Genomic DNA, 54480 nt, shown 5'->3' on the forward strand with positions numbered 1-54480 from the left:
TCCCCCCCCCCCCCCCCCCCCCCCCCCCCCCCCCCCCCTCCCCCCCCCCCCCCCCCGCCCCCCCCCCCCCCCCCCCCCCCCCGACCCGCCCACCGCCCAGGCGGGACGGATCCTGGACGCCTACTACGTACGCCGCCGCGCCGACCACGTGGGCGTGGCGCACCGCCTGCACCTGAGCCGCGCCACGTATTTCCGCCGGCTCGACCTCGGACTGACCCGCATCGCCGAGCGGCTCCTCGCCGGGTACCGCGCGTCCTGAGAGGCCGCGCCCCCCATGGCGGGAGGGTGACGCGGGTCAGTCGCGCTTCGGGGCGGTCGGCTCGTGGCCCGGGTAGACGTGGTCCGGGGTGACGATGCCGGTGATCGCCTCGCCGAAGAGGGTGCTCGGTTCCTGGCCGTCGTGCAGGACGTCGGTGTTGAGGATGACGACCAGGGTCGCCTGCTCCTCCGGGAGGTAGACGCCGAGGCTCTCGTAGCCCGGGAGCGACCCGTTGTGGCCGATCCAGCCCTGGACGTCGAAGATGCCCAGGCCGTAGCCGGCGCCGGGAATGCCGGTGGAGGTGGTCTTCAGGCGCTCCGCCTGTGTCGCGGGCTTCAGGAGGGTGCCGGTGGCCAGGGTCTTCGCCCAGCCGCGCAGGTCCTCCATGGTGGAGATCATCGCGCCCGCCGCCCACGCCCAGGAGGGGTTCCAGTCGGTCGAGTCGACGATGTCGCCGGAGGCCGACTGGTCGGTGTAGCCCTGCGCGTGCGGGTCGGGGAAGTCCGCGTTCGTGGGGAAGAGGGTGCGGTGCAGCCCCGCCGGTCCGATGACCTGTTCCCTGATGACCCGCTGGAGCGGCTGACCGGTGACCTTCTCGATGACCAGGCCCAGCAGGATCAGGTTGGTGTTGGAGTACTGGAACTTCGCGTTCGGCTCGAACTGGACCGGGTGCCGGAACGAGTAGTCCAGCAGCTGCCGGGGGGTGAAGGGGCGGGTGGCGTCGGTGGTGAGCGCCTTGTCGAACCCTTCGTCCTCGCTGTAGTTGAAGAGGCCGCTGCGCATGCCGGCCAGCTCGCGCAGGGTGATGCGGTCGCCGTTCGGCACGCCGGAGACGTACTTCCCGATGGGGTCGTCCAGTCCGGCCTTGCCCTGGTCGACCAGCCGGAGCAGGGCGGTGACGGTGAAGGTCTTGGTCTGGCTGCCGATGCGGGTGTAGAAGTCGGTCCGCATCGGCGCGCCGCTCTCCTTGTCGGCCACCCCGAACGTCCTGACGTAGCTGCCCTTGCCCGGCGCCCACAGCCCCACGATCACGCCGGGCACCTTCGCCTCGCGCAGGGTGTCCTGAATCGCCGCGTCGAGCTTCGCGGCGACCGCGGGGGTGAGTTCGGGGAAGTCCCGGCCGGTGTCCGGCGAGGGTGCGGATGGCGCGGAGGGGACGGCGGGCGCGGCGGTGGTCCGGGCCGGGGCGGACGCCCCGTACGCGGGGCCGGCGGCGACCGGGGCGATGAGCACACCGGCGGCGGTCACGGCCGTGCAGGCCCGGCGCAGCCGGATACGGGCGGTCGGCGTCATGGCACGGCCTCCTGTCGTCCGAGGAACCCGAGACCCCGAGGATCGCGACGAGGCGACAACGTACCCAGCCTAGGACCGCCGCCGCCGCTCCGCCCGGCGGGCGGCGGGCGTGGTACGGGGGCGGTGCGTGAGGCATCGGGGGGACGAGTCGGAGCGGGACGAGGCAAGGGGGGCGCCGCGTCCCGCTCCGCAGGTGATCGAGTATCCGATCGGACGTCGCCGCAGTCCTTCCTGAGCCGCGGCGACCCGGTTCATGCTGGTCGGCGCCGCTGACGTCCCGCTCACGTTTCGCTAACGCCCGCCCGCGGCGCGGTCCGCTCAGTAGGCTGGCCGTCCAGGGCGACTCGGCGACGGCAGGGGGCGGTCATGCGGGGCGGAACGGTCGCGGTGGTCGGCGGGAGCATCGCGGGGTGCGCCTTCGCCTCGGCGGCGGTACGCGCCGGGGCCGAACGGGTCGTCGTACTGGAGCGCACGCGCGGGCGGCTCGCGGACCGGGGGCTCGGACTGTGCGTGCACGACGAACGCGCCGCCGAACTGGCCGCCGCCGGGGCGCTGCCCGGCGGGATCCCCGCGCACCGGCTGCTGCGGCGGCGGTGGGTGGTGCGCGACGCGGAGGCCGGGCCCGGCGGACGGCTCGTCTGGGAGCAGCCGTTCCCGTTCCACTCGTACCACTGGGGGCTGTTGTGGCGCGGGCTGCGCGAGGCGACGCCGCGGCAGGTCGTGTACCGGCAGGGCGTGACCGTCGCGGGCGTGGCCGGGGACGCGGACGCGGCCGAGGTGCGGCTCGGGGACGGCTCCGTCGAGCGGTACGACCTGGCCGTCGGCGCGGACGGGTACCGGTCGGTGGTCCGGGAGGCGGTGGCGCCGGGAGCACGGCCGCGCTACGCCGGGTACGTGTGCTGGCGCGGCAACTTCGACGCGGCCGCACTGGCGGGTGACGGCTCGCACCCCGACGCGGTGACCACGGTGTGCTACCCGGGCGGGAGCTGCGTCATCTACCGCATCCCCGGCCCCGGCGGGCCGCGCGTGAACTGGGTGCTCTACGCGCCGCCCCCGCGGGACGGACGGCTGCGCTTCGACGACCCGACCAGCTTCCCGCCGGGCGCGCTCACCCCGGGCCTGCTGGAGCACCTGCGGGCGTTGCTGGAGCGGGAGTTCCCGCCGTACTGGGGCCGGGCGCTGGCGCTGACCGACCCGGCGGACACGTTCGTGCAGCCCATCTACGACCTGGAGACCGCGAGCACCACCGCCGGCCGGCTCCTGCTCGCCGGGGACGCGGCCACGGTGGTGCGCCCGCACAACACCAGCGGCGCCGCCAAGGCGCTCCAGGACGCCACCGCCTTCGGGGCGGCGTGGGCCGGGGCGGACACGTGGGAGGAACTGCTGCGGGCCTACCGGGCGGCCAGGGGCCCGGCCGGCCGGGAACTGGTCGCGCTGGCACGCCGGCTGGGGCGCGCCCAGGTGGAACGGACGCCGGACTGGGCGCGGATGAGCCGGGGCGAGGCCGAGGCGTGGTGGCGGGCCCAGCTCGCGGGGGCGCCGGGCATCGGCGGACAGGCGATGACGCCGTAGCCCGTGCCGCCGGCTCCGCCCCCGCCCCGCCCCGGGGCTGCGCCCCCTCGCCCCGCCCCGTCGCCCCGCCCCAGGGCTCCGCCCCGCCCCGACCGCCCCGCCGCCGCGCCGGCCCCGGAGGGCGAACCCGCGTACGACCCCCGTGCCACCGCGCGACCGCACGGCCCCCCTTGACGGGGGAACGCGCCGGGGAGACGCTCCCCGGGCTCATGACCGAGGTTGCAGCTGGGGGGGCCGGGAATGCCGGAGGAGTCTGTCCAGACGGTGGGGGAGCTGCGGGCGCGGCTCGCGGAGCTCGGGGCGCGCTGGAGCGTCAGCGAGCACCTGTCGGACGGCGATCCCGTGCCGAGGCCCGCGCTCGGGCTGGAGCCGGGGCTGAACCTGACGCCCGCCGCGGAGGCGGGTCCGGTGGACCTGCGGGCGCTCGTGGGGAGGCCGAGCGGCAACCCGCACCTGACCCGGCGCCGCGCCGCCCACGGGCTGCTTCCTGGAACGGCCGGCGGCGGCCCCGGCCGGCCCGTCGCCGTCGACTGGCGCGACCGGTGGGGCCGGCCCTGGCTGACGAAGGTCAAGGACCAGAACCCCTGCGCCGCCTGCTGGGCCTTCGCCGCGGCCGGGCTCGTCGAATCGATGGCCCGGATCGAGCACGGCGTATGGGCCGCGCGCTCCGAGGGCGACGTCCACGGCGGCCTGAAGTCCACCTGCGGGCAGGGCGGCGACCCGGAGACCGCGCTCGGCTGGATCAGGGACAACGGCGGTCTCGCCGACCCGGACTGCCGGCCGTACAGCCCCCCGCCCCCCGGCCTGCCGGCCGAGCGGCGCGACGCCTGGCGCGCCGAGTACCCGCCCGGCTGGGACCGCTCGGGCCGCACCGTCCGCATCACCGACTACGTACGCCTCGGCGACGTCGAGCAGCAGAAGGTGTGGCTGGACACGGTCGGCCCGCTCACCGCCTGCTTCGACGTCTACGACGACTTCTTCGGGCTCGGCCCCGGCGTCTACCACCGCACCGGCGGGCGGCTCGCGGGCGGCCACTGCGTCCTGGTGGTCGGCTACGACGACGCGGCGGGCTGCTGGCTGTTCAAGAACTCCTGGGGAACCGGCTACCACGTCGGCGGCTACGGCCGGATCGCCTACGGCGAGGCCAACATCGACTACTGGGCCAAGTGCGGCCTGCGCGGCACCAACGTGGACCCCTGGACCAAGCGCCGCCTGCACGCGGGCAGCGTCTACGAGAGCGGCAACGGCCGGGCCCACCGCAACTTCGAGATGGCGGCCACCGCGGGCGGCGGCCGGCTCCAGCACTGGTGGCGCGAGGGCGACGCCCCCTTCGCCTGGTCCCGGGGCGGGACCTTCGCCTCCGACGCCTCCGGCCAGCCCGCCTTCACCGGCAGCACCTACAACCGCAACATGGAGTCCCTGCACGTCACCACCGGCGGCCGGCTGCGCCACTGGTACTACGAGCAGGCCTTCCGCGTCTGGCGCGACGGCGGCGCCTTCGGCCCGGGGGACGCGGCCATCGGCTCGACCCCGGCGTTCATCCAGAGCGACTACGGCACTCCGGGCAACTTCGAGGTGGTGGTCCGCACCGCCGACGGCCGCCTCAACCACTGGTGGCGGATCAACGGCGCCCCCTGGACCTGGCACGACGGCGGCCGCTTCGCCTCCGGCATCGCGCACTACGGCCCCGCCCTCGTGCAGACCCGCTCCCGGACCCTCGACCTGGTCGCCACCCGCACCGACGGCCGGATGCAGCTGTGGTGGCGCGACGACCCCAACGGTTTCGTCTGGCGGGCCGGTGAGGTCTTCGGCGGCGGCGCCGGCTCGGCGCCCTGCCTGATCGAGGGCCAGTACGGGGCCGCCGACGAGGACACCGCCGGGAACTACGAGCTGTGCGTGGCCCGCACCGACGGCCGGGTCGAGCACTGGTGGCGGGGGAACGCGGCCGGCGCACCCTGGGCCCGCGGCGCCGTCTTCGGGCACGACGCGCTCGCGGTCACCGGGATGCTCCAGGGCGGCTTCGGGTTCGACCTGGAAGTCCTCGTCCTGCGCACGGACCGCCTGCTCCAGCACTACTGGCGCGACGGCGCGGGCTGGCACGAGGGGGCGGTGATCGGCCCGGCGTGAGGTCACCGGCGCGGCCTGAGCGCCCAGTGCTGTACGGCTTCCAGCGGGCCCCGCTCGAAGCGCCGCAGCCACAGCCGGGACGCGGCCACCAGGGTCAGGCTCACCGCCGCCCACAGGCCCATCACCCACCAGGGCCCGCTGTCGCCGAACCGTTCGGCCAGGCCCAGCCCGAAGCCGTAGCAGAGCAGGGCGCACAGCAGGTTCTGGCCGACGTAGCAGGACAGGGCGGTGCGCCCGACGGAGCCGAGGGCCCCGGCGCCGGGGACGGCGAACCGGTCGAGGGCCCGCCCGATCAGGCCGATGTACCCGACGGCGACCAGCGGGGCGACGGCGTAGCGGCCCATCAGGAAGAAGTCGTCGCCGCCGAGCCAGGCGGCGGCGCCCAGCGGCAGCCCGAGGCCGAGCCCCCAGGCGGCCATCCGGCCTCGGATCCGGTGCCCCGCGGCGGTCGGGGTGAAGGCTCCGGCGCGGTGCAGGCGCACGCCGAGGAGGAAGAGGAAGAGCAGCAGTCCGAACGTGAAGACGGGCTCGACGCGCAGCGCGAGGGCATGGTCGAGCCGGAAGCCGATCTGCTCGGCCCAGCTGCCGTGCGCGTAGAGCCGCACCGCCCGCGGATCGAGCGTCTCGGGCGCGTCCGGCGTGAGCACGCCCGCCAGCGTCACCAGGGCGGCCAGCGCCAGGTGCGTCCCGCCGGCGACCCACATCACGACCCGCCGCACCCGCTCGGAGCGGGCCAGCAGCCAGGCCGTCAGCAGGGCGGTGACGGCGTAGCCCATGAGGACGTCCCAGGCGAAGACGAGGACGAAGTGGACGGTGCCCTCCAGGAAGAGGAACGCGGCCCGCCGCGGGTACCGCCCGGGCCACCGCTCGCCGCGCCGGGCGGCGGAGTCGTACTGGATGGCCAGCCCCACGCCGAACAGGACCGTCAGCAGCGAGAGGAACTTCCCGTCGGCCAGGAAGCGGAAGACGGCTTCGGCGACGGTGGCGGGGGACGGGTCGGCGACCGGGTCGGGCAGGCGCAGACCGCCCTGGAGGACGCTCCACTCGGAGCCGGGCGAGGCGAAGATCCACACGTTGGTCATGAGCGTGCCGAGGATGGCGGCGCCGCGCAGGACGTCGAGCAGGGGCAGCCGGGCCGCGGTCGCGTCCGAGCGTGGGGTGAGCAAGGTGTCGGCCATGTCTTCAGCGTCCCGGCGCCAGGGGCCGGATTCGTCCTGCGGGCGGACGAGCGCGGCCTGCATCCTTTGATGCAGCCGCCGTCGGCCGGCGTCCACATCGCGGACGGGGAAAATCGTTGCGTCCTCCATGTATCTATCCTGTGCGCATGCCATCAGCCACCCGCGTGACCACGGACGCCCTGCGCGCCGGGGACGCGGGCCGTGACGGCGGTGGGGAGCGATGACCGCCGATCCGCGCGGCGGCCGCACGGCCGTCGCCGTCTGGTGCGTCGGCGTCGCCGTCTACTTCGTCGCCGTCATCTTCCGCACCAGCCTCGGCGTGGCCGGCCTGGAGGCGGCGGACCGCTTCCACGTCAACGCCTCCGCCCTCTCCACGTTCTCCCTGCTCCAGCTGCTGCTCTACGCGGGCATGCAGGTCCCCGTCGGCCTGATGGTGGACCGGCTCGGCACCAAGAAGGTGCTGACGCTGGGCGCCGTCCTCTTCACCGCCGGGCAGCTCGGCTTCGCCCTCTCCCCCTCGTACGGCATGGCGCTGGCCGCCCGCGCCCTGCTGGGCTGCGGCGACGCGATGACCTTCATATCCGTTCTGCGGCTCGGCAACCGCTGGTTCCCCGCCCGGCGCGCCCCGGTGATGGGGCAGCTGGCCGGGCTGGTGGGGATGGCGGGCAACCTGGTCTCCACCCTGGTGCTGGCGCCCGTGCTGCACGGCCTCGGCTGGGTGCCCGCCTTCGCGGGCAGCGCGGTGGCGGGCCTGATCGTCCTCGTCCCCCTCGTCCTGTTCCTGCGCGACCACCCCGAGGGACACGGACCCGCGCCCGTCAGCCCGGGCACCGGGGGCTTCGTACGCCGCCAGATCAGGGAATCCTGGCGGGAGCCGGGCACCCGCCTCGGCCTGTGGGTGCACTTCACCACGCAGTTCCCCGCGATGGTCTTCCTGCTGCTGTGGGGCATGCCGTTCCTGGTCGAGGCGCAGGGACTGCCGCGGACCACCGCGGGCGGGCTGCTGACCCTGGTCGTCGCCTCGAACATGGCCTTCGGCCTGGTCTACGGGCAGCTCATCGGACGCCGTCCGGCCGCGCGCCTCCCGCTGGCGCTGGGCACGGTCGGCGTCACGGCGCTGCTGTGGGCGTCGGTCCTGGCGTACCCCGGCGACCGGGCGCCGATGTGGCTGCTGGTCATCCTGTGCGTGGTGCTCGGCACCTGCGGACCCGCCTCGATGATCGGCTTCGACTTCGCCCGGCCCGCGAACCCGGCCGAACGCCAGGGCACCGCGTCCGGGATCACCAACATGGGCGGCTTCCTCGCCTCCATGACCACCCTGCTGGCGGTCGGCGTCCTGCTCGACGCCACCGGCGACGACTACCGGACCGCCTTCTCGTCGGTGTTCGTGGTGGAGCTGCTCGGCCTCACCCAGATCCTGCGCCTGCACCGGCGGGCCCTCGCCCGGGAACACGAAACCTCCGACCGGGAGCGGGACGCCCCCGAACGCGACGCCCCCGGCCCCGCCGCGCCGCCGGCCGGGGAGAGCCGGCGGAAGTCCGTCCGGCCGGCGCCCCGCTGATCCCGCCCGCAGGCGCCTCCGCCCGGCCTACCGGGTCCTACGGGGTCACGGCGAAGGCCCCGAGGATGGCGGCGGCCAGCTCGGTGTCGCCCTCCACCTTGACCCGGTCGGCGACCGTGCGCGGCCGGACCCGGCCCGCGGCCAGCCGTACGTACGTCTCCCAGTCCATGGCCAGCGACACCGCCGGGCCCAGCGAGGGGGTCTGGTCGAGGCTGGCGCGGCCCGCCGCGTCGACCCGTACCGTCCGCAGGAACTCCACCGGCCCGTGCACGTCGATGACGACCGCCGAGTTCGGCGGCGCGCCCGCGCCCTTCGCGACCACCTTCGGCAGCCCCGCCAGCAGGATGTCCCGCGCCACGAACGCGCCAGGCGAGTCCCAGTTCCCCGGCACGCCCAGCGCGGCCCGCAGGTCCTGCTCGTGGATCCAGGTGTCGAAGGCCCGCAGCCGCAGCGCGAACTCCAGCGTGATCTGGTTGCCCTGCGGCCCGCGCACCATCGTCGTGGCCGGATCCCGCTTCTCGTTCCGCAGCTGGCGCCGGCGTCGGATGACCGTGTACTCCAGCTCCGAGGTCATCTCCGGGGCGGTGTGGTGACGGCGGACGTCGACCGGTACCTCCATGTACCGGGTGAACTCGTCCACCACGTGCCGCAGGTCGCGCGGCAGCGTGTGGATCGGCCGGGGATCGCCGAGCATTTCCAGCTCTAGGCCGATGATGTGGGACACGACGTCGCGCACGGACCATCCCGGGCAGGGCGTCGGAAGGTTCCACCGGGCCTCCGGGAGGGGGAGGACCAGCTCGGTTATCGCCTCGATGGAGTGGGTCCACGCGTCGGCATAGGGCTCAAGGCTGGGATGGACGGTCAACGGGACCCCTCGCTGGCTGTTCAATGGCGCGTTGTGGACTATTCCCAAAACTACGCTGCCGATGAGCACCCCGGCAGCGCTTTCGTGTGACGATCGTAGGCCTTGAGTTGACCGGCTGACATGCCAGGACGGTGGTAGCGTGCGCGCCTCGCTGATTCAAATCGCGGTGAACGAAGCGGAGTCGGTGGCTTCCCGGCGCCAGCGGGCCGCCGATCTCGTACGGGAGCAGAGCGGCTCCGATCTCGTGGTGCTGCCGGAACTGTGGACCGTGGGCGCCTTCGCCTACGAGCAGTTCGAGACGGAGGCCGAGCCGCTGGACGGCCCGACGTACGAGGCCATGTCCAAGGCCGCGCGCGACGCCGGGGTCTGGCTGCACGCCGGGTCGGTCGTGGAGCGCGCCGGTGACGGCTCGCTCTACAACACCGCCCTCGTGCTGTCCCCGTCCGGCGAGCTCGCCGCCACCTACCGCAAGATCCACCGCTTCGGCTTCGACCAGGGAGAGGCGGTCCTGATGTCCGCCGGCGACACCCTGACCACGGTGACCCTGCCGGAGCAGACCCTCGGCCTCGCCACCTGCTACGACCTGCGCTTCCCGGAGCTGTTCCGCGGCCTCGTCGACGCCGGCGCCACCACGATGGTCGTCGCCGCGGGCTGGCCCGCCCGGCGGCGCGAGCACTGGACCCTGCTGAACCGGGCGCGGGCGGTGGAGGACCAGGCGTACGTACTGGCCTGCGCGACGGCCGGTACGCACGCCGGCGTGGAACAGTCCGGGCACAGCCTCGTCGTGGACCCCTGGGGCGAGGTGCTGGCCGAGGCGGGCCCGGGCGAGGCCGTCATCACCGTGGACCTGGACCCGGCGAAGGTGGCCGCCACCCGGGAGCAGTTCCCCGCCCTGAAGGACCGCGCCCTGGGCCTCCACCCCCCCGTCCGCCCGTAGCCCCCGGGGCGGTGGCGGACCTCCGGAACTCCCGTCTCAGCCGTCGGAGTTCCCGTCCGCCCCGCCCTCCTCCCGTTCCTTTTCGGCCATCCTGATCACGCACACGGCGAGCGCCACCAGCAGCGCCGCGTCCGCGTCCTCCCGGACCACGTCGACGGCGTACGTCTCGCGGATCCGGTACCACTGGCGGGAGACCAGCGCGAGCAGCTCGCCCTCGTACTCGACCTTGAACTCGCGGTCCAGGATCCGCCCGCTGACGTCGAGTTCCGTGCCCTCGGCCATGGTCACGCGGAAGTGGTTGCGCAGCAGCGACAGCCGCTTGCGCCGGATCACCGCGAGGCGCCGGCCGTCCCGCTCCAGGGTCATCGCGTCCCGCAGGGCGAAGAGCTTCTCCCGCAGGGTGAGCAGGATCCGCCCGTCGGGGTCCTTCAGCTCCAGGGTGTCGCGGAAGCGCAGCGCCTTCCCGTCGACGAGGAAGGCGTGCCGGCCGTCCTCGTCCTCGATCCAGTAGTCGTCCCCGATGGCCAGCATTTTGTCCCGAACGAGGTATTTCATGTGCTGATCGCTGCCCGGGATAGCTTGAGCCCATGCCCACCACGCGTCTCCTCTACGTGACCGACCTGGCCTACCCCGCGCGCGGCCGCCGCTACGGCGACGAGGACGTCTTCCTCACCGCCCGCCTGCGCGAGCACTTCCGCCTGGCCCTGTGCCACCCGCTGGACGCGGAGGCCCTGATGCCCGGATTCGACGCCGTCGTCATCCGCAACAGCGGCCCGGTCCTGGGCTACCGGCAGGCCTACGACGCGTTCCGCGCGGCCGCGCTCGCCACCGGAACCCCCGTCTACAACCCGCTCACCGGCCGGGGCGACATGGCCGGCAAGCAGTACCTCCTCGACCTCACGGCCGCCGGGCTCCCGGTCATCCCGACCGTGGACGACCCCGCCCATCTGGACCGCCTGCCGAGCACCGGCACGTACGCGGTCAAGCCCAAGCAGGGCGCCGACTCCATCGGCCTCACCTTCACGGCCGCCCCGGCCGGCCCGGTGGGGGAGATCCTCATCCAGCCCCGGATCGACTTCGCGTACGAGGTGTCCTTCTACTTCGTCGACGACGCCTTCCAGTACGCCCTCCACGCCCCGGACCCCGCCCGCCGCTGGGAGCTCACCCCCTACGAACCGAGCCGCGAGGACCTGGCCTTCGCCCGCCGCTTCATCGACTGGAACACCCTCGACCACGGCATCCAGCGCGTGGACGCCTGCCGTGCCCCGTCAGGGGAGCTGCTGCTGGTCGAGCTGGAGGACCTGAACCCGTACCTCTCCCTGGACCTGCTGCCCCACCCCACCCGCGACTCCTTCGTGGACTCCCTGATCACCTCCCTGGACTCCTTCCTCAAAGCCCCCTGACCCGCCCCGCAGGGCGCGGCTGCGGTGGGCAACGGGCAGCTGGCAAGCTTGAAGGATGAACGATGCTGCCCCGGCGCCCACCCCCGCGCCCGCGCCCCGCAAGCGTGCCCGTGTCCGTGCCCCCGAGCTGATCGGCAAGGGGGGATGGATCAACACCGGTGGGAAAGATCTGACCCTCGCCGACTTCCGAGGTCGCGTATTGATTTTGGATTTCTGGACGTTCTGCTGCGTCAACTGCCTCCACGTCCTCGATGAGCTGCGCGAGCTGGAGGAGAAGCACCGGGACACCGTGGTGATCGTCGGCGTGCACTCGCCGAAGTTCGTCCACGAGGCCGATCACGCCGCCGTCGTCGACGCCGTCGAGCGGTACGAGGTCCACCACCCCGTGCTCGACGACCCCGAGCTCGCCACCTGGAAGCAGTACGCCGTGCGGGCCTGGCCCACGCTCGTGGTGATCGACCCCGAGGGGTACGTCGTCGCGCAGCACGCCGGTGAGGGGCACGCGCACGCCATCGCGCGGCTCGTCGAGGAGCTGGAGGCCGAGCACGAGGCGAAGGGGACCCTGCGGCGCGGGGACGGGCCGTACGTGGCGCCCGAGCCCGTCGCCACCGACCTGCGGTTCCCCGGCAAGGCGCTCGTGCTGCCCTCGGGGAACCTGCTGGTCTCCGACTCGACGCGGCACCAGCTCGTGGAGCTGGCCGCCGACGGGGAGAGCGTCGTACGCCGCATCGGCAGCGGCGAGCGCGGTTTCGGGCCGGGCGCCTTCAGCGAGCCGCAGGGACTCGCGCTGCTGCCCGACGGGCGGGTCGTGGTCGCCGACACCGTCAACCACGCGCTGCGCGTCTTCGACCCCGGGACCGGGGCCGTCGAGACCGTCGCCGGGACCGGACGGCAGTGGTGGCAGGGGTCCCCGACCTCCGGGCCGGCGCTGGAGGTGGACCTGTCCTCGCCGTGGGACGTCGCCTGGTGGCAGGGCAGGGTCTGGATCGCCATGGCCGGCGTGCACCAGCTGTGGACCTGGGACCCGGAGGCGGGGACCGTCGCGGTCGCCGCCGGGACGACGAACGAGGGGCTCGTCGACGGGCCCGCCGCCGAAGCCTGGTTCGCGCAGCCGTCCGGGCTCGCGGCCGCCGGGGACCGGCTGTGGATCGCCGACTCCGAGACCAGCGCCCTGCGGTATGTAGAGCGCGAGGGGGACGGGTACGCGGTGCGGTCCGCCGTCGGCACCGGCCTGTTCGACTTCGGGCACCGGGACGGGGACGCCGGGCAGGCGCTGCTCCAGCACCCGCTCGGGGTGACCGCCCTGCCGGACGGTTCGGTCGCGGTGTGCGACACGTACAACCACGCCCTGCGCCGCTACGACCCCGCGACCGGGCAGGTCTCCACCCTCGCCACCGACCTGCGCGAGCCCAGCGACGCCGTCCTGGTGGGCGGGGACATCGTGGTGGTGGAGTCCGCCCGGCACCGGCTGACGCGGCTGCGGCTCCCGGAGGAGGCCGTACGGGTCGACGCCGTCGCCCACCGCACCCAGCGCGCCGCGACCGAGGTCGCCCCCGGCACCCTCCGCCTCGACGTGGTGTTCCAGGCCCCGGCCGGCCAGAAGCTGGACACCCGCTACGGGCCGTCCACCCGGCTGCTGGTGTCCTCGACCCCGCCGGAGCTGCTGGCGGAGGGCGACGGACCCGGGACGGACCTGTTCCGGGACCTGGCGCTGAACCCCGCCGTCACCGAAGGGGTGCTGCACGTCTCGGCGATGGCCGCGTCCTGCGACGACGACCCGGAGAACGAGTACCCGGCCTGCCACGTCCACCAGCAGGACTGGGGCGTCCCGGTCGTCGTCACGGCCGCCGGCGCCACCCGCCTGCCGCTGGTGCTGGCGGGCATGGACGCCTGACGGAGCGTCGGCCGACGGTCCGCCCCGTGGGCGCTTCCTGGAGGGCTCAGCCCTCCAGGAAGGCCAGCAGGGCGTTGGCGAGGAGGTACGGGTCGTCGGAGCCGCAGAGTTCGCGGGCCGAGTGCATGGACAGGATCGCGACGCCGATGTCCACGGTCTGGATCCCGTGGCGGGCGGCGGTGATCGGGCCGATCGTGGTGCCGCACGGCATGGAGTTGTTGGAGACGAACGTCTGCCACGGCACCCCGGCCCGCTCGCAGGCGGCGGCGAACACCGCGCGGCCGCTGCCGTCGGTGGCGTAGCGCTGGTTGACGTTGACCTTCAGGATGGGCCCGCCGTTGGCGCGCGGGTGGTGCGAAGGGTCGTGCCGTTCCCCGTAGTTGGGGTGGACCGCGTGCCCGGTGTCCGAGGAGAGGCAGATGGTGCCGGCGAAGGCGCGGGCCTTGTCCTCGTACGAACCGCCGCGCGCGAAGACTGAACGTTCCAGCACGTTGCCCAGCAGGGGGCCGTCGGCGCCGGTGTCCGACTGGGAGCCGTTCTCCTCGTGGTCGAAGGCGGCCAGGACCGGGATGTGGTCCAGGCCCTCGGAGGCGGAGACGGCGGCGAGCGCCGCGACGCCGGCGTGCACCGACAGCAGGTTGTCCATGCGCGGGCCGGCCAGCAGTTCCCGGTCGCGGCCCAGGTAGGCGGGCGGTTCGATCGAGTGGACCATCAGGTCCCAGCCGGCCACGGAGCCCTGGGGGAGTTCCTCTTCCTCCTCCAGGAAGGAGATCAGGTCGCCCTCGCGGGCCTCGCCCAGACCCCAGACCGGCTGCATGTGCCGCTGCTTGTCGAGCTTGAGGCCGTCCGTGTTGACCGACCGGTCGAGGTGCACGGCGAGCTGCGGGACGCGCAGCAGCGCACGGTCCACGTTCACCAGCCGCTCGGTGCCGTCGCGCAGGGTCAGCCGCCCGGCGAGGCCGAGGTCGCGGTCCAGCCAGGTGTTGAGCAGGGTGCCGCCGTAGATCTCCACCGCGACCTGGCGCCAGCCCTGCGAGCCGGTGTCCGGTACGGGCTTCACCCGCAGGTTGGGGGAGTCGGTGTGCGCGCCGATGATCCGGAAGGGGGTGTGGGCGGCCGCGCCCTCGGGCACGTACCAGGCGATGAGCGCGCCGCCGCGCAGGACGAACCGGCCTCCCGTGCCCGAGTCCCAGGCGTCCGATTCCGACAACTGCCTGAAGCCCGCCTTTTCCAGCCGCTCCGCCGCGTTCGCCACGGCGTGGTACGGCGACGGACTGGCCGTCAGGAAGGTCATCAGATCGTCGGTGTGGCCGCGGTCGAAGCGGGCGGGAGAGCTCATGTGGTTCACCTTAACGACGGTCGTGTTCGCCATGGCCGGGCAGCGGCGGATGGCCGAAAGGACGAGGACCGCGGGGGGTTTGCCCCGTGGTCCCGTCGCTCTCAGCCCGGCGGACGTTCGAATCTGCGCTGCAGTTGTCTACGCTCGCCCCGGCGGATGCGCGGAAGCATCTCGGGGGTCTGCGGCGGGCGCTGCGCGCGTCTTTTGCGTCCGGCGCAGAAGATACAGGCCTCGCCGGGAGGGGCATCGGGGTCGATGGGCGCGCCGGGGTGCTCGGAGCATCCGGAGGCGTTGCGCGGCCGGGACAGTTCGCGGGCCACGATGAAGGCCCGGTGGAGGTCGTCGGCGATGCGTACGAAGTCCTGGTCGGGGGAGCCGAGCGTGAGGTGGAAGCGCTGCTCGTCGATCACGCGCAGGTAGTGGCGCAGGACGTCGAGGGTGTACGGGGGCTCGGGGACCGGGTACCCGAGGCGCCGCTGTTCGCCGGCGGGGGCGGGGCCGGCGGCCCGGCCGCCCTGGAGGCGCCGGCCGAGGCGGCGGCGGTCGTTGCAGATGAGGCAGCGGCCCCAGCCCTCGGGCGCCTCGGGGTCGAGGGCGCCGTTGGGGTGCTCGGGGCAGCCGGTGTAGCTCTTGGCGGGGGCCAGGCCGGCGGCCGTCTGGAAGGCGACGTAGAGGGCGTCGGCCACGGGGTCGTACTCGGCGGGGTGGGCGCCGTCGTAGAGGTCCTTGATCCGGTCACCGAGCGCGCCCACGTTCGCCTGCAGCTCCTTGAGGGCGTACGGCCGCCCGGTGGGGACGGAATACCCCCTGCTGCTGTGCTGCTCCTGTGGACTCATGTCTACGAGCGTCCCATGAACCACCGACAACGCCGAAACGGCCCGACGGCAGTGGCCGGACCCTCCGCGGGGAGGGTCCGGCCACTGTGCGCACGTACACCGCGTACGGCTGTGATCGGCGGGCGGTGTGCCTTAGAAGGCGGCCTCGTCGAGCTCCATGAGGGAGTTGTCGACGGCCTCGGCCAGCGCGCGCTGGACCGAGACGCCCGGCAGGACCTGGCCGGCGAAGAACTTCGCGGCGGCGATCTTGCCGGTGTAGAAGGCGACGTCCTTGGCGGAGGCGCCCTCGAGCTTCTCGGCGGCCACGGCCGCGCCCTTGAGCAGCAGGTATCCGACGACGACGTCACCGGAGGCCATCAGCAGGCGGGTGGTGTTCTGGCCGACCTTGTAGATGTTCTTGACGTCCTCGCCGGTGGCGGTGAGGTCGACGATCATCTGGCCGACGATGGCCTCCAGGTCGACGGCGGCCTTGGCGAGGGCGTCGCGGGCGGGGGCGAGGTCCTCGCCGCCGGGACCCTCGGCGAGGAACTTCTTGATCGTCTCGGAGAGGACGTTCAGCGAGGCGCCCTGGTCGCGGACGATCTTCCGGAAGAAGAAGTCCTGGCCCTGGATGGCCGTGGTGCCCTCGTAGAGGGTGTCGATCTTCGCGTCGCGGATGTACTGCTCGATCGGGTACTCCTGCAGGTAGCCGGAGCCGCCGAAGGTCTGCAGGGACTGGGCGAGCTGCTCGTAGGACTTCTCCGAGCCGTAGCCCTTGACGATCGGCAGGAGCAGGTCGTTCAGGCCGATCTCGGCGGAGGCGTCCTCACCGGCGGCCTGCTTGACGGCGATCTCGTCCTGGACGGAGGCCGTGTAGAGCACCAGGGCGCGCATGCCCTCGGCGTAGGCCTTCTGCGTCATGAGCGAGCGGCGCACGTCGGGGTGGTGCGTGATGGTGACCTTGGGCGCGGTCTTGTCCATGAAGTTCGCGAGGTCCGGGCCCTGCACGCGCTCCTTGGCGTACTCCAGGGCGTTCAGGTAGCCCGTCGAGAGCGTCGCGATGGCCTTCGTGCCGACCATCATGCGGGCGAACTCGATGATCATGAACATCTGGCGGATGCCGTCGTGCTTGTCGCCGATCAGCCAGCCCTTGGCGGGGTGCTGGTCGCCGAAGGTCATCTCGCACGTGTTGGAGGCCTTGAGGCCCATCTTGTGCTCGACGTTGGTGGCGTAGACGCCGTTGCGCTCGCCCAGCTCGCCGGTCTCCCAGTCGAAGTGGAACTTCGGGACGAGGAAGAGCGACAGGCCCTTGGTGCCCGGGCCGTGGCCCTCGGGGCGGGCGAGGACGTAGTGGAGGATGTTCTCCTCCATGTCGTGCTCACCGGAGGTGATGAAGCGCTTCACGCCCTCGATGTGCCAGGAGCCGTCGGCCTGCTGGACCGCCTTGGTGCGGCCGGCGCCCACGTCCGAGCCGGCGTCCGGCTCGGTGAGGACCATGGTGGAGCCCCAGCGCTTCTCGACGGCTATCTGCGCGATCTTCTTCTGCGCCTCGTTGCCCTCTTCGAAGAGGACGCCGGCGAACGCCGGGCCGGAGGAGTACATCCACACGGCCGGGTTCGAGCCGAGCAGCAGCTCCGCGTACGCCCAGATGAGGGAGCGGGGCGAAGTGGTGCCGCCGATCTCCTCGGGCAGGCCCAGGCGCCAGTACTCCGAGTCCATGAAGGCCTCGTAGCTCTTCTTGAAGGAGGCCGGGACCGGGGCGGTGTTGGTGGCCGGGTCGAAGACCGGCGGGTTGCGGTCGGCGTCCGCGAAGGACTCCGCGAGCTCGTTCTCCGCGAGGCGGGCGATCTCGGACAGGATGCTCTTGGCGGTCTCGGTGTCCATCTCGCCGAACGGGCCGGTGCCGTACAGCTTGTCGCGTCCGAGCACCTCGAAGAGGTTGAACTCGATGTCGCGGAGATTCGACTTGTAGTGCCCCATGGCGACGGCTCCGTTAAGGCTCGGGGAGACAGGTTCCTCGTACATACCAATCGGTAACGTAATGATGCTACCCGCGAGTAATAAGGCGCAACCCCTACGGCAGGGAGTGTGACGGCTCTCTCGGCAGCTCGCACCACACCGTCTTGCCGTCGCGCCCCCGGCTCACCCCCCACCGCAGCGACACGGCGGCCAGCAGGGCCAGCCCGCGTCCGGACTCCTCCGTGTCGACGGCCCGGCGCGGGAGGGGCCGGGTCCCCGGATCGGGGTCGGTGAGCTCGACCCGCGTACGGGTTGCCCTTCCGCTCCCGCTGATCCGCAGGGTGACCGGGGTGCCCTCGCCGAGGTGGGCGATCACGTTGGCCAGCAGCTCGCTGACGCAGAGCTCCGCGTCGGGGGACGCCTCGGACCCGAGGTGCTCCCGCACGGCGTGCCGGAGCATGCCGGCGGCCTTGGGGACGGCGAGCAGCCGGATGGTGAGGTCGCTCACCGCTCGTCCAGGGCGGCCGTGAGGAGCCGGGCGGTGGCGACGTTGCAGTTGCCGAGGGCGATGAGGGGCGGGATGCGGTGGCTGCCGGCGTAGGAGGGGAGGTGGAGGTCGAGGGAGGGAAGGGTGATGCCGTGGGCCGCGAGGGCGGCGCGGAGGTGGCGCAGGGCGTCGATGGCTTCGCGGTCGTGGGCGTGGGTGCTCATGCCTGTGGGGGCCTTCCTGCGGGGACTGACTGTGACGAACTGCTCACAGGCTGGCGCGGGTCGGCGTAGCGTGGGAAGGGTTTCGGGTTGCGCTGGGCAAATGGCAAATGGCGGTGGTCTGTTGTGCCCCCTCGTAAGGACACCGACGCGTCGGCGAATGTCCCCTCCTTCTACGGCGCCGAGCTGCGCTACAAGCGCGAGGCTGCCGGACTTACGCTGGAGCAGCTGGCGGATGGCAGCTTCAGGGGTGTCCCGTTCCTGAGCCAGATCGAGCGCGGCGAACGCCGAATGCCGCCGGATCTGGCCCGGCACGTTGACGAGAGGCTGGGGACTGACGGTTTTTTCGCGCGCCGCTGTGAAGATGCGCGCAGGGCGAAGCAGTCAGGGCATGTGGAGTACTTCGCGGACGTGGTGGAGATGGAACCGAGCGCCCAGACGATCGAGGACTGGGCACCGATGCTCGTGCCGGGGCTGTTGCAGACAGCCGCATACGCGCGGGCTCTCACACGGGCCGCGATGCCCAGGGCTCTGGACAGCGAGGTCGAGGAGAAGGTGACCGCGCGGATGGCGCGGGCTCGGCTCTTCGACCGGGAGAACCCGCCGGAGTACTGGGGGATCCTCGACGAGTCGCTGCTCCGACGGCCAGTACTGGCCGCAGAGGCGATGGCCGAGTTGTTCGAGCACATCGCGAATATGGTCAGAACCACTCGCTCCATTTTGCAGATCGTTCCGGAAACCGCTGGCCCCCACCCGTTCATGATGGGCATGGCCAGGCTGATGACTTTCGGGGACGCGCCGCCCGTCGTGTACACAGAGAGCCTGCACAGCGGGCAACTCATCGACTTTCCGGCACTCGTGAGGGACTACCGCAGGTCGTACGATCTGCTCAGGGCTGCCGCGCTGTCACCTGAGGCTTCCCTGGCGAGGATCGACGCAGCTGCAGAGGACTTCCGACATGGCAAGCACCGACATTGACTTGACGTCCGCCTGCTGGCGCAGGAGCAGCTACAGCAACGGCACCGGTGGTGAATGCGTCGAGATCGCTGAGAGGTTCCCCGGAGCCGCTCGCTGGCGGACGAGCAGCTACACCAATGGCGACGAAGGCGACTGCGTCGAGGTGGCCGACGGCCTCCCCGGGCTCGTCCCCGTACGGGACTCCAAGCGGCCGGACGGGCCCGTGATCGTACTGGCGGCCGCCGCGTGGGCCCCCTTCGTCGCCGCCGTCAAGGCGGACTGACCGGAACCGCGCACCCGGTCGGCCACGGCCTCGGTAGGCTTCGCCCCATGTACGGCTACGACCAGAACCCGGGTGCCCAGCAGCAGGGCTACGCGCAGCCCCAGGCCCCGCAGGGATACGGGCAGGCGCCGCTGTACCCCGAGCCGTCGCCGCCCTCGCTCGCGGACGCGGTACGGGCCTTCACCACCGGGTCGCTGTCCGCCGAGGACTTCCAGCAGATCTTCGCGACCTCGAAGGTCTACTGCCCGCGCGGCGAGACCCCCGGGTTCCTGGCGCTGCACAACACGCAGCACCCGGTCATCCCGATGTTCACCACGCTCAAGGAGCTCCGCCGGTACGCCGGCAAGGAGTCCAAGTACTTCGTGATCACCGGCGCCGAGGTGATCGACCTGCTGCCGACCGGGTACGGCTTCGTCCTCGACATGGAGGGCGACCACCGGATGGTGTTCGACGCGAAGGCCGTCGAGCAGATGGTCGACTTCGCCATGCGCCGCATGTACGGCTGACGTTGCCGTAGCCCGCCGGGGGCCGGCGCCCCCGGCCGGCCCGCGCCGGTGCTACCTCGGCGCGGTGCGCCCGCCGCGCAGCCGCCACAGGATGATGCCCACGGCCGCCACGGCCAGGGCCGCCGCTCCGTACGCGTACAGCAGCGCCGGGTCCGGGCGGTGCGCCAGCGAGAGGCGGATGCCGGCGAACACCGGCACGGCGACCAGGCTCCAGCGGCCGTCGTAGTCGATCCCGGACGTCGCCCACTGCAGGAGCAGCGAGGCGAGGAAGGTCAGCGCCGCCCACGCGACCAGGTAGGGCCAGGGCGAGCCCGGCAGGGGTTCCATCGGCAGCCCGGTGGCCGCCCAGCGGTGGGCTGCGTAACCGGCGGCCGTCATCGCCGCCGTCATGGCCGTGGCCCGGGCGAGGGCGAGCAGCCACGCGGGCGGGTTCCATCGCCGCCCGGGGGCGGTCTCGGTGTCGTTGTCGGTGGTGCTGTTCTCCATGTCCTGTCAGACCGCGCCACAAGGCCCTGTGGTTGTCAGGTACGGGCAAAAATCGGCGGTTCGCGGGACATGCGGCCGGAAGTGATCGCTACGGGAATGCGCGGGCCGGGCGCGCCGTTCCCTCTGGCGTGGCAGAAAGTTCGAGTTTCAACTAAACTCGAAGCAGAAGGAGGTCCTGACCATGCCCGCAGTGACTGTTGAGAACCCGTTGGCCCTTCCGCGCGTGGCCGAGCCGCAGGCGGCCGCCGCCCGCAAGGTGCTCGCCGTGACCACGGCTCCGGGGGGATTCGAGGGCGAGGGCTTCCCGGTGCGCCGCGCCTTCGCAGGCATCAACTACCAGTACCTCGACCCGTTCATCATGATGGACCAGATGGGCGAGGTGGAGTACGCGCCGGGCGAGCCGAAGGGCACCCCCTGGCACCCCCACCGCGGCTTCGAGACCGTCACCTACCTGCTCGACGGGACCTTCGTCCATCAGGACAGCAACGGCGGCGGCGGAGTCATCAACGACGGCGACACCCAGTGGATGACCGCCGGTTCCGGCCTCCTGCACATCGAGGCCCCGCCGGAGCACCTCGTCGTCAGCGGCGGGCTCTTCCACGGCCTCCAGCTGTGGGTGAACCTCCCGGCCTCCGACAAGATGATGCCCCCGCGATACCAGGACATCGGCGGCGGCAAGGTCAAGCTGCTGACCACCCCCGACGGCGGCGCGCTGCTCCGCGTCATCGCCGGTGAGCTGGGCGGCCACGAGGGCCCCGGCATCACCCACACGCCGATCACGATGGTCCACGCGACCGTCAGCCCGGGCGCGCGGCTCACCCTGCCGTGGCGCGAGGACTTCAACGCCCTCGCGTACGTCATGGCCGGGCGCGGGTCCGTGGGCACCGACCGCAGGCCCGTCCACACCGGGCAGACGGCCGTCTTCGGCGAGGGCGGCTCCCTGACCGTGCGGGCGGACGAGTCCCAGGACTCCCACACCCCGGACCTGGAGATCGTCCTGCTCGGCGGCCGGCCGATCCGGGAGCCGATGGCGCACTACGGGCCGTTCGTCATGAACACCCGGGACCAACTCCAGCAGGCCTTCGACGACTTCCAGGCGGGCCGGCTGGGCCGGATCCCCACCACCGCCCGGACCGGCCTGGGCCACCGCGGGGCGGGGGCCGTCGACCAGGAGGAGACGGCCTGAGGCCTCCGGCCTCCGGGTGAGCCGCGGTGGCGGGGCCTACCCGGTCGCCGCGGCGTCGTCCCCGGCCGGGGAGCCGTCGGCGGGCTTGGAGCGCTCGTACAGCTCGAACCAGATCGACTTGCCGGCGCCCCTGGGGTCGACGCCCCAGGTGTCGGCCAGCATCTCCATCAGCAGGACCCCGCGCCCGCTGGAGGCCATCTCGCCGGGGTGCCGCTTGTGCGGCAGCTCGTCGCTGCCGTCGGCGACCTCCACGCGGAGCCGCCGGGTGCCCAGCTCGCCGGCCGCCTCCGCGACCAGCAGCGCGTCGCCGTCGGTGTGCACCAGCACGTTCGTCACCATCTCCGAGACCATCAGCTCGGCCGAGTCCACCTGCTCCGGGTCCGCCCAGTCGTGCAGCAGCTCCCGGATCTGCCGGCGGGCGCCCGCGATCCGCTCCGGCTCCGCCTGCGCCACGGTCAGCACCGTGCGCCGGGCGGGCCGTACCGGCTGCGGCACGTCCGTCCCGCAGCCGCGGCCCGCGCCCTCGCGGCAGAGCAGCACCACGGCTATGTCGTCCTCGCGGCGGTCGGCCAGCGGTCCCGTGGTGTGGTGCGAGGAGGGCCCGTGCACGGCCTGGACCAGCAGGTCGGCGAGGCGCTCCAGGTGGCCGGCGGTGAGTCCGGCGCCGCCGGACGCGCCGGCCCCGTACGTCTCCGCGTCGGCCTCCAGGATCGCCCGCAGCCGAGCCCAGCCGGTGTCGAGGTCGTGGCCGCCGGTCTCGATGAGCCCGTCGGTGCACAGCATCATCGTTTCGCCGGGCTCCAGGGTGAACCGGGTCGTCGGATAGTCGGTGTCGGGGACGATCCCGAGCGGCAGTCCGCCGGCCGTCGGCCGCATCAGGACGGTGCCGTCCGTCATCCGGACCACCGGATCGGGGTGCCCGGCGCGGGCCACCTCCAGCGTGCCGGTCTCCGGGTCGCACTCCACGTACAGGCAGGTCGCGAAGCGGGGGCTGAGGAAGTCGGGGTCGCGGCCGCCTTCCCCCGCCTCCCCCTCCTGCTCCTGCTCCTGAGAGGAGCAGAGCCCGGCCAGGAAGCGGGAGGCCCGGGAGAGCACCGCGTCGGGCCGGTGGCCCTCGGACGCGTAGGCCCGTACGGCGATCCGCAGCTGGCCCATCAGCCCGGCGGCCCGTACGTCGTGCCCCTGGACGTCGCCGATGACCAGCGCGAACCGGCCCGAGGGCAGCGGGATCATGTCGTACCAGTCGCCGCCGACCTGGAGCCCGCCGCCGGTGGGCACGTAGCGCGCGGCGAGCGTCATACCGGGGATCTCCGGCCCGAGCTGCGGCATCATCGACCGCTGCAGCCCGGTGGTGAGCTCCCGCTCGGACTCGGCGACGCCGGCCCGCTGGAGGGCCTGGGCCAGCATCCGGGCGACCGTCGTCAGCACGGACCGTTCGTCGGGGGAGAAGGTCACCGGCTGCTTGAAGGCGGCCATCCAGGCCCCCATGGTCCGCCCCGCCACGATCAGGGGCAGGAAGGCCCAGGAGCTCCGGCCGAAGGGCCGGGCCAGCGGCCAGGTGACCGGGAAGCGCCGCTCGTACTCCTCCGGTGTGGGCAGGTAGATCGCCCGGCCGGTGCGGACGACCTCCGCGGCCGGGTAGTCGGTCGCCAGGCCCATGTCGGTGAAGGGTGCCTCGTCGCCGGGGTCGTGCCCGTGGTGGCCGATGACCGACAGCCGGTCGCCCGCCACCCCGAAGACGGCCAGCCCGTCGGGGCTGAAGCCCGGCATGGACAGCGAGGCCGCCACCCGCAGCACCTCGGCCGTGGACCGGGCCTCGGCGAGCGCCCGGCCGGCGTCGAGGAGGAAGGCCTCGCGGGAGCGCCGCCAGTCGCCGGTGATCGGGGTGTGGGCGGCGGTGGTGCCGGGCTGCGGCTCGGCGATCTCCTGGATGGTGCCGATCAGCTCGTAGTCGAGGCGGCCGTCGGGCGTACGGTTCTCCACCGGTTTGGAGCGGCTGCGTACGGTGCGCAGCACGCGCCCGTCCTCGTCCATGATCCGCAGCCGTGCCTCGGCGAGGGTGCCCTCGGCGACGGCGAGGTTCACGATGCCGTTGATCTCGTTCCAGTCGACCGGGTGGAAGCGCGAGCGCGCGGCGGCCTCGGGCAGGACGGCGGGCTCGGCGGGCAGCCCGAGCAGCCGGGCGGCCTCGCTGTCGAGGGTGACCGTCCCGGAGGCGTTGTCCCATCGCCACAGGCCCGTCGCGATGGCGGCCAGGACGTCCTCGGTGCGCACCCGGTCATCTTTACAGGTCATCGCACGGGGCTGCCTGTTCAGGACCCTCTCCGGGCGCGCCCGCGCGGTGCCCGGCCCGGGCGGTAACCTTGGGACGGTTGAATCCACCCTGGTATCGCGTAGAACTGGATGACTGATGCATCGGTACAGGTCCCACACGTGCGGCGAGCTCCGTGCCTCTGACGTCGGCACCGACGTCCGGCTGAGCGGCTGGCTGCACAATCGTCGAGACCTGGGCGGCATCCTCTTCATCGATCTGCGCGACCACTACGGCATCACGCAGCTCGTGGCCCGCCCCGGCACCGCGGCCGCCGACGTCCTGGACAAGCTGTCCAAGGAGACGGTCGTCCGCGTCGACGGCAAGGTCGTCTCCCGCGGCACCGAGAACGTCAACCCCGACCTGCCGACCGGTGAGATCGAGATCGAGGCCGCCGAGGTCGAGGTGCTCGGCGCGGCCGGCCCGCTGCCCTTCACGATCAACACCGACGACGGTGTGAACGAGGAGCGCCGCCTGGAGTACCGCTTCCTCGACCTGCGCCGCGAGCGCATGCACCGCAACATCATGCTGCGCTCGGCGGTCATCGCGTCCATCCGCTCCAAGATGGTGGCCCTCGGCTTCAACGAGATGGCGACCCCGATCCTCACCGCGACCTCCCCCGAGGGCGCCCGTGACTTCGTCGTCCCGTCCCGCCTGAACCCGGGCAAGTTCTACGCCCTGCCGCAGGCGCCGCAGCAGTTCAAGCAGCTGCTGATGATCTCCGGTTTCGACCGCTACTTCCAGATCGCGCCCTGCTTCCGCGACGAGGACGCCCGCGCGGACCGCTCGCCGGGCGAGTTCTACCAGCTCGACGTGGAGATGTCCTTCGTCGAGCAGGAGGACGTCTTCCAGCCGATCGAGAAGCTGATGACCGAGCTCTTCACCGAGTTCGGCGGCGGCCGCCCGGTCACCTCGCCGTTCCCGCGGATCCCGTTCCGCGAGTCGATGCTGAAGTACGGCAACGACAAGCCCGACCTGCGCGCCAAGCTGGAGCTCGTCGACATCACCGACGTGTTCGAGGGCTCGGAGTTCAAGGCGTTCGCCGGCAAGCACGTGCGTGCGCTGGCCGTCCCGGACACCGCGGGCCAGCCGCGCAAGTTCTTCGACGGTCTCGGCGAGTACGCGATCTCGCTGGGCGCCAAGGGCCTGGCGTGGGTCCGCGTGGGCGAGGACGGTTCGCTGACCGGCCCGATCGCCAAGTTCCTCACCGAGGAGAACGTCAAGGTCCTCGGCGAGCGTCTGGGCCTGGCGCCCGGGCACGCGGTGTTCTTCGGCGCGGGCGAGTTCGACGAGGTCTCCAAGATCATGGGCCCGGTCCGGGTCGAGGCCGCCAAGCGCGCCGGCCAGTTCGAGGAGAACGTCTTCCGCTTCTGCTGGATCGTCGACTTCCCGATGTACGAGAAGGACGAGGAGACCGGCAAGATCGACTTCTCGCACAACCCCTTCTCCATGCCGCAGGGCGGCATGAAGGACCTGGAGGAGAAGGACCCGCTCGACATCCTGGCCTGGCAGTACGACATCGTCTGCAACGGCATCGAGCTGTCCTCCGGCGCCATCCGCAACCACGAGCCCGAGGTCATGCTGAAGGCCTTCGAGATCGCCGGTTACGAGGCCGAGACCGTCGAGCGCGAGTTCGCCGGCATGCTGCGCGCCTTCCGCCTCGGCGCCCCGCCGCACGGTGGCATCGCCCCGGGCGTCGACCGCATCGTGATGCTGCTGGCCGACGAGCCGAACATCCGCGAGACCATCGCCTTCCCGCTCAACGGCAACGCCCAGGACCTGATGATGGGCGCGCCGACGGTGCTGGAGGAGTCCCGTCTGCGCGAGCTGAACATCGCCCTGCGCAAGCCGGTCGAGACGAAGGCGGCCGACGCCAAGCCGGTCGCGGAGGCCGTCCACCCGGACGCCGCGCGCTAGTCGTAGCCGCTCCTGCAGCGGGAAGGGCCCGGGATCCTAGGATCCCGGGCCCTTCGTTCTGCGTTCGTTCTGCCCGCCGCGGTCAGAACCGCTCGAGGAGGCCCTTGAGGAGGGCGGCGGAGGTCAGCTCCGTGGGGGCCGGGCCGGCGTGGAAGAAGCCGGCGTTCTCGGCGTCCAGCTTGCGCAGGAAGTCGAAGGCCTTCGCGTCGTGGTCGCCGAACGCGACGAACTGCCAGTGGACGCCGGGGGCGGCGGCCGCCGCGTCGGCGATCGCCTGCCGGGCGGGACGGACGTTGTCGGGCGCGCCGTCGGTCTGGAACACGACCAGGGCCGGGCCCGTGCCGCCGTCCTTCCGGTAGCGCTCGACCACGGCCTCGACGGCGACGTGGTAGCTGGTGCGGCCCATCCGTCCGAGCTCGGCGTGGCGGGCCTCCACCCAGGTCGCGTCGTGCGCGTCGAGGGTCAGCTCGGCGGTGCCGTCCAGCTCGGTGGAGAAGAACACCGTGTGGACGGTGGCCTCCTCGTCCAGGTGCGCGGCCAGGGCGAGGGCGTGGTCGGCGAGGTACTGGGCGCTGCCGTCCTTGTAGAAGCCGCGCATGGAGCCGGACCGGTCCAGTACGAGGTACACCTTCGCGCGGGCCCCGGCCTTCCCCTTGGCCCGCAGCACCTGCCCGGCGGCCTTGTACGCCCCGGCGATCCCGGCGGCCCGCCGCCGTACCGCTGCCGCGGCGATGGCGGGCCCCTGCTCCGGTTCGGCCTGCTCGGGCGCTCCGGCGGCGACCGCTTCGGGCTCGGCGGCCGCGGCGGCCGGCTCCGGCTGCGGTGCCTCGGCGGCGGGCTCGGGCTCCGGCTCCGGCTCGGTGGCGGGCGCCTCCTGGGCCTGCGGCGCGGCGTCCTGGGGCTCGGACTCCGCCTCGGCGGGCTCGGGCTGGGGCTCGGCGGCGGCTTCGGCGGCGGCCGGCTCGGCTTCGGCTTCGGCGACAGCGATGGCGGGCTCGGCCTGGGGCTCGGCTTCGGCTTCGGCCTCGACGGCGACGGGCGCGGCCTCGGCTTCGGCGGCGGCCGGCTCGGCCTCGGGCTCGACAGCGGCGGCGGCGGGCTCGGGCTCGACAGCGGCGGCGGCCTCGGGCTCGGCTTCGGCCTCGGGCTCGACAGCGGCGGTGGCCGGCTCGGGCTCGGTCACGGCCTCCGCCCCGGCGGCGGGCTCGGCGGCCGCTTCCGCGGCCGGTTCGGCAGGGGTGTCCGGGGTCGCGGGACCCCCGGCGCCCTCCGGGGCCGCCGGGGGCACGGGGCGACGGGCTTCAGGGACCGTGGGGTCCGCCGTCGGCGCCGGGGCGGCGGTGAGCAGCGTGCCCGGCTCGCGGTCGCGGGGCGCGGACTGCGGCGGGACGGTCGGGTTGTCGAAGGACGCCGCCACCAGTTCGGCCGCCACGTCCAGGGGGGCGCGTTCGGCCTGGCTCGGGACGGCCGCCGAAGGGGCGTCGGACGTCTCGGGGACCGGCTCCTCGGTCCGTCCGAACACCTTGCGCAACAAGCTCCGAATACCCATGGGCCAGGCCTTTCGCATGTGTGCGTGCGTCATTTGTCCGTGCTGCGCGGTTGATCCCTGCCCAGAGTGGACACGTAAGGTTATCGGCCGCTCGGCTGGAACTTCGGCAGGGGCGCCTTTCGTGGCGCCCGGCCGTCCACCCAATAGCGGTCCTTACCCGAACTTCCCCTCCGCCGTGCCGGGTTCATCCACCGTTCATCTCCGCGCCGCCGCATCGGCGCAACCCGCGCCTAGCGTCACCGCTGATTCGTACCGACACCGGAGGACACCCTCGTGCGCAAGCTCCTGCCGTTCATCGGCAACCCGCATGGCAGCGGCCGTTCCGCTCTCACCTGCCGCTACCGCTGCGGTGACGCATGCTTCCACGAGGTGCCCAACACCAGTGACAACGAGTACGCCGGCGACATCATGGCCCGGGCCTACTCCCGCCGCTCGATGCTGCGCTCCGCCGCGGTCGTCACGGTCGCCACCGCCGCCGGCACCGCCGTCACCCTCGGTGCGGGCGGCGGACAGAGCGCCAGCGCCGCCCCCGTGCCCGGGGACGACGCCAGGCGCGCGGGCGAGGCCGCCCGCGGCCTGCGCTTCAAGCCCGTCGCCCCGAACACCGACGACAAGGTCACCGTCCCGGAGGGCCACGAGCAGAACGTGGTCATCCGCTGGGGCGACCCGATCCTCAAGGGCGCCCCCGGCTTCAACCCGGACAAGCAGACCGCCGCCGCCCAGGCCGGTCAGTTCGGCTACAACAACGACTTCCTGAGCCTGCTCCCGCTCGGCGGCGGCTACGAGCGCCAGCAGCTGCTGGTGGCCAACCACGAGTACACCGACGAGAACCTGATGTTCAAGGGGTACGACCCGGCCAACCCGACCCGCGAGCAGGTCGAGATCGCCTGGGCCGCGCACGGCCTGTCCGTGGTCGTCGTCCAGGAGGACCACCGCAGCGGCAAGCTGACCGCGGTCTCCCGCCACCAGCTCAACCGCCGTCTGACCGCCACCAGCGAGTTCAGGATGGCCGGCCCGGCCGCGGGCAGCGCCCTGCTGAAGACCTCGGCCGACCCCACCGGCACCAAGGTGCTCGGCACCCTGAACAACTGCGCCGGCGGCACCACCCCGTGGGGCACCACCCTCCACGGCGAGGAGAACTTCAACCAGTACTTCGGCAACGCCGGGCAGGTCACCGACCCCACCCAGGCCGCCCGCCTGAAGCGCTACGGCGTGACCTCCGGTGCCACCGAGCGCAAGTGGGAGCGGTTCGACAAGCGCTTCGACGTGGCCCAGGAGCCCAACGAGTCCCACCGCCACGGCTGGGTCGTCGAACTGGACCCGTACGACGTGAACTCCGTGCCCCGCAAGCGCACCGCGCTCGGCCGCTTCAAGCACGAGGCCGCACAGCCGCGCCTGACCGAGGACGGCCGTCCCGTCGTCTACATGGGCGACGACGAGCGCTTCGACTACTTCTACAAGTTCGTCTCGTCGAAGCGGATGAAGAAGGGCGACTCGCGCGCGGCGAAGGAGCACAACCTCACGCTCCTCGACGAGGGCACCCTGTACGTCGCCAAGCTGACCGGTGACTCCCCGGCCGCCCAGATCGACGGCTCCGGCAAGCTGCCCGCCGACGGCGAGTTCGACGGTTCCGGCGTATGGATCAAGCTCGCGACCGGCAACGTCTCGCACGTCGAGGGCATGACCGCCGAGGAGGTGTACGTCTTCACGCGCCAGGCCGCCGACAAGGTGGGCGCCACGAAGATGGACCGCCCCGAGGACGTCGAGCCGTCCCCGCGCACCGGCCGCGTGTACGTCGCGCTGACCAACAACACCGACCGCGGCAAGCCCGGCAAGGCCGAGGGCGCGACCGAGGCCAACCCGCGCAACCTGAACAAGCACGGCCAGATCCTGGAGCTCGCCGAGAACTTCGACGACCCGGCCGGCGACGGGTTCGCCTGGCGGCTGTTCCTGGTCGCCGGTGACCCGAACGACCCGGCGACCTACTTCGCCGGCTTCCCGAAGGACAAGGTCAGCCCGATCTCCTGCCCGGACAACGTGGCCTTCGACCCGCACGGCAACCTGTGGATCTCGACCGACGGCAACCAGCTCGGCTCCCACGACGGCCTGTTCGGCGTCGCGACCGCGGGTGAGCGCCGCGGCGAGCTGAAGCAGTTCCTGACCGTCCCGCGCGGGGCCGAGACCTGCGGCCCGATCATCCAGGACAAGCGCGTCCTCGTCTCGGTGCAGCACCCGGGCGAGATCGACGGCGCGTCCGTGGAGAAGCCGCAGTCGGTGTGGCCCGACGGCCCGGGCAAGCTCGTCCGCCCGGCGGTGGTGTCCGTGTGGCGCAAGGACGGGAAGAACATCGGCGTCTGACCGCCCCGGTGAGGAGGCTGCCCGGCCGGCCATTGCTCCCGGCCGGTCAGTCCGGCTCCGGCAGCCGTCCCAACGGCAGCCGGAGCGTCGTCAGCGCTCCCCCGTCCGGGGCGTTGGCGAAGCCCAGCCCGATCTCCAGCACCGCCGCCTGGCCGGCCGCGATCGTCAGGCCCAGGCCGTGGCCGCGGCCGCGGCCGGGATCCCCGGTGCGGAACCGCTTGGGACCCCGCTCGATCAGCTCGGCGGGATAGCCGGAGCCGTGGTCGCGGATCACCACCACCGGGCCGTCGACGGTGACCTCCACCGGCGGCCGCCCGTGCTTGTGGGCGTTGGCCAGCAGGTTGGCCAGGATCCGGTCGAAGCGCCGCCGGTCGGTGAAGACCACCGCGTCCCGCACGATCCGTACCTCGGCGGGCAGCCCCGTCCCGGCCACGGCCCGTTCCACGGCCCGGCCCAGCTCCAGCCGGGCCAGGTCGGCGCGCTCCACCCCGGAATCCAGGCGGGAGATCTCCAGCAGGTCCTCGGTGAGCCGGTGCAGGGCCTTGAGGCGGTCGTTGATCATCTCCTTCGGCCGGCCCTCCGGCAGCAGCGAGGCGGCGGCCAGCGAACCGGTCAGGGGAGTGCGCAGCTCGTGCGCCACATCGGCGGTGAACCGTTTCTCGGCGTCCAGCCGTTCCTGGAGCGAGGCGGCCATCGAGTCCAGGGCCAGCGCGACGTCCCGTACCTCGTCGCGGTAGCGGCGCCGACCGGATCCGGTGTCCACCGCGAGGCCCACCCGGGCGTCCAGGTCCCCGGCGCTGATCCGGCGGGCGACGGCGGCGACCGTCGCGAGCCGACGGCTGATCCGGTCGGCGAGGAACACGCCCGCCAGGGCCACCACCCCGGCCGCGAGCGCCGAGGAGGCGAGGATCGCGGTGTCGATGTCGCGCAGCCGGTCGCGGGTGGCCCCGTACGGGATCCACACCGCCAGCGCCTTCCGGTCGGCGGGTGCGGCGGCCCACATGACGGGCTCGCCGTCGTGCGTGCCGACCATGCTGCCGGTCCGTCCGCGTGCGACGAGCTCGCGCAGCGGGCGGGGCAGGCCGGGCGGGTCCAGGGCGACGTTCACGTCCCCGTGCGAGGTGCCGTACTCGTAGTGGCCGAGGGCGTGGTCGAGGTCCCGTTCGACGTCCTTGCGGACCTCGCCGACCACCTGCCGCGAGACCACGTTGTGCACCAGGATCCCCAGGGCGGCGGCCACCGCGCAGCACACCAGGGTGGTGGTGAGGGCGATCTTCCAGCGCAGGCTGCTCAGCGGGCGCATCGGAACCGTCCCTCGCTCAGCGGGACGTCCGAGATGGCCGGACAGTCGTCGAGGGTGAGCTGCGACAGGCTCATGCTGCGGGCCGCGGGGTCCCACACGTAGTCGGAGACGGAGATGTAGGCGGGGTTCGAGGTCGGCTCGCGGACCGCCAGGTGCTCGGCGGCGACCTCCACCCCTTCGAGCACCGCGCGCCGGGACAGGATCCGGGCGATCCGGCCGTCGCCCTGGACGGTGTAGACGCGCAGCTCGCTGACCCGGCCGTCCACGTCGAGGGCCGTGATCAGCTCCTCCTTGCCGTCTCCGGTGAGGTCGTGGAGGACGCCGGGGCGGACGGGGCAGTACGGTCCGCCGTCCACAGCCTGTGTGCAGAGGGTGAGCCGCTGGACGGCGCGGGGATCGACGAGCCGGCCCGTGCCGGCGTCGGCGGCGGCGGTGGAGGTGATGTCGGCGCGTACGACGGCCAGCGCGTCCACCCCGCGCATGCCCGGCCCCTCCGGCTCGGGCAGCCCGGGCACCACGGCGGCCGCGCCGGGATGCTGGCCGGGGCCCGGCGGGTCGGGGCGGTGGTCCTCCCACAGGCTCTGGGGGGCGTGGGCGGTGCCGAGGTCGCCGGCGCTGCGCAGCCCTTCCGCGTCGGCGCAGCCGGCCGTGGCCGCCAGGAGGGCGGTGAGGGCGGCCAGGCCGTGGGGGCTGCGCATGTACCCGATGCTGCCCCGCCACCGGCCTCCCGGCCCGGTCACTGCTCCATCCGGGCGGCCCTTCCGTGCGTCGGTCCGGCGCGTCAGGCGCGTCAGGAAGGGCGGTGGGAGATGGCGCGGGCCGCCGCCAGTTCGTGCCGCACGGGGGCCAGGACGCTCGTCTCGTCGTCCTCCTCCGGGGGCGTGTCCACGCGGACCGGGACGGGGCTGCTGCGGACGGCCCCCGCCAGTTCGCGGAGCCGGCGCGCGATCCGGTCGACCTCGTCCGCCGAGGGCGGAGCGGCGCCGTGGTTGACGCGGACCCGCGCGGCGGTGGTGGCGTCCACGACGCGTTCCACGGCCACCACCAGCGGCCACCAGGCCGCGGCCCGGGCCCCGGTGGGCGGGGGTTCGGTCAGTGCCCGCTGGAACTCGCTGCGGACCCCGGAGAGGTCGCGGTAGATGCGGCGCCGGGCCTGGAGGCGGGACTGCCGGGCGGCCCGCAGCGCGGCCTCGTCCGCGACGGGGGCGAAGGCGTGCTCCACGTAGCGGGCGGCGTCGTCGACGGCGTCGGCGAGCCGGTCCCCGATCCGGGTGTGCCAGCTCTCGGGCCACAGCAGGTAGCCGGCGACCAGGGCGATGGCGCAGCCGATCAGGCTGTCGAGGAGCCGGGGCAGGATGAGGTCGAAGCCCTCGTGGTTGAGCTGGTCCGACAGCAGCAGGATCACCGGGGTGATGGCCGCGGTCTGGAAGGCGTACCCCTTGACGGAGAACGCCGGGATCAGCGCCGCGAGCACCACCATCACCGGTACGTCCCACCAGCCGCGCGGCACCTCGGCGAGGACGGCGGCGGCGAGGACGAGTCCGGCGGCCGTGCCCAGGGCGCGCAGGACCGCGCGGGAGAAGACCGAGCCGAAGTCGGGCTTGAGGACGAAGGTGACGGTCAGGGCCACCCAGTAGGAGCGTTCCACCTCGATCAGGGAGACGAGGGACTGGGCGAGGCCGATGCACAGGGCCAGGCGCAGCCCGTACCGCCAGGAGGCCTCGGACAGCATCATGTCGCGCACCCCGCGGCGGGCCCGCACGCGCAGGGAGGCCGGCCGGCCGAGGCGGTCGTCGACGTTGTACGGGTCCGGCTCGGCGAGGTGCACGATGACCGCCGCGTGCCGCAGCGCGGAGTCGATGGCCCGCTCGGACGGGGTGTGCGGGGCGGGCAGGTCCAGGGCGGGGGTGCCGGTGCGGCCCTCCTCGACGGCCGCGGCCAGTTCCCGTACGGCCGCCGGGATCCCGGGCGCCGGCGGGCGGCCCCGCAGGTGGGCGGCGGGCGCGGCCTCCACGAGGGGGATCAGCGCGTTCAGCTGGGCCAGCATCCGCACCAGGGAGGGGCTGCGCCCGTGCACCCGGGCGCGGCGGCCCAGGACGAGGTCGTAGGCGTGGTTGAGGGCCTGCGTGACCTGTTGGCGGCGTTCGTCGTAGGCGGCCTGGGGTCCGCCGGAGGCTTCGAACGCGTCGGCCAGCGCCCGGTAGGCGGCCGCGACGGCGGCCCGTTCGGGCTGCCGGCCGCGCACGGGCCAGCCCAGCAGGGTCAGCGCGAGCACGAACAGGCCGCCGGTGGTGAGCAGCAGCGGCGCGGTCCACCAGGGCTGGGGCATCGGCAGACCGGCCCCGACGACGGCGTTGAGCAGGAGCAGCAGCCCGGATACGGAGGCGACCGTGCCGATCGAGGAGATCATCCCGGAGAGGAGGGCGATCAGGGTGAGGACGGCGACGGCCAGCCAGCCGCGCCCGTAGACGAGGGTGCCGAGGGCGACCCCGACGGCGCCGAGTGCCTGCGGGACGGCGATGTTCAGGACCCGCATCCGGTAGGCGTCGGCGGTGTCGCCGATCACCCCGGCGAGGGCGCCCATGGACACGAGGGCCCCGTACTCGGGCTCGTCGAGGGCGAAGCCGACGGCGAGCGGGGCGGCCATCGCGATCCCGGCGCGGGCGGCCGCGGCCCAGGGGATGCGGCCGCTGCTGGGCCGCAGTCCCGCGAGCAGCCAGGCGGGCGGGGCCAGGGGACGGGGGCGTGGCCGTCCGGGCGGTATGTGCTCGGTGCGTCGTTGGGTGGTCATTCCGCTTCCGTGTCGCCGCTCTTCCGTGTCGCCGCTCGCGAATCGGTCGTTCTGGGGGGTTCTGCGGAGGATGAGTACCTTCCGAGCTTATGGCGTGCGGCGCAGCCGGCCCATCAGCCATGCGGTCAGCGCGCTGGCCAGTCCGAGGGCGAGGACCACCCACGCGGTGGTCCGCAGGAAGGCGGTGAGCGCGTCGTACACGGCCGCGGCTGCGGGCCGGTCGATGTCGGCGGGCAGGTCGTCGAGGGTGATGCGGCGGCACACGGCCACCGCCGCCCACAGCAGCAGGGCTCCGGCCGCGAGGCCGGCGCCGGTGGCGAGGAGGGCCCGCCGGCGCCGGACGGCGACGGCCACGGCCGCCACGGCGAGCAGCACCGTGAGCACGGGAAGCCAGACTCCGGCGATCTGGAGGGCGTGGAACCCCTCCCGGAGTGCGCCGAGGTTGTCGTACTCCATGACCTTCACGGAGAGGTGGGTCTCCGGGATGCGGTCGGCGAAGGGCACGTCGTCCGCCACCAGTTCCTCCTTGACCTGCGCGATCACGGGTGCGAGGTCGACGGTGACGGCGTCACCGCGGCCGGTCTCCAGGGCGTCGAGGAAGGCGGTGTGCGCCGCCCGGTTCGCGGTCTCCCAGGCCGTCCGGTAGGCGGGGGTACCGGTGAAGGAATGCAGGGCCTCGCCGATCAGGGCGTCGACGGCGCCCTGGAAGGGGCCCGCGTCGATCTGCCCGGAGAGGGCCCGGGTGGCCTGGGCGGCGACCACCTCCTGGACGGCCGGGTCCTTGGCGAGGGGGGCCATGGCCGCGGTGTAGTGGTCGGCGTCACCCAGCCGGCGGTCGCCCCAGTACGCGACCGCGCTCGCGGGCACGAGCAGGGCCACGAGCACGATGAGGGCCGCCGACAGGTAGGTGCGCACGTCACCAGGGAAAGCGGACGCGGCGTGCGGCGCTACCCCCGCTGCTGCGTCCGGGGGCCCGGATTCCCTCCCGGGACCGGGCGGGAACCGCCCGGACGGGTGATCCACTTGCCGGTCCCGGGTGCCGGGTGTGCCCTTGAGGGTGGAAGAGAGGAGCCCCGCCATGGCACATGCGGCACCCACCGCCCCCCGGCGGCACCGCCCTATGACGTCGGCGGACGCGCAGCGGCACACCGACCGCGGCGCCCTGATCCGCGCGCTGCTCATGGGCCTCGTCTACGGGGTCTGGGCGGCCTTCATCCAGCGTCAGACGGGCCCGGTCGACGCGGGCAACGTGTTCTACGGCATCCTGTGCGGCGCGCTCTTCGCGGCCTGCATGTTCGCGCTCGCGCGGGTCGGCCCCAGGCTGGGGCGGGAGGTGCACGCCACCGCGTACGGGGTGTTCGGCGGCATCGCCGTCGGCTACCTCCACAGCCTGACCCACGCGTCCGTGCTCCGTTCCACCGTGATCGGCCTGTTCGTGGCACTGGGCGTCGGGCTCACGGCGTTCTACCGGTACTACACCCGCGAGAACTGAGCCCGGCGCCGGTTCCCGCACCCGCTGGGAGGGTGCGGGAACCGGCGCCGTCATGTGTCGTTACGCCGCCGAACCGGCGATGTCCTGCCGCGGTTCGCTGCCGGCGCCGGCTGCCGCCGCGGCGCCGGTCTTCGGCGCGCCGGCGGTCGCGGCCTGCGGGACGGGCCGGTCGGCGGTGTGACGGTCGGCGGTGTGACGGTCCGGGGCCTGGCGGTCGGGGCCCTGGCGGTCGGCGGGCGGGCGGTCCGAGAGGGGGGCCTCCTGCCGGGCCGGCGGCGAGAAGCGGACGACCTCGGCGCGGAGCATGGCGTTCAGGGCGGCGTACGGGTCGATGGGCATGACGGAACCTCACGGTGGCTCGGGGGTGTGGGGGGTCGTTCACGCTGCTCGGCCCGCTCAGCAGCGCAGGACCATGCTCCGTACCGTCCGCCGGGGCAGGGCCGGTGCGGCCGTCCCGTACGAGGCCGCACGGGCGACCTGACCGGCGTGTTCCACGTGAAACATCCGCTGCGGCAGCCGCCGTACGGCCGGGGCCGTGCGCACGGGCGTCCGCAGCGCCGCCCGCCCGACGGCGTCCCCGGCCGGATCCGACTGTCCCTCGGTGGGGTCGGCCGGTGCCGAGGAGGCGGGGCGGGGCTCCCCGCCGGCCGTGGCCGTCGTCGCCGGACCGGCGCCGAACAGACACAGCAGAACCACGCAGACCACCGTCAGGGCCCGCGCCAGTGGCGTCCGCGCGTACCGCGCACCGTTCATGGGGCCTGCATGCCCCGACACGCCGTACGGCTCTCCGTGGATCCCCGAGAAGCCGCCGACCGGGGGACGAAGACACCCCCCAACGGCCGACTCAGCCGGTACGCCGGGGACCCGTCAGCCGGGCCAGGACGGAGGTCTCGCCGCTGACCAGCCGCAGCCGGGCGAGACCTGCGTCCCCGGCCGGCACCGCGACCGGGTGGGGGGAGACCCGCTCGACGGTGAACACCGCCGTGCGGTGGTCCGCGCGCGGGATCTCGATCACGCGGCCCCGCCGCAGCCCGGCGAGCGGGATTCCGTGGCCGGTGACCACGGCGGTGCCGGCGGATCCGGGAGCCGGGCCGTCGGTGTCCCAGCCGGCCCTGCCCTGACCGTCCTGCGGGCCCGCGGCCAGCGGGAGGTCCACCCCCAGTGCGGGGATGCGCAGCCGCAGCGGCCGTGCGGTCCGCATCGGCGGGGCGGACACCGTCCGGCGTTCCGCGCCCGGAGCGCGCGCACCGGCGTGCTCCAGCCCGCGTACGAGCCGGCGGTGCCCGGACAGGCCCAGTGCCCGGGACGGCAGCGCGTCGGTGACGCTCGCGGTGGCGGGCTCCGCGCCCGCGCTGCCGCGCAACAGGCCGATCCCGGTGCAGAGCAGAGTGACCGTCAGGGCTGCGGCGGTCCACCGGGCGCGGGACATGGCATTCCTCCTGTCCGGCTCGGGCGGCCGGTCCTGGGAGCAGTGGACCGCTCCCCGCCCGCCCGCACATCGCCGCCCGCACCGGAAATGACGGCGCGTCACGTGCCCGTGGCGGCCCGGCCCTTCCATCCTCCCAGCTGGCGGCGGGTGTGCCGGCCGTACACGCCCGACCGGGCCGCTACGCCCGAAGGGGTGAGGGGTGAAGGCGGTTACAGCGGGCGGGCGGGCCAGTCCAGCAACCGGGCCCCGATGACGGCCGTCTGGAGGGTGTACCGCTGCACGGGGTCCCCCGGGTCGGTGCCCGTCAGCCGGTGGATCCGCTCCAGCCGGTAGGTCAGCGCCCGCACGCTCAGGTTGAGCCGCCTGGCCGCCTCCGCCGCCACGCACCCGGAGTCGAAGTACGCGGTCAGGGTGTCCAGCAGGGGCGCCGCCCCGCCCCGCCCGGCCCGCAGCGGCCCGAGCGCGGTCAGCACCAGTTCGGCCATCGCCGCCCGGTCGCGGGTCAGTACCGGGAAGACCAGCAGGTCGGCGGCGCGCAGCAGCGGGCCCCCGAGGCCGAGCCGGTCCGCGAGCCCCAGCGCGTCCAGGGCCTCCGCGTACGAGACCGCGACCCCGTCCGCGCCCGGATGCGGGCGCCCGACCGCGACGAGTCCCCGGTCTCCGGACTCGGCGTGCAGCAGCTGTGCGAAGTGGGCCAGTACCCCGTCCTGGTCGCCCGGCGCCACGCAGACCAGCCGGCCGTCCTTGGTGGCGAGCAGGAAGGCGCGGTCCCCGGAGCGCCGGGCGAGGGCCGACTCCAGCCGGTGCTGTTCCGGGCCCCCGTCCTCGTACGGCCCGGGGCCGCGTGCGACGGCCACCGCGTGCGTCGGCGCCGGGCGCAGTCCGAAGCGGGCGGCGCGTTCACCGAGGCGGACGGGGTCGCCGCCGGCGAGCAGCAGGTCGTCGACGAACTCCCGGCGGGCCGCCGTTTCCCGGTGCGCGGCTGGCCCGTGGGCCCGTTCGTACCCTTCGGCGAAGGCGTCCACGGCCTGTTCGACCGCGGCCAGCAGGTGGTCGGGGGCGGGGTGTCCGGCGAGGGCGGTGCGGGTCGCGGCGAGGTGCGCGCCGATGAGGTTCCGCAGGCCGTAACCCGCCCCGGCGGCCTGCTCGCCGAGTGCCCGGCGGGCGTCGAGTTCCGCGGGGCCGGGGCTCCGGTCGGTGGCCGAGACGCCCGCGAGCAGGCGTACGTACCCGTCCAGGTACTCCTCGGGTATGTCCCGCCCTGACCCCACACCAGCTCCCCGGCTCGTCCGAACCCCCATTCTCACCCGGACCAAGATCAACTACTGGCGGGGGGAGGAGGCGGGGGCGCTCAGACCACCACCAGCGCCACCGCCGCCGCCCCCATCAGGGCGGCGGCGAGGTGCATCGCGGAGTGGCCGTAGTCCCCGAACCAGAGCTGGCGGGCCAGTCCGCCGAGGGCGGCCAGCGCGCCGATCACGCCGATCTGGGCGAGGAGGGTGGCGGCGGTGAAGGGTGCCAGGATCAGCAGTACCGAGTTCAGCCAGAACGGCGCGGCGCCGGTCCAGCCCCGCCATTCCCGGATCGCGGACTGCATCGCCGGCTCCCACCTCCACACCCGTCACACGCGCAACAGGCGTGTCTCGCTCAACTCATCGGCTGTACAGCCTCCTTGGGTGCGGCCGCCGGGGCAAGTGCGCGTTCGGCTAGAAAGGCGGGGGACCAGGCCGAAAGTCGTCCACGGCGTCGGCCGGACGGTCCTCAGCGGGCGGGCGGGCCGCTGGAACCTCCTGGTCGGAGGGCCCGCGGCGGAAGACCGGGGATGAGCCCCGGCGGGAAGCAGGACGGCCCGGACCCCGCGACGCGGTCCGGGCCGGCTGGACGGCACTGCGGCCGGAGACGGATCAGGCGACGATCCAGTCGGACGTCGCGATCACCGGCTGCACGCCGTCACGGTGAACGGTGCCCTCGATGAGGCCGTACATGCGGTCCGCCGCGAAATAGACCTCGTTGTCGTTCTTGAGGCCGAAGGGCTCCAGGTCGACCAGGAAGTGGTGCTTGTTGGGCAGGTTGAGGCGCACCTCGTTGACCTTGGGGCAGTTGTCCAGCACCCGCTCGGCCATCTGGTTCAGGGTCTGCTGGAGCGAGTAGGAGTACGTCTCCGCGAAGGCCTCGAGCATGTGCTTGCGGACCTTCTTGTACGACTGGTCCCAGTCGTACCCCGCGTCGTCGCCGGCCAGCGCCGAGTGCGCCCAGCGGGCGGTGACCTTGGTCGCGAGGATGCGGTCGTACGCCTCCTTGAGCGTCGTGTACTTGTCCTTGATGTAGCCGTGGAACTCGGAGTTGGTCGAGTTCATCACCGTCAGGTCCTTCAGACCCGAGATCACCTGGAGACCGGTGGTCTCGCTGTAGGTGACCTGCGCGGTGCGCACCTCCTGGCCCTTGCGGACGAAGGAGTGCTGCTCCTTGCGGGTCGGGACGGGGATCCGCTCCCAGGCGAACTCCTCGATGCGGATCTGCGCCTCGCGGATCGGGGCCTGGGAGGAGACGAAGTGCTTCGCGAGGAGGATGCCGAAGGCCTCGGGGGAGGCGATGCCGTGCTCCTTGCCGAAGGCGTACACCGTGTTCTTGGTGGTGTCGGTGGGCAGGCAGTTGGCGTTGTCACCGGTCAGGTGGACGTCGCGGAACTCGCCCCGCAGGGCCACCGAGACGTTCAGGTCGCGGATCTCGTGCCAGGATCCGTCGTTGCCCTTGCGGGTGACCACGACGATGCGGTTCTCGGCCTTGCCGTACTGGTTCTGGCCCAGGACGTGCTTGCTCATGCTGTCTTCCTTCGGGTACTCGGGAACACGGAGTCCGTTGGTCTGGATCCCGTACGCCCGGCGTCCAGCGCCCGCCCTCCTCGAAGGACGTCCCGCTCCCCGCCGTTCGGCCCCGCGGGACCGCCCCGGGACTGACGTGCATCCCGGTCCGTAGGTGCTGAGTCGTACTGAAGTACTGACGGGATTGCACCATGTGTGCGGCGGGTTGACCACCGCACGGAACATCCCAACACCGGCACCCACGGATTGGGTGACCGCACAAGCTCGCAGGTCAGGCCATGTGCGCATCCGCGACGGACAGGGCCTCGTCGAGGATCGCCAGCCCCTTGGCCACGTCCTGCTCCGCGATGTTGCAGGGCGGTGCGACATGGATGCGGTTCCCGGCGAGGAGGGGCCACAGGCCGGCCTTCTTCAGGGCCGCGCCGAAGGCGGCCATCGGCGCGTTGTCGGCACCGGAGGCGTTGTACGGGACGAGCGGCTCGCGCGTCTCCTCGTCGCGTACGAGTTCCAGCGCCCAGAAGGTGCCCATGCCGCGGACCTCGCCGACGGACGGGTGCCGGCCGGCGATCTCGCGCAGTCCGGGCCCCAGCAGCTCGGCGCCCGTGCGGGCGGACTGCTCGACGATGCCCTCCTCGGCCATGGTGTTGACCGTCGCCACGGCGGCGGCGCAGGCCAGCACGTGCCCCGAGTACGTCAGCCCGCCCGGGTACGGCCGGCGCGCGAAGGTCTCGGCGATGGCGGCGGAGATCGCGACGCCGCCGAGCGGCACGTAGCCGCTGGTGATCCCCTTGGCGAAGCAGAGGAGGTCCGGGGTGACGTCCCAGTGGTCGGCGGCGAACCAGGCGCCGGTGCGGCCGAATCCGACCATGACCTCGTCCAGGATGAAGACGATGCCGAAGCGGTCGCAGAGCTCGCGCACGCCCGCCAGGTAGCCGGCCGGGGGCACGAGCACGCCGGGGGCGCCGCCGACGGTCTCCAGGATGATCGCGGCGATGGACTGCGGCCCCTCGAAGACGATCGTGTCCTCCAGGTGGCGCAGGGCGCGCGCACACTCCTCGGCCTCGGTGGTGGCGTGGAAGGGCGAGCGGTAGAGGAACGGTCCCCAGAAGTGGACGACGCCCGCGGTCGCGGCGTCGTTGCCGAAGCGGCGGGCGTCACCGGTGAGGTTGATCGCGGTGCTGGTCGCACCGTGGTACGAGCGGTACGCGGACATCACCTTGGGCCGGCCGGTGTGCAGCCGGGCCATGCGTACGGCGTTCTCCACGGCCTCGGCGCCGGCGTTGGTGAAGAAGATCTTGTCGAGGTCGCCGGGGGTGCGCTCGGCGATGAGCCGTGCGGCCTCGGAGCGGACGTCCACGGCGAAGCCCGGCGCGAGGGTGCAGAGCCGGTTGGCCTGCTCGGCGATGGCGGCGGCCACCTTCGGGTGCTGGTAGCCGATGTTGGTGTAGACGAGCGAGCTGGAGAAGTCGAGGTAGCGGTTGCCGTCGTAGTCCCAGAAGTACGAGCCCTCGGCGCCGGCCACGGCGAGCGGGTCGATGAGCTCCTGTGCCGACCAGGAATGGAAAACGTGCTTCCGGTCGGCTTCTTTGACTGCGTCTTTCACGGCGGCGGTGGCATCGGCTTCTGCGTTCATATATCGAGGGTAGTTGTCCATGATGTGGACAACGGGGTGCCTCGGGCCCGACGCCCCGCGCGGGCGACTTGACGGATGCCGGGCCGCGTTCTCGACGGGCCCGGGCGGCCCGCATAGCGTCCCCCGGACCGGCCGCTCCACGGGGGAGAACGGCGGGAAACCCATGGTGGGAGCCGTCCGCGGTTCCGCACGCCGCCGGGGGCGCCTCAGAGCCGCCGCCCGGACGCCCTGGACGCGCCGTCCCGGCGCCCTCGAAGGGACCTCGAGGCCCCTTCGAGACCCGCCCCTCCGGACCCGCCGCGTGCGGGGACGGAAGGACGGGTGCCGGGCGGCGGCCGAGGGCCCGCCATGCCCTCTCACCGCCGCGGGTCGTGCTTCCGGTGCCCTCTCGGCAGTAGCGTGGTGCCCGTGCGGGATTTGTCCGTCCCGGCCGGGGGTAGGTGCGGCGCCGGGGGAGCGGTGTCGGAGACGGGAGAGCCTGTGGCGGAGCAGACGCGGCGGCTGGTCCTGGGCGGCGCCACGACAGGGGTCGTAGCCCGCTGCCGGGACTTCACGCGACGGGCCCTCACCGACTGGTCGTGGCCCGAGGGCTCGGAGGCCGCGGAGGACGTCCTCCTGCTGGTCTCCGAGGTGGTCACCAATGCCTGTCTGCACGCGGGCGGCCCGCGTGAACTGGTGCTGCGGCACAGTCCCGGCCTGCTGCGGGCCGAGGTCAGCGACGACAACCCCGAACCGCCCGTGCGCCGGGCGACGCGCGACCGCTCCCGTCCGGGCGGGCACGGGCTGGTCCTGCTGGAGCGCCTCGCCAAGAGCTGGGGCTCCGCGCCCGCCGCGGACGGCCGCCCGGGCAAGACGGTCTGGCTGGAGATGACGGCCCCCGGGGCCGCGGTCGCCGCCCCCACGGCCGACGGAGGCCCGGCGGGGGCCTGAAGCCCTGCCCCCGGCGCCTGAAGCCCTTCCCGCCCGAACGGCGGCCGGCCCCCGGCCTGAGGACGGCCCTCCCGCCCGAGCGGCGGCCGGCCCCCGGCCTGAGGACGGCCCTCCCGCCCGAACGGCGGCCGGCCCCCGGTGCCCGGTTCCGCCAGCGGTTACGCGTCGGTGAGGAGGCCGCCGCGCAGGCGGGTCAGGGTGCGGTTCAGCAGCCGGGACACGTGCATCTGGGACAGGCCCAGCCGGGCCCCGATCTCGGACTGGGTCAGCTCCTGCCCGAACCGCAGCGACAGCAGCTCCCGCTCCCGGGCGGGCAGCTCGGCCAGCATGGGCTTGAGGGACTCCAGGCACTCGATCCGGTCGTACGCGGGCTCCTCCTCGCCGATCGAGGACCGCTCCGCGGCCGGGTCGCGCTCCGAGTCCTCCTGCACGGGCGCGTCCAGGGAGCGCGCCGAGTACGCGCTGGCCGCCTTGCGGCCCTCGCTGAACTCCTCCGGTGTGACGTGCAGCTGCTCGGCCATCTCGGCGTCGGTCGGTTCGCGCCCGAGGTCCTGCTCCAGCGCGTCATGGGCCTTCGCGCTGTCGATCCGCAGCTCCTGGAGGCGGCGGGGGACCTTCACCGCCCAGCTGGTGTCACGGAAGAACCTCTTGATCTCCCCGCTGATCGTGGGCATCGCGAAGGTGGTGAACTCCACGCCCCGCCCGGGGTCGAACCGGTTGATGGCCTTGATCAGGCCGATCGTGCCGACCTGGACGATGTCCTCCATCGGCTCGCTGCGGCCGCGGAAGCGCCTCGCGGCGTACTTCACCAGGCTGAGGTTCAGCTCGACCAGGGTGTTGCGGACGTACGAGTAGTCGGCCGTTCCCTCGTTCAGCTCCGCGAGGCGGTGGAACAGGGCGGTGGACAGCGCCCTGGCCTCGAGGGTGGCCGCGTCCATGCGGTCGGTGCTTTCGGTGTGGTCGCGCTCGGTACGGTCCATTGTTCTGCGCTCCTCCGACGGGCGGTCCCGGGTCGCGGGGCCGAGTCATGCGCTGTGGGCCCTCACCATCCAGGTGGATATACCCGGTCATAACGAGCGATACCCGCCCATTTTCCTTCCCTGTGTTTCACGTGAAACCACGCCCCGGTCGAAACCCCTGGTCACTGGGGCGGCACCAGCCCCGCGACGGCCTCCGACACCGCGCCGGGAAATGAGCGACCGGCCGGTACGGGGCCGCGTGCGAGGAGCTCCCCCGTGGGCTCCCCGCACGCGACTCCGTACCGGCCGGGTACCCGTCCCCGCCGTCCCGGCCGCCCTACGCCGCCAGCTCGTGCTCCACCCGGGCCGCGACCCGGTGGCGCAGCAGCACGACCGCCACCGAGCAGAGCAGCCCGCCCACCAGGGCCGTCCACCACAGGGCCGCCGGGCCGGCGCCCGCGTACAGCGTCACGCCCAGCGTCAGCGCGGCGAAGCGGGCGACGCCCCAGGTCCAGCTGAAGGCGCCCTGGTAGCGGCCGCGCGCGTCGGCCGGGGCGAGGCCGGCGATCACCGAGGCGGAGATCCCGGCGACGACCACCTCGCCGAGCGACCAGACGACCACCGAGGCCGTGTAGCCCGCGAGGGTGTCGGCGAGCCCCGTCGCGGCCACTCCGGCGGCGATCAGCACGCTGCCGGCCGCGTGCACCGGCAGCTGCGGCAGCTTCGCGAGACGGGCGGTCACCAGCGGTTGCAGACCTACCACCAGGACCGCGTTGACGGCGGCCATCGCCCCGTAGGCGGCGGGGGACAGCCCGCTGTCGCGCATGGACAGCGGCAGGGCCACCTCGGTCAGCGAGTACACGAACAGCTGGACGCCGAAGACCGGCAGCAGCGCCAGCATCAGCCGGTCGCGCAGCACGACCCCGTAGCCCAGGGTCCGTACGGTCCCGTCCGCCGGGGCCTCCCGGCGCGGCTCGCGCAGCCGGGCCGCGACGACGACCGCGTACACCAGCAGGGTCCCGGCGTCGACGGCGAAGAGCAGCCAGTAGCCGTGGGCGGCGAGGAAGCCGCCGAGCACCCCGGCGACGGCGGTCCCGATGTTGACGCCCCACCCGAACAGGGCGTACGCCCGCTGCCTGCGCTCCCCGTCGACGGTGTCGGCCATCAGCGCGTACGTGGCCGGGCCGACCGTCGCCGAGGCCGCGCTGAGCAGCAGGGCGGCCGCGCCCATCGTCAGCACGCCCGGCGCGAGGAAGAGCGCGCCCTGTGCCGCCGCGGCGCCCAGCAGCCCGATGAGCATCGTCGGCCGGCGCCCGATCCGGTCGGCGAGCATGCCGCCGAGCGCGGGTCCGAGCAGGTTGCCCGCGCCGAGCGCGCCGAGGACGTACGAGGTCTCGGTGCCGGTGATCCCCCGGTCGGCCAGCAGGAACACCAGGAACGGGGTGACCAGGTGGCCGAGCCGGTTGACGACCGTGCCGGCGAACAGGGTCCAGACGGTGGGCGGGAGTCCGCGGAAGGTGGAGAGCATGCGAGGAGCCTGCACGCCCGCCCCCGCCCTCCCGAACTGATTAAGCTCAGGCCGAATCCAAGGGGCGGGACGAGGGGGCGGGGCCGTGCGGACGGGCTTGAGTTTTTCGGCGGGGGACCTGGCACAGACCCGGTTCGCGGTCTCCCCGATGTGGGAGGTCGTCACCAGCTTCCGGCGGCTGCTGGACCCCGCCCCGCCGCACCTGCACCGGAGCTGGGCCGCGCAGGTGCGGCCCCGGATCGCGCGGGCGGGCCTGGGGCGGGGCTGGCTGGCCGAGCTGGTCCCGGCGCGCGGCTACCTGGCGGACTTCCTGAACCCGACCCCGCCCGGGCCCTTCCCGGAACTGTCCGCGGAGCTGCGGGCCGTCCGCGCGACCCGGCCGGAGCAGGTGCGCACCGACCTCGCCGGGCTGGGCGCCGGGGCGGATTCCTCGCCCCGGCTGAGGCAGCTGCTGGAGGAGCCGGAGGCGGCGCTGGAGAAGGTCGCGGCGGAGATCGAGGTGTACTGGGAGCTGGCGCTGGCGCCCTACTGGGCGCGGATCCGCCAGGTGCTGGAGGCGGACGTGTTCCACCGCGCCCGCCAGGTCGCCGAGCACGGGACCGCCTCCGTACTGAACGAGCTGCACGAGTCCGTGCGGTGGGACGCGGACACCCTGCGCCTGGTCCGGGCGCACTGCGGGCTGAGCCGCGACCAGTCCGGTGCCGGCCTGCTGCTGGTGCCGTCGGCCTTCGCCTGGCCGCGCGTCCTGACCCGGGCGGTGGCCCCGGACCCGCCCCAGCTGGCCTATCCGGCGCGCGGCGTCGGCACGCTGTGGGAGCCGCGGGCGTGCTCCTCCGCGGACGCGGTGGCCGGGGTGCTGGGGCGGTCCCGCGCGCTGCTGCTGGCGGAGCTGGACACCCCGGCGTCGACCACGCAGCTCGCGCGGCAGTGCGGGCTGTCCGCGGCCGGGGTGTCGCAGCACCTGACGGCCCTGCGCAACGCGGGTCTGGTCACCGCCCACCGCGCGGGCCGTTCGGTGCTGTACGCGCGCACGGCGATCGCGGACGCCCTCCTCACGGCCTGACCGGGCACCGCCTACGCTGCGGTGCATGGAGTCGTACACGATCGGCCAGGCGGCCCGGCTGCTCGGCGTCAGCAGTGACACCGCCCGCCGCTGGGCGGACGCCGAGCGCTTCCCGACCCGGCGCGAGGGGAACCGCAGGATCGTCGACGGGCAGGACCTCGCGGCGTTCTGCGTCGAGGTGGCGCAGGAGGCCGGGGAGGACGGGGAGGGCCCGTACACCTCGGCCCGCAACGCCTTCCCCGGCATCGTGACGGGCATCAGGCTGGGCTCGGTCGCGGCGCAGGTGGAGATCCAGGCGGGCCCGCACCGGGTGGTGTCGCTGCTGACCCGGGAGGCGGTGGAGGAGCTGGGCCTGGAGGTCGGCATGCGCGCCACGGCCCGGGTGAAGTCCACCAGCGTCTTCATCGACCGCGCCTGACCCCGGGCCGGACCGCGGCGCGGCTCAGGGACGGTCAGGGGGTCCGTACGAAGGCCCCCGCGCGGGCCGCCGCCACCGCCGCCGCGGCCGCCCGCCGGGCCGCGTCCTCGTCCAGCGGGGCGTCGCTGGTCAGCAGCCGGTAGTACAGCGGGGCGGAGACGGCGCGGACCACCTCGGCGGCGTCGGTGCCCTGCGGCAGTTCGCCCCGCGCGACGGCCTCCTGGACGCAGGGCGCCCATTCCGCGACCCGGACCGCGTAGAAGCGGTGCAGGGCCTCGGCGGTGCGGGCGTCGCCCGTGGCGGCGGCGATGACGGCCTTGAACAGGGGGCCCTGGCGCGGGTCGGACAGGGTGCGCCGGACGAGTGCGGCGTTGGCCAGCAGGTCCTCCTCCAGCGAGCCGGTCTCGGTGCGCGGCAGCGACTGTTCGGCCATGTCCGTCAGCAGGTCGGCGACCAGCCCGGCCACGGTGCCCCAGCGCCGGTACACGGTGGTCTTGCCGACCTCGGCCCGCCGGGCGACCTCGGCGAGGTCCAGTCCGTGGAAGCCGTGCTCGGCCAGCATGTCCCCGGCCGCCTCCAGTACGGCGGCCCGTACCCGGGCGGTCCGGCCCCCGGGGCGCACGGTCCCCGGCCCGGCGGACGCGTCCCCGGCGTCCGCCGCGTCCCCGGCGTCCTCTGAGGCAGCACTCGGCAGTGTCATAACGGGTCCTCGGTTCCATTAGTGGCGGCCAGCTGTTAGGTTGGGAACCACCTTAAAGGGTCTGCGGTGCCATTACCGCTCGTGCCCGCTCACGGGAGGACTCCGTCATGGAATACAGGCAGCTCGGTGCGTCCGGTCTCAAGGTCCCCGCCCTCAGCTTCGGAGCCGGCACCTTCGGCGGCCGGGGCCCCGTCTTCGGCGCCTGGGGCAGCACCGACGCCCAGGAGGCGCGCCGGCTGGTGGACATCTGCCTGGAGGCGGGCATCACCCTGTTCGACACGGCCGACGTCTATTCGGCGGGCGCCTCGGAGGAGGTCCTCGGACAGGCCGTCAAGGGCCGCCGGGACCAGGTGCTGATCTCCACCAAGGCGGGCCTGCCCACCGGAGACGGCCCGGGCGAGTACGGAACCTCCCGCTCCCGCCTCATCGGGGCGGTCGAGGACGCCCTGCGCCGGCTCGGCACCGACCGGATCGACCTCTTCCAGCTGCACGGCTTCGACGCCGCCACCCCCGTCGAGGAGGTGCTGTCCACCCTCGACCAGCTCGTCCGGTCCGGCAAGGTCCGCTACGTCGGCGTCTCCAACTTCGCGGGCTGGCAGCTGATGAAGTCCCTGTCCGCGGCCGAGAAGCACGGCTTCCCCCGCTACGCGGCCCACCAGGTGTACTACTCCCTCGTCGGCCGGGACTACGAGTGGGAGCTGATGCCGCTCGCCCACGACCAGGGCGTCGGCGCGATGGTGTGGAGCCCCCTCGGCTGGGGCCGCCTCACCGGCAAGCTGCGCCGCGGCCGCCCGCTGCCGGCCGGCAGCCGGCTGCACGAGACCGCCGACTACGGCCCGCCGGTGGAGGACGCACACCTCTACGACGTGGTCGACGCCCTCGACGGGATCGCGGAGGAGACCGGCCGGACCGTCCCCCAGGTCGCCATCAACTGGCTGCTGCGCCGCCCGACCGTCTCCACCGTGCTCGTCGGCGCCCGCAACGAGGAGCAGCTGCGGCAGAACATCGGTGCCGTCGGCTGGGAGCTGACCCCCGAGCAGGTGGCCCGGCTCGACGCCGCCAGCCACCGGCCGGCGCCGTACCCGTACTTCCCGTACGAGCGCCAGGAGGGCTTCGCCCGCCTCAACCCCTCGCTGCTGACGCGCGGGTGACCGTACCGGCCGACGGCCGGCCCTCACTCCCCGAGCGCGCCGCCCCACTCGAGGCGGGCGAGGCGCTCGGGGTCGGTGAGGATGTCCAGGGCGGTGATCAGCCCGCCCCGGATCGTGAAGGCCATCACCGACACCGGGCGGCCGTCCTCCGCCAGGGAGAGCACCCCGGGGGTGCCGTTGACCAGCACCGGGCGCCCGGCGCGGGCGAACCGGGCGAACGCGATCGCCTGCGAGGCCACCTCCGCCGCACCGCGCCGCAGCAGGCCGGGCAGCAGCGCGCCGCCGTCGGAACGGGCCACGACATCGGGGTCCAGGACGGCGACGAGGGCGTCGAACTCCCCGCCGCGGGCGGCCGCCAGGAACGCGTCGACGACCTCCTGGCGCCGGGCCGGGTCGGAGTCGGGGGCCGGCGCGGCCCCCTGGACGCGGCGCCGCGCCCGGCTGGCGAGCTGGCGGGTGGAGGCCGCCGTCCGGCCGAGGACCGGGGCGATCCCCTCGAAGGGCACGGCGAACAGGTCGTGCAGGACGAAGGCGAGCCGCTCGGCCGGCGACAGGGTGTCCAGTACGACCATCAGGGCCATGCCGACCGAGTCGGCCAGCAGCACCTGCTGCTCCGGGTCGGCCCGGCCGGGCACGCCGATGACCGGATCGGGCAGCCGGACCGGCCCGTCACCGGCCTCCAGCGGCTCCTCCCGCCGCGCGGTGCGCGACCGCAGCATGTCCAGGCACACCCGCCCGACCACCGTGGTCAGCCAGCCGCCCAGATTGGCGACCTCGCCGACGTCGGAGCGGTTCAGTCTGAACCAGGCCTCCTGGACGGCGTCGTCGGCATCGCTGAGCGAGCCCAGCATCCGGTAGCCCACCGCGCGCAGGTGCGGCCGGTGCTCGTCGAACCGCCGTGCCAGATCGTCCTTCGCGTTCACCTGTCCGGTCCCCCGTAGTGATCTCCACCCGCTACGGGGGACGTTAGCCCCTCGCCGGGGTGCGGCTGAAGGCCCTGCGGTAGGAGCGGGGCGGCACCCCGCGGCGCCGTACGAACTGCTCCCGCAGGACCGCCGCGCTGCCGAAGCCGACCAGCCGGGCTATCTCCTCCACCGGCAGGTCCGTGGTCTCCAGCAGCTCCTCGGCACGGCTGAGCCGCAGCCCGAGCAGCCAGGCGTGCGGGGTGGTGCCGGTCGAGGCCGCGAAGCGGCGGGCGAAGGAACGCCTGCTCATCAGGGCCCGGCGGGCCAGCTCGGCCACCGGCAGCGACTCGTGGAGGTGCGCGCGGGCCCACGCCAGCACCTCGGCGAGCTTCTCGTCCCGGCAGTCCTCCGGGACCGGCGTCGCCAGGTACTGGGCCTGTCCGCCGTCGCGGTGGGACGGCAGCACCAGGTCCCGGGCGATGGCGTTGGCCGTGGCGGCGCCGTACTCCCGCCGCAGCAGGTGCAGGCACAGGTCGAAGCCGGCGGCGGCGCCCGCGCCCGTGACGATCCGGCCCTCGTCCACGTACAGGGAGTCGGGTTCGACGCCGACCTCCGGATGCCGCTCCGCCAGCAGGCCGGCGAACCGCCAATGCGTGGTGGCCCGGCGGCCGTCGAGCAGCCCGGCCGCGGCGAGCGCGAAGGCCCCGACGCAGTGCGCGGCCACCAGCGCGCCCCGCGCGTACGCGGCCGCCAGCGCGTCCAGCACCGCGGACGGCGGCGGCGTACGGAAGCCCGCCCAGGGCAGGGCGATCACCAGGTCGGCCGAGGCGAGCCGGTCCAGGCCGTGTTCGACCATCAGCGGCAGCCCGACGTCACTGCGCACCGCGCCGGGCCGGTCCGTACAGAGGGCGAAGTCGAACCGGGGCAGGCCCTGGCCGCGCTCGTCGAACACCTCGGAGACGATCCCGGCCCCGAGCATCCCGACCCCGGGCGGGGCGTACGCGGCGACGGACACGAAGGGCGGCATGCGGGCAGTCTGGCACGCGCGTCGCGGACGGCCCCCCACCCGCCCGGGGCGCACGCCCCGGCCCAGGTGGCACGATTCCCGCGATCAGTGGCAGTGCGGCCACTCGTGAAGTGCCGCGTTCCCGCGAAGACTTGGGGGCATGACGAACGCACCGCTCGGCCGCGGCGCCCGCTTCCGCATCCTGACCACCGGCTACACCCTCTCCACCGGCCCCGGGGTGGCCGCCACGGTCTCCTACGCGTGCGACGGGGACCGCCACGTGATCGTCGACCCCGGCATGGTGGCGGGCCGCGACCGGATCCTCGGCCCGCTCGCGGAGATGGGGCTCGGCCCCGACGACATCACCGACGTGGTGCTGAGCCACCACCACCCCGACAACACGATGAACGTCGGCCTGTTCGGCCACGCCCGCGTCCACGACCACAAGGCGATCTACGAGAACGACCAGTGGACCGACCGTGACGCCGAGGGCTACGAACTGACCCCCGCGCTCCGGCTGATCCGCACCCCGGGCCACAGTCGCGAGGACATCACGCTGCTGGCGGGCACGGACGAGGGCGTCGTGGCCTTCGTGGGCGACCTGTGGTGGCGCCCCAACGGTCCGGTCGACGACCCGGTCGCCCCCGACCACGACGTCCTGCGGGCCTCCCGGGAGCGGGTGCTCGCGGCCGCGGACGTGATCGTCCCCGGCCACGGCCCCGCCTTCCCGGCGGACGACACCGCACCCCTGTAGAGGCGCCCGCCGGATCAGCCGGCCGTCTCCGCGCTGGCGGCGGCGCGCCGCGCGGTCACGTAGGCGTACGGCGACCGGCCGTAGGCGAGCCGGAACGCGCGGCCGAGCTGCCCGGGCGGCATGTCCACGGCCCGCGCGAGGGCCAGGACGTCCAGCGGCCGCGCGTGCTCCCGGTCGATCCGGTCACGGACCCGGCGCAGCCGCGCGAGTTCCCCCAGGTGCTGTGCCTCGGTGAGCGCGCGCGCCCATCCGGGGCGGCACATCAGCGCAGTTCCTGGATCCGGACCAGGTTGCCCGCGGGGTCGCGGAAGGCGCAGTCGCGCACGCCGTACGGCTGGTCGGTGGGCTCCTGGACCACTTCGGCGTCGGCGGCCTGCACCTTCTCGAAGGTGGCGTCCAGGTCGCGGGTGGCCAGCAGGATCCAGCCGTAGGTGCCCTTGGCCATCATCTCCAGGATGGTGCGCCGCTCGTCCTCGGTGATCCCCGGGTCGACGGCCGGCGGCGCCAGCAGGATCGACGTACCGGGCTGGCCGGCGGGGCCGACGGTGATCCAGCGCATCGTGCCCTGGCCGACGTCGCTGCGGACCTCGAAGCCGAGGACGTCCCGGTAGAAGGCCACGGAGGCGTCCGGGTCGGTGTGCGGGAGGGCGGTGGTGTGAATGGTGATGTCCATGCCCGCAACGGTAGGCGCGGGGTCCGGGGCGGCGCTTCTCGAATCCTGACCGGTCCGGTCCGGTTCAGTTCCTCCTGGCCGCGGCCCTCGCGTACATCCGGCGGCGCCCCCACGAGCAGCCCAGCCGCAGCAGCCGGACCGCGGTGAGCACCCACACGCCGGCGAAGAGCCACAGCAGGGCCGGCGAGCCCGTCGCCACGGCCCGTACGAAGAGGGACGCGCAGAGGAGGACCAGCAGGGACGTCCACAGGCCCTGCCGGCTCCACGTGCCGCTCCACGGTCCGATCCCGCGGCGCAGCGTACGGAGCCTGCGGTCGAGGCGCGCGTCGGACCGCAGGTCGCCCTCGATGCCGTTGAGGATCATCCGCTCGTGTTCCGAGAGCTCGGGGCCGTCCATGGCAGACCTCCCGGGGGTGTTCCGTATCCGCGTCTCCCGTGGCGCGGACGCCCACTCCGCCTACCCGGCGGGCCGCCGCCTACACCCCTCAGCCCCGGCCGGACGGGCCGCCCCGGCGCCGCGTCCCACCCGGATGGCCGGTGACGTATCCGGGGCCTTCTCGTTGCCGCTCGTAAAGGATCACGTTGCGGAGGCCGGCAGTGAACGGACAGCGGACGAGGACGAGCGGGCGGCGACTGGTCCTGGACGACGCCGAGGACGTACGGGCCGCGGCGGGCGCGCTGGCGGACGGGTGCGCGGTGGCGCACGGTTTCGGCAACCTCTACGCCGTCACCGCCGGTGCCGACCGGGCCGCCGTCGAGCGGGTCAGCCGACTGAAGGGCCGCCCCGAGGGGCAGGTCGCCAGTGTCACCACGGTGCGCGAGCGGGTCCTGTCGCTCTTCGACTGGAGCCGGGTCCCGGCGGCCCTGCCGCGCCGGCAGCTCGGCCAGCTCGTCGAGGAACTGTTCCTGCTCGGCCCGTTCGGCTTCCGCGGCCCCGCCGCCGCCCACGTTCCGCGGCACCTGACGGCCGTCCGGGACGGAGTGGCCACCGTGCGGCTCGTCGGACCGGGCTACCGCTGCCCCTCCAACGGCTTCCTCGCCGAGGCGCTGGAGCGCACCGGCGGCGCCCTGCTGTCCATCACCTCGGTGAACCTCTCCCGGCACCTGACCGGCGCGGAGCACGAACCGGCCCACTGGCGCGCCGAGGGCGTGGTCGCGGACTTCGGCCACCGGCCCGACGTCCGGATCCTCGTGCACGACGACGAGCCCGCGGCCCGCCGCCGCTACCCGCACCACGCCCCGACGCCGGCCACGGTGCTCTCCTTCCACCACGCGCCCGGGCGGGGCCGCTCGGGCCTGCCCGCGCTCACCCTCGAACGGCACGGCTCGCTGTCCGCCGACCACACCCGGGCGATCGCGGCCAACCACGGTTTCGCCCTCGTCCCCGCCCCCCGCGCCGGACACCGCCTCCCGGCCCGCGCGTACGCGGACTGACGGGCGGGGGGGCGGCCCGGAACCCGGGTTGTCCGGGGCACCTCACATTTCGCGGAGCTGCGTCGTCGGACCGGCGAGACATCACCGATCCACCGCCGCGAGGCAGAAGAGGGGGGCCGCGTCATGGCCACACGTACGACGGCAGTACCGGGCGGGTTCACGTTCCAGGGGGTCGCGATCGCCCTGCAGACCTTGGCGCTGTTCTTCCAGGCGCTCACCGCCGGACTGCTGCTGTCCTCGTCCTACGGCGAGACGCTGCACGGCGTCGGCGCGCGCGTGATGTACGGGGCCTCGATGCTGTACGTGCTGGCCGCGGTCCTGGCGTGGCGGCCGGGCGGCGGCTCGCCCCGGCCCGTCCTGTACGCCTCCGGCTTCCTCGTCCTGGCTTCGGTGCAGGTGGTGCTGGGCATCGCGCGCGTGCCGTCGCTGCACGTGCCCCTGGGGGTGCTGATGTTCGGCCTGAGCGTGCTGGACCTGGGCCGGGTGCTGTCGTCCCCCGCTCGCCGGGGCGCACCGGCACCCGGCGGCAGCGGAGTCGAGCACCGGTGAGCTGTCCTCCGGCGGGGCGGCGTCCGGGCCGCTGCCCGGGACGGGCGGGCTCACGTCAGGCGGAGGCCGGCGGTCCGGACGATTCGGCGGCGCGACGGTATTCGGCGTTGATGCGCTGGGCTTCTTCGAGCTGGTCCTCAAGGATGATGATGCGGCACGCGGCCTCGATGGGCGTGCCCTGGTCGACGAGCTCACGGGCGCGGGCGGCGATGCGCAGCTGGTAGCGGGAGTAGCGGCGGTGGCCGCCCTCCGAGCGCAGCGGGGTGATCAGGCGGGCTTCTCCGATGGCGCGGAGGAAGCTCTGGCTGGTGCCGAGCATTTCCGCGGCCCGGCCCATCGTGTAGGCGGGGTAATCGTCGTCGTCGAGACGTCCGTACGAGTCGTCTGCTGTCATTTGCACCTCTCTGTGAAACGCGTCGAGGGGCCCTGGTGCCGTACGGCACCAGGGCCCCGAAGGAACTACTACACCACCTGCCGGCCCTGATACTGCGCCGGCGTTCTGTGTCCGCGGATCCGACCTGGGTGCTGTCGGAGGCGCGGGGATCGCTGTTGCCTGACCGGAGACCACCTCACTATCGATGTCCTGCGGTACCCGGGCTCACCTTCCGCCCGGGCGATCCTGATGGCGCGGGTTCCTCCGTTCTTCCTCTGATCACTAACTACCACGGGGGTGCTGCGTACAGCGAACTCGTGCTGCGAACTGCTCGCGGGACCGCTCCTGCCATGACTGCGGTCCCGACGTGGCGGCCCCTGATCACTGCGGGCCACCCGGTCCGACGGTCAGTCCCGTCGCCGTCCTGCGAAAAACCTGGCTTCGGAACTCCACCGCCGTACCGCTCTGCACGTACTGCTGACCGGCAGTTCGTCTCTGCCAGGCCTCTTTGTCTCTTTGGGCTACGAGAGAAACCATAGCCAGGTCAACGACCAATGTCTACTCCGGCGAGTGCAGATTTTTGCGTGTCCGGCGGTGAGGTAATCGGCAGTGCCCGGAGACGGGCGGGGGAGTGCGGTGCCGTCGCCGCCGGTCGCGCCGGTGGCCGGAGTGCGCGACCGCACTCCACGGGCCCCGCGCACGGGCATAGGATCGGCTTTCATGTCGAAGCCTGACGAGCTGCTCGTTGACGTCGCCACCCTGGTGGAGTCCGGGCAGAGCAATCAGATGTCCCTGACCGTGGTCACCGGTGGAACTGTCATCACCGGCCGGCTGGCTCCCGAGGCCGTGTGGCGGCAACGGGTGTCGGAGGTCCTGGCCGACTCGTCCAGCCTGGGCGAGTTCTCCACCGTCTTCACCGCCGGGACGCGGGGCGAAGGGCCGCCCACGCATCTCCACTTCCATATGGCCCGGATCCTCCAGGGCACGGTGGCGATCCCGGAGACGGGTGGCATGTACCGCGTCTCGATCGAGAACGTCAGCGCCTGGACCATGGGCGACTTCAGCTACTCCGACCACTGACTCCGCGTCGCGCGCGCAACCCCA

The 54480-nt window shown here is 73.5% G+C and carries 53 protein-coding genes; 21 read left to right on the forward strand and 32 right to left on the reverse strand.

The features are described 5' to 3' along the window. Positions 1–295: 295 nt before the first annotated feature. Positions 296–1552 carry a serine hydrolase domain-containing protein gene (locus tag ACZ4WZ_RS05945; RefSeq protein ID WP_467885589.1) on the reverse strand — a complete coding sequence of 419 codons (1257 nt, stop codon included), beginning with the start codon at positions 1550–1552 and terminating at the stop codon, positions 296–298. 366 nt (positions 1553–1918) lie between these two features. Here ACZ4WZ_RS05945 and ACZ4WZ_RS05950 point away from each other — a divergent pair, with 366 nt between their 5' ends. Next, the gene (locus ACZ4WZ_RS05950; protein WP_467885592.1) at positions 1919–3124 is read left to right on the forward strand and encodes an FAD-dependent monooxygenase; all 1206 of its coding nucleotides are present in this window, start codon (positions 1919–1921) and stop codon (positions 3122–3124) included. 240 nt (positions 3125–3364) lie between these two features. Further along, positions 3365–5251 (forward strand): C1 family peptidase, encoded by a 1887-nt coding sequence (locus ACZ4WZ_RS05955; RefSeq protein WP_467885595.1) that lies wholly within the window; start codon positions 3365–3367, stop codon positions 5249–5251. Between the two features lie 2 nt (positions 5252–5253). Here the strand turns inward: ACZ4WZ_RS05955 and ACZ4WZ_RS05960 are convergent, their stop codons facing one another. Continuing rightward, on the reverse strand, positions 5254–6429 hold the full coding sequence (locus tag ACZ4WZ_RS05960; RefSeq protein WP_467885597.1) for a DUF418 domain-containing protein: 1176 nt from the start codon (positions 6427–6429) through the stop codon (positions 5254–5256). Between the two features lie 220 nt (positions 6430–6649). On the opposite strand from ACZ4WZ_RS05960, the gene ACZ4WZ_RS05965 reads away from it, so the two are divergent. Beyond that, entirely contained in the window at positions 6650–7990 is a 1341-nt protein-coding gene (locus tag ACZ4WZ_RS05965; protein WP_467885600.1) for an MFS transporter, read from the forward strand. A 37-nt stretch (positions 7991–8027) separates the two neighbouring features. Here the strand turns inward: ACZ4WZ_RS05965 and ACZ4WZ_RS05970 are convergent, their stop codons facing one another. Beyond that, entirely contained in the window at positions 8028–8855 is an 828-nt protein-coding gene (locus ACZ4WZ_RS05970) for a maleylpyruvate isomerase family mycothiol-dependent enzyme (protein ID WP_467885603.1), read from the reverse strand. A gap of 139 nt (positions 8856–8994) precedes the next feature. On the opposite strand from ACZ4WZ_RS05970, the gene ACZ4WZ_RS05975 reads away from it, so the two are divergent. After that, positions 8995–9792 (forward strand): carbon-nitrogen family hydrolase, encoded by a 798-nt coding sequence (locus ACZ4WZ_RS05975; RefSeq protein WP_467885606.1) that lies wholly within the window; start codon positions 8995–8997, stop codon positions 9790–9792. 36 nt (positions 9793–9828) lie between these two features. Here ACZ4WZ_RS05975 and ACZ4WZ_RS05980 read toward each other — a convergent pair whose 3' ends face one another. Continuing rightward, complete coding sequence (locus tag ACZ4WZ_RS05980; protein WP_467885608.1) at positions 9829–10347, reverse strand: LURP-one-related/scramblase family protein; 519 nt, start codon at positions 10345–10347, stop codon at positions 9829–9831. A gap of 32 nt (positions 10348–10379) precedes the next feature. Between ACZ4WZ_RS05980 and ACZ4WZ_RS05985 the strand changes: the two genes are divergently transcribed. Continuing rightward, positions 10380–11195 carry an ATP-grasp domain-containing protein gene (locus tag ACZ4WZ_RS05985; protein ID WP_467885610.1) on the forward strand — a complete coding sequence of 272 codons (816 nt, stop codon included), beginning with the start codon at positions 10380–10382 and terminating at the stop codon, positions 11193–11195. Between the two features lie 55 nt (positions 11196–11250). After that, positions 11251–13089 (forward strand): NHL domain-containing thioredoxin family protein, encoded by a 1839-nt coding sequence (locus ACZ4WZ_RS05990; RefSeq protein WP_467885612.1) that lies wholly within the window; start codon positions 11251–11253, stop codon positions 13087–13089. Between the two features lie 46 nt (positions 13090–13135). Here ACZ4WZ_RS05990 and ACZ4WZ_RS05995 read toward each other — a convergent pair whose 3' ends face one another. The 5 genes from ACZ4WZ_RS05995 to ACZ4WZ_RS06015 form a co-directional block, all read right to left on the reverse strand. Beyond that, the gene (locus ACZ4WZ_RS05995) at positions 13136–14428 is read right to left on the reverse strand and encodes a M18 family aminopeptidase (RefSeq protein ID WP_467885614.1); all 1293 of its coding nucleotides are present in this window, start codon (positions 14426–14428) and stop codon (positions 13136–13138) included. 101 nt (positions 14429–14529) lie between these two features. Then, positions 14530–15264, reverse strand: a complete 735-nt coding sequence (locus ACZ4WZ_RS06000; protein ID WP_388933037.1) for a hypothetical protein — start codon at positions 15262–15264, stop codon at positions 14530–14532. Positions 15265–15396: 132 nt separating this feature from the next. Then, positions 15397–17223, reverse strand: coding sequence for an acyl-CoA dehydrogenase (locus ACZ4WZ_RS06005; protein ID WP_467885920.1), 1827 nt, complete (start codon positions 17221–17223; stop codon positions 15397–15399). A 94-nt stretch (positions 17224–17317) separates the two neighbouring features. Further along, positions 17318–17710, reverse strand: a complete 393-nt coding sequence (locus ACZ4WZ_RS06010; RefSeq protein ID WP_467885617.1) for an ATP-binding protein — start codon at positions 17708–17710, stop codon at positions 17318–17320. Continuing rightward, positions 17707–17913 carry a hypothetical protein gene (locus ACZ4WZ_RS06015; RefSeq protein WP_467885620.1) on the reverse strand — a complete coding sequence of 69 codons (207 nt, stop codon included), beginning with the start codon at positions 17911–17913 and terminating at the stop codon, positions 17707–17709. The genes ACZ4WZ_RS06010 and ACZ4WZ_RS06015 overlap by 4 nt, the downstream gene beginning before the upstream one ends. A gap of 123 nt (positions 17914–18036) precedes the next feature. On the opposite strand from ACZ4WZ_RS06015, the gene ACZ4WZ_RS06020 reads away from it, so the two are divergent. Genes ACZ4WZ_RS06020 through ACZ4WZ_RS06030 form a run of 3 tightly spaced genes read left to right on the forward strand, consistent with a single transcriptional unit; the run spans position 18037 to position 19656 of the window. After that, positions 18037–18888 (forward strand): helix-turn-helix domain-containing protein, encoded by an 852-nt coding sequence (locus tag ACZ4WZ_RS06020; RefSeq protein ID WP_467885622.1) that lies wholly within the window; start codon positions 18037–18039, stop codon positions 18886–18888. Then, positions 18869–19150, forward strand: a complete 282-nt coding sequence (locus ACZ4WZ_RS06025) for a DUF397 domain-containing protein (protein ID WP_467885625.1) — start codon at positions 18869–18871, stop codon at positions 19148–19150. The genes ACZ4WZ_RS06020 and ACZ4WZ_RS06025 overlap by 20 nt, the downstream gene beginning before the upstream one ends. Before the next feature lie 47 nt (positions 19151–19197). After that, the gene (locus ACZ4WZ_RS06030) at positions 19198–19656 is read left to right on the forward strand and encodes an SseB family protein (RefSeq protein WP_467885627.1); all 459 of its coding nucleotides are present in this window, start codon (positions 19198–19200) and stop codon (positions 19654–19656) included. A 51-nt stretch (positions 19657–19707) separates the two neighbouring features. Here ACZ4WZ_RS06030 and ACZ4WZ_RS06035 read toward each other — a convergent pair whose 3' ends face one another. Beyond that, positions 19708–20142, reverse strand: coding sequence for a hypothetical protein (locus tag ACZ4WZ_RS06035; protein WP_467885630.1), 435 nt, complete (start codon positions 20140–20142; stop codon positions 19708–19710). Between the two features lie 181 nt (positions 20143–20323). Here ACZ4WZ_RS06035 and ACZ4WZ_RS06040 point away from each other — a divergent pair, with 181 nt between their 5' ends. After that, on the forward strand, positions 20324–21328 hold the full coding sequence (locus ACZ4WZ_RS06040) for a pirin family protein (RefSeq protein WP_467885633.1): 1005 nt from the start codon (positions 20324–20326) through the stop codon (positions 21326–21328). 36 nt (positions 21329–21364) lie between these two features. On the opposite strand, the gene ACZ4WZ_RS06045 is transcribed toward ACZ4WZ_RS06040, so the two are convergent. Next, on the reverse strand, positions 21365–23602 hold the full coding sequence (locus ACZ4WZ_RS06045; RefSeq protein WP_467885924.1) for a SpoIIE family protein phosphatase: 2238 nt from the start codon (positions 23600–23602) through the stop codon (positions 21365–21367). A gap of 136 nt (positions 23603–23738) precedes the next feature. Between ACZ4WZ_RS06045 and aspS the strand changes: the two genes are divergently transcribed. Then, positions 23739–25556 carry an aspartate--tRNA ligase gene (gene aspS, locus ACZ4WZ_RS06050; RefSeq protein WP_467885636.1) on the forward strand — a complete coding sequence of 606 codons (1818 nt, stop codon included), beginning with the start codon at positions 23739–23741 and terminating at the stop codon, positions 25554–25556. Between the two features lie 82 nt (positions 25557–25638). Here the strand turns inward: aspS and ACZ4WZ_RS06055 are convergent, their stop codons facing one another. Continuing rightward, on the reverse strand, positions 25639–27105 hold the full coding sequence (locus ACZ4WZ_RS06055; RefSeq protein WP_467885638.1) for a VWA domain-containing protein: 1467 nt from the start codon (positions 27103–27105) through the stop codon (positions 25639–25641). 273 nt (positions 27106–27378) lie between these two features. Between ACZ4WZ_RS06055 and ACZ4WZ_RS06060 the strand changes: the two genes are divergently transcribed. Further along, positions 27379–29463 (forward strand): PhoX family protein, encoded by a 2085-nt coding sequence (locus ACZ4WZ_RS06060; protein ID WP_467885641.1) that lies wholly within the window; start codon positions 27379–27381, stop codon positions 29461–29463. Between the two features lie 46 nt (positions 29464–29509). Here the strand turns inward: ACZ4WZ_RS06060 and ACZ4WZ_RS06065 are convergent, their stop codons facing one another. The 4 genes from ACZ4WZ_RS06065 to ACZ4WZ_RS06080 all read right to left on the reverse strand — a co-directional run bounded on the left by ACZ4WZ_RS06065 (position 29510) and on the right by ACZ4WZ_RS06080 (position 34472). Then, complete coding sequence (locus tag ACZ4WZ_RS06065) at positions 29510–30766, reverse strand: sensor histidine kinase (RefSeq protein WP_467885644.1); 1257 nt, start codon at positions 30764–30766, stop codon at positions 29510–29512. Beyond that, complete coding sequence (locus ACZ4WZ_RS06070; RefSeq protein ID WP_467885647.1) at positions 30754–31464, reverse strand: hypothetical protein; 711 nt, start codon at positions 31462–31464, stop codon at positions 30754–30756. The genes ACZ4WZ_RS06065 and ACZ4WZ_RS06070 overlap by 13 nt, the downstream gene beginning before the upstream one ends. 92 nt (positions 31465–31556) lie before the next feature. Further along, complete coding sequence (locus ACZ4WZ_RS06075; protein WP_467885650.1) at positions 31557–33557, reverse strand: FUSC family protein; 2001 nt, start codon at positions 33555–33557, stop codon at positions 31557–31559. Between the two features lie 87 nt (positions 33558–33644). Then, positions 33645–34472 carry a hypothetical protein gene (locus tag ACZ4WZ_RS06080; RefSeq protein ID WP_467885653.1) on the reverse strand — a complete coding sequence of 276 codons (828 nt, stop codon included), beginning with the start codon at positions 34470–34472 and terminating at the stop codon, positions 33645–33647. A gap of 163 nt (positions 34473–34635) precedes the next feature. Between ACZ4WZ_RS06080 and ACZ4WZ_RS06085 the strand changes: the two genes are divergently transcribed. Continuing rightward, positions 34636–35049, forward strand: coding sequence for a hypothetical protein (locus tag ACZ4WZ_RS06085; protein ID WP_467885656.1), 414 nt, complete (start codon positions 34636–34638; stop codon positions 35047–35049). Between the two features lie 60 nt (positions 35050–35109). Here the strand turns inward: ACZ4WZ_RS06085 and ACZ4WZ_RS06090 are convergent, their stop codons facing one another. From ACZ4WZ_RS06090 to ACZ4WZ_RS06120, 7 genes are all read right to left on the reverse strand, one after another. Then, the gene (locus ACZ4WZ_RS06090; protein ID WP_467885659.1) at positions 35110–35388 is read right to left on the reverse strand and encodes a hypothetical protein; all 279 of its coding nucleotides are present in this window, start codon (positions 35386–35388) and stop codon (positions 35110–35112) included. A gap of 57 nt (positions 35389–35445) precedes the next feature. Then, positions 35446–35802, reverse strand: a complete 357-nt coding sequence (locus ACZ4WZ_RS06095; protein WP_467885662.1) for a hypothetical protein — start codon at positions 35800–35802, stop codon at positions 35446–35448. A 91-nt stretch (positions 35803–35893) separates the two neighbouring features. Beyond that, positions 35894–36478, reverse strand: coding sequence for a class F sortase (locus ACZ4WZ_RS06100; RefSeq protein ID WP_467885665.1), 585 nt, complete (start codon positions 36476–36478; stop codon positions 35894–35896). A 209-nt stretch (positions 36479–36687) separates the two neighbouring features. Beyond that, entirely contained in the window at positions 36688–37749 is a 1062-nt protein-coding gene (locus ACZ4WZ_RS06105) for a PucR family transcriptional regulator (RefSeq protein WP_467885668.1), read from the reverse strand. Between the two features lie 80 nt (positions 37750–37829). Continuing rightward, positions 37830–38075, reverse strand: coding sequence for a hypothetical protein (locus tag ACZ4WZ_RS06110; protein WP_467885671.1), 246 nt, complete (start codon positions 38073–38075; stop codon positions 37830–37832). Positions 38076–38382: 307 nt separating this feature from the next. Continuing rightward, entirely contained in the window at positions 38383–39300 is a 918-nt protein-coding gene (gene pucL, locus ACZ4WZ_RS06115) for a factor-independent urate hydroxylase (RefSeq protein WP_467885674.1), read from the reverse strand. Positions 39301–39571: 271 nt separating this feature from the next. Further along, the gene (locus tag ACZ4WZ_RS06120) at positions 39572–40933 is read right to left on the reverse strand and encodes an aminotransferase class III-fold pyridoxal phosphate-dependent enzyme (RefSeq protein ID WP_467885676.1); all 1362 of its coding nucleotides are present in this window, start codon (positions 40931–40933) and stop codon (positions 39572–39574) included. 480 nt (positions 40934–41413) lie between these two features. On the opposite strand from ACZ4WZ_RS06120, the gene ACZ4WZ_RS06125 reads away from it, so the two are divergent. Then, positions 41414–41863, forward strand: coding sequence for an ATP-binding protein (locus tag ACZ4WZ_RS06125; RefSeq protein WP_467885679.1), 450 nt, complete (start codon positions 41414–41416; stop codon positions 41861–41863). A 158-nt stretch (positions 41864–42021) separates the two neighbouring features. On the opposite strand, the gene ACZ4WZ_RS06130 is transcribed toward ACZ4WZ_RS06125, so the two are convergent. Beyond that, on the reverse strand, positions 42022–42843 hold the full coding sequence (locus tag ACZ4WZ_RS06130; RefSeq protein ID WP_467885682.1) for a SigB/SigF/SigG family RNA polymerase sigma factor: 822 nt from the start codon (positions 42841–42843) through the stop codon (positions 42022–42024). Between the two features lie 316 nt (positions 42844–43159). Continuing rightward, positions 43160–44350, reverse strand: coding sequence for an MFS transporter (locus ACZ4WZ_RS06135; RefSeq protein ID WP_467885685.1), 1191 nt, complete (start codon positions 44348–44350; stop codon positions 43160–43162). 85 nt (positions 44351–44435) lie between these two features. Here ACZ4WZ_RS06135 and ACZ4WZ_RS06140 point away from each other — a divergent pair, with 85 nt between their 5' ends. Both ACZ4WZ_RS06140 and ACZ4WZ_RS06145 read left to right on the forward strand, forming a co-directional pair. Beyond that, on the forward strand, positions 44436–45413 hold the full coding sequence (locus ACZ4WZ_RS06140) for an ArsR/SmtB family transcription factor (protein ID WP_467885688.1): 978 nt from the start codon (positions 44436–44438) through the stop codon (positions 45411–45413). A 25-nt stretch (positions 45414–45438) separates the two neighbouring features. Next, on the forward strand, positions 45439–45831 hold the full coding sequence (locus ACZ4WZ_RS06145; RefSeq protein WP_467885691.1) for a TOBE domain-containing protein: 393 nt from the start codon (positions 45439–45441) through the stop codon (positions 45829–45831). Between the two features lie 34 nt (positions 45832–45865). Here the strand turns inward: ACZ4WZ_RS06145 and ACZ4WZ_RS06150 are convergent, their stop codons facing one another. After that, complete coding sequence (locus tag ACZ4WZ_RS06150; RefSeq protein WP_467885694.1) at positions 45866–46531, reverse strand: TetR/AcrR family transcriptional regulator; 666 nt, start codon at positions 46529–46531, stop codon at positions 45866–45868. A 107-nt stretch (positions 46532–46638) separates the two neighbouring features. Between ACZ4WZ_RS06150 and ACZ4WZ_RS06155 the strand changes: the two genes are divergently transcribed. Next, complete coding sequence (locus ACZ4WZ_RS06155; RefSeq protein ID WP_467885696.1) at positions 46639–47682, forward strand: aldo/keto reductase; 1044 nt, start codon at positions 46639–46641, stop codon at positions 47680–47682. A gap of 23 nt (positions 47683–47705) precedes the next feature. Here the strand turns inward: ACZ4WZ_RS06155 and ACZ4WZ_RS06160 are convergent, their stop codons facing one another. Together ACZ4WZ_RS06160 and ACZ4WZ_RS06165 are read right to left on the reverse strand one after the other, a co-directional pair. After that, positions 47706–48605 carry a sigma-70 family RNA polymerase sigma factor gene (locus ACZ4WZ_RS06160; RefSeq protein ID WP_467885699.1) on the reverse strand — a complete coding sequence of 300 codons (900 nt, stop codon included), beginning with the start codon at positions 48603–48605 and terminating at the stop codon, positions 47706–47708. Between the two features lie 43 nt (positions 48606–48648). Then, positions 48649–49614: a GlxA family transcriptional regulator gene (locus tag ACZ4WZ_RS06165; RefSeq protein ID WP_467885702.1), complete on the reverse strand. Its 966-nt coding sequence runs from the start codon at positions 49612–49614 to the stop codon at positions 48649–48651. A gap of 139 nt (positions 49615–49753) precedes the next feature. Here ACZ4WZ_RS06165 and ACZ4WZ_RS06170 point away from each other — a divergent pair, with 139 nt between their 5' ends. Beyond that, on the forward strand, positions 49754–50347 hold the full coding sequence (locus tag ACZ4WZ_RS06170; RefSeq protein WP_467885704.1) for an MBL fold metallo-hydrolase: 594 nt from the start codon (positions 49754–49756) through the stop codon (positions 50345–50347). Between the two features lie 14 nt (positions 50348–50361). On the opposite strand, the gene ACZ4WZ_RS06175 is transcribed toward ACZ4WZ_RS06170, so the two are convergent. The 3 genes from ACZ4WZ_RS06175 to ACZ4WZ_RS06185 all read right to left on the reverse strand — a co-directional run bounded on the left by ACZ4WZ_RS06175 (position 50362) and on the right by ACZ4WZ_RS06185 (position 51417). Next, a complete protein-coding gene (locus ACZ4WZ_RS06175) occupies positions 50362–50610 on the reverse strand; it encodes a hypothetical protein (protein WP_467885707.1) in 249 nt (82 codons plus the stop codon). Beyond that, a complete protein-coding gene (locus ACZ4WZ_RS06180; protein WP_467885710.1) occupies positions 50610–51020 on the reverse strand; it encodes a VOC family protein in 411 nt (136 codons plus the stop codon). Before ACZ4WZ_RS06180 ends, ACZ4WZ_RS06175 begins: the two co-directional genes overlap by 1 nt. A 64-nt stretch (positions 51021–51084) precedes the next feature. Then, positions 51085–51417, reverse strand: a complete 333-nt coding sequence (locus tag ACZ4WZ_RS06185) for a DUF3040 domain-containing protein (protein ID WP_467885713.1) — start codon at positions 51415–51417, stop codon at positions 51085–51087. 200 nt (positions 51418–51617) lie between these two features. Here ACZ4WZ_RS06185 and ACZ4WZ_RS06190 point away from each other — a divergent pair, with 200 nt between their 5' ends. Together ACZ4WZ_RS06190 and ACZ4WZ_RS06195 are read left to right on the forward strand one after the other, a co-directional pair. Then, positions 51618–52454 carry an L-threonylcarbamoyladenylate synthase gene (locus tag ACZ4WZ_RS06190; RefSeq protein WP_467885715.1) on the forward strand — a complete coding sequence of 279 codons (837 nt, stop codon included), beginning with the start codon at positions 51618–51620 and terminating at the stop codon, positions 52452–52454. A gap of 123 nt (positions 52455–52577) precedes the next feature. Beyond that, on the forward strand, positions 52578–53003 hold the full coding sequence (locus tag ACZ4WZ_RS06195; RefSeq protein ID WP_467885717.1) for a hypothetical protein: 426 nt from the start codon (positions 52578–52580) through the stop codon (positions 53001–53003). 55 nt (positions 53004–53058) lie between these two features. On the opposite strand, the gene ACZ4WZ_RS06200 is transcribed toward ACZ4WZ_RS06195, so the two are convergent. Then, positions 53059–53397 carry a MerR family transcriptional regulator gene (locus tag ACZ4WZ_RS06200; protein ID WP_388933132.1) on the reverse strand — a complete coding sequence of 113 codons (339 nt, stop codon included), beginning with the start codon at positions 53395–53397 and terminating at the stop codon, positions 53059–53061. 699 nt (positions 53398–54096) lie between these two features. Here ACZ4WZ_RS06200 and ACZ4WZ_RS06205 point away from each other — a divergent pair. After that, a complete protein-coding gene (locus ACZ4WZ_RS06205) occupies positions 54097–54456 on the forward strand; it encodes a hypothetical protein (RefSeq protein ID WP_467885720.1) in 360 nt (119 codons plus the stop codon). The last annotated feature ends 24 nt before the right edge of the window (positions 54457–54480 follow it).

The organism is Streptomyces sp. NPDC029122 (assembly GCF_055569445.1).

Bases quoted from the DNA above. Each gene is read 5' to 3' on its own strand.
- ACZ4WZ_RS06075 (WP_467885650.1), bottom strand. From the start codon at position 33,557: ATGACCACCCAACGACGCACCGAGCACATACCGCCCGGACGGCCACGC.
- ACZ4WZ_RS06100 (WP_467885665.1), bottom strand. From the start codon at position 36,478: ATGTCCCGCGCCCGGTGGACCGCCGCAGCCCTGACGGTCACTCTGCTC.
- ACZ4WZ_RS06175 (WP_467885707.1), bottom strand. From the start codon at position 50,610: ATGTGCCGCCCCGGATGGGCGCGCGCGCTCACCGAGGCACAGCACCTG.
- ACZ4WZ_RS06170 (WP_467885704.1), top strand. From the start codon at position 49,754: ATGACGAACGCACCGCTCGGCCGCGGCGCCCGCTTCCGCATCCTGACC.
- ACZ4WZ_RS06110 (WP_467885671.1), bottom strand. From the start codon at position 38,075: ATGCAGTCCGCGATCCGGGAATGGCGGGGCTGGACCGGCGCCGCGCCG.
- ACZ4WZ_RS06095 (WP_467885662.1), bottom strand. From the start codon at position 35,802: ATGAACGGTGCGCGGTACGCGCGGACGCCACTGGCGCGGGCCCTGACG.
- ACZ4WZ_RS06025 (WP_467885625.1), top strand. From the start codon at position 18,869: ATGGCAAGCACCGACATTGACTTGACGTCCGCCTGCTGGCGCAGGAGC.
- ACZ4WZ_RS05960 (WP_467885597.1), bottom strand. From the start codon at position 6,429: ATGGCCGACACCTTGCTCACCCCACGCTCGGACGCGACCGCGGCCCGG.
- ACZ4WZ_RS05990 (WP_467885612.1), top strand. From the start codon at position 11,251: ATGAACGATGCTGCCCCGGCGCCCACCCCCGCGCCCGCGCCCCGCAAG.
- ACZ4WZ_RS05980 (WP_467885608.1), bottom strand. From the start codon at position 10,347: ATGAAATACCTCGTTCGGGACAAAATGCTGGCCATCGGGGACGACTAC.
- ACZ4WZ_RS06070 (WP_467885647.1), bottom strand. From the start codon at position 31,464: ATGCGCAGCCCCCACGGCCTGGCCGCCCTCACCGCCCTCCTGGCGGCC.
- ACZ4WZ_RS06065 (WP_467885644.1), bottom strand. From the start codon at position 30,766: ATGCGCCCGCTGAGCAGCCTGCGCTGGAAGATCGCCCTCACCACCACC.
- ACZ4WZ_RS06000 (WP_388933037.1), bottom strand. From the start codon at position 15,264: ATGAGTCCACAGGAGCAGCACAGCAGCAGGGGGTATTCCGTCCCCACC.
- ACZ4WZ_RS06185 (WP_467885713.1), bottom strand. From the start codon at position 51,417: ATGGACGGCCCCGAGCTCTCGGAACACGAGCGGATGATCCTCAACGGC.
- ACZ4WZ_RS05955 (WP_467885595.1), top strand. From the start codon at position 3,365: ATGCCGGAGGAGTCTGTCCAGACGGTGGGGGAGCTGCGGGCGCGGCTC.
- ACZ4WZ_RS06135 (WP_467885685.1), bottom strand. From the start codon at position 44,350: ATGCTCTCCACCTTCCGCGGACTCCCGCCCACCGTCTGGACCCTGTTC.
- ACZ4WZ_RS06200 (WP_388933132.1), bottom strand. From the start codon at position 53,397: ATGACAGCAGACGACTCGTACGGACGTCTCGACGACGACGATTACCCC.
- ACZ4WZ_RS06195 (WP_467885717.1), top strand. From the start codon at position 52,578: ATGGCCACACGTACGACGGCAGTACCGGGCGGGTTCACGTTCCAGGGG.
- ACZ4WZ_RS06015 (WP_467885620.1), bottom strand. From the start codon at position 17,913: ATGAGCACCCACGCCCACGACCGCGAAGCCATCGACGCCCTGCGCCAC.
- ACZ4WZ_RS06150 (WP_467885694.1), bottom strand. From the start codon at position 46,531: ATGACACTGCCGAGTGCTGCCTCAGAGGACGCCGGGGACGCGGCGGAC.
- ACZ4WZ_RS06040 (WP_467885633.1), top strand. From the start codon at position 20,324: ATGCCCGCAGTGACTGTTGAGAACCCGTTGGCCCTTCCGCGCGTGGCC.
- ACZ4WZ_RS06180 (WP_467885710.1), bottom strand. From the start codon at position 51,020: ATGGACATCACCATTCACACCACCGCCCTCCCGCACACCGACCCGGAC.
- ACZ4WZ_RS05995 (WP_467885614.1), bottom strand. From the start codon at position 14,428: ATGAGCTCTCCCGCCCGCTTCGACCGCGGCCACACCGACGATCTGATG.
- ACZ4WZ_RS06120 (WP_467885676.1), bottom strand. From the start codon at position 40,933: ATGAACGCAGAAGCCGATGCCACCGCCGCCGTGAAAGACGCAGTCAAA.
- aspS (WP_467885636.1), top strand. From the start codon at position 23,739: ATGCATCGGTACAGGTCCCACACGTGCGGCGAGCTCCGTGCCTCTGAC.
- ACZ4WZ_RS06035 (WP_467885630.1), bottom strand. From the start codon at position 20,142: ATGGAGAACAGCACCACCGACAACGACACCGAGACCGCCCCCGGGCGG.
- ACZ4WZ_RS06055 (WP_467885638.1), bottom strand. From the start codon at position 27,105: ATGGGTATTCGGAGCTTGTTGCGCAAGGTGTTCGGACGGACCGAGGAG.
- ACZ4WZ_RS06145 (WP_467885691.1), top strand. From the start codon at position 45,439: ATGGAGTCGTACACGATCGGCCAGGCGGCCCGGCTGCTCGGCGTCAGC.
- pucL (WP_467885674.1), bottom strand. From the start codon at position 39,300: ATGAGCAAGCACGTCCTGGGCCAGAACCAGTACGGCAAGGCCGAGAAC.
- ACZ4WZ_RS05950 (WP_467885592.1), top strand. From the start codon at position 1,919: ATGCGGGGCGGAACGGTCGCGGTGGTCGGCGGGAGCATCGCGGGGTGC.
- ACZ4WZ_RS06205 (WP_467885720.1), top strand. From the start codon at position 54,097: ATGTCGAAGCCTGACGAGCTGCTCGTTGACGTCGCCACCCTGGTGGAG.
- ACZ4WZ_RS05945 (WP_467885589.1), bottom strand. From the start codon at position 1,552: ATGACGCCGACCGCCCGTATCCGGCTGCGCCGGGCCTGCACGGCCGTG.
- ACZ4WZ_RS06165 (WP_467885702.1), bottom strand. From the start codon at position 49,614: ATGCCGCCCTTCGTGTCCGTCGCCGCGTACGCCCCGCCCGGGGTCGGG.
- ACZ4WZ_RS06155 (WP_467885696.1), top strand. From the start codon at position 46,639: ATGGAATACAGGCAGCTCGGTGCGTCCGGTCTCAAGGTCCCCGCCCTC.
- ACZ4WZ_RS05965 (WP_467885600.1), top strand. From the start codon at position 6,650: ATGACCGCCGATCCGCGCGGCGGCCGCACGGCCGTCGCCGTCTGGTGC.
- ACZ4WZ_RS06130 (WP_467885682.1), bottom strand. From the start codon at position 42,843: ATGGACCGTACCGAGCGCGACCACACCGAAAGCACCGACCGCATGGAC.
- ACZ4WZ_RS06005 (WP_467885920.1), bottom strand. From the start codon at position 17,223: ATGGGGCACTACAAGTCGAATCTCCGCGACATCGAGTTCAACCTCTTC.
- ACZ4WZ_RS06085 (WP_467885656.1), top strand. From the start codon at position 34,636: ATGGCACATGCGGCACCCACCGCCCCCCGGCGGCACCGCCCTATGACG.
- ACZ4WZ_RS06090 (WP_467885659.1), bottom strand. From the start codon at position 35,388: ATGCCCATCGACCCGTACGCCGCCCTGAACGCCATGCTCCGCGCCGAG.
- ACZ4WZ_RS05985 (WP_467885610.1), top strand. From the start codon at position 10,380: ATGCCCACCACGCGTCTCCTCTACGTGACCGACCTGGCCTACCCCGCG.
- ACZ4WZ_RS06030 (WP_467885627.1), top strand. From the start codon at position 19,198: ATGTACGGCTACGACCAGAACCCGGGTGCCCAGCAGCAGGGCTACGCG.